We start from the raw sequence: 57,671 nt of genomic DNA, 5'->3' as shown, positions 1-57,671 counted from the left end.
TTATACCCATCTACAACGGGCACAGCCCCTCAGCCTTGCCCACCATTTGCTTGCTTACTTTGAAATGAGCCAGCGCGATTGGGAGCGACTCGGCGAAATCTATCAGCGGGTTAATATTTCGCCGCTGGGTTCTGGTGCGTTGGCTGGAACGACCTTTCCCATCGATCGCCACTACACGGCTAAGCTGCTGCACTTTGGCGGTGTCTATGCCAATAGCCTAGATGGGGTGAGCGATCGTGACTTTGCGATCGAATTTCTCTGTGCTGCCAGTCTGATCATGGTGCATCTCAGCCGCCTCGCAGAAGAAGTCATTTTGTGGGCATCCGAAGAGTTTGGCTTTGTCACGCTCAAAGATAGCTGCTCCACAGGCTCCAGCATCATGCCGCAGAAGAAAAACCCTGACGTACCAGAACTCGTGCGTGGCAAAACGGGCAGAGTCTTTGGTCATCTTCAAGGTCTACTCGTGTTGATGAAGGGCTTACCCCTTGCTTACAATAAAGACCTCCAGGAAGACAAGGAAGCCCTCTTTGATGCGGTTGTGACCGTGCAAGGCTGTCTGGAAGCGATGACTATTCTGCTGCAAGAAGGGTTAGAGTTCCGTGTCGCACGACTGCAGGCCGCCGTCAATGAGGACTTTTCCAACGCGACGGATGTGGCAGACTACCTGGCAGGCAAAGGAGTGCCTTTCCGGGAAGCTTACAATCTAGTGGGTAAAGTTGTGAAGACGTCTCTCGCTCAGGGCAAACTGCTCAAGGACTTGACGCTAGATGAGTGGAAAACACTCCATCCAGCCTTTGAATCTGATATTTATGCCGCGATCGCGCCTGCACAGGTTGTTTCTGCCCGCAACAGCTACGGCGGTACCGGGTTTACCCAAGTCCGACAAGCGCTTCAAAACGCCAAAGCAACGCTTGGTTAGGTGATCGATGGCCGCAATGTTTCACCCGCTTCAGCATGGGCAAATTTTCTTTAGCCCCGGTTGCCATTTCAGTTACCGTGTGATTGGCCCCTGCTGTCGCTTATTCGATCGCGAACAGTTGCCCTGGCCTTGCTGTCGTCTCCAGTGGCGCGGCAAAGAACCAAGCTGGCGACGCATTGGCAAACGCTTTATTGTCGATCTATCGACGAAAAATCATCCCTCCTATAGCGTTGAGATCTTGGGGCAGGGTTTGCTAGAGCCGATCGTCATCACTCTTTATGCCGTCAACTTACCAGAGGCAGCGAAAAACTGGTGGCACGGTGATCGGTCAGAGGAGCGAAACGGGAAGATAGGAGCTAGGGGGCAGGAATCAGGAGTCGCGAGTTTTGAGTTTTGAGTTCTTTAGCCTTTAGCCTTTAGCCTTTCCCTCGCTCTTGTCGATCGCCCCCATCCAACCGAGAATAGAAGACAATGCACCAGGAGAGAGAAGTGAGTCAGTCATTCGATTACGATTTGGTCATCATTGGAGCCGGGGTTGGCGGGCACGGAGCGGCGATCCATGCGGTAAGCTGTGGGCTGAAAACAGCGGTCATCGAAACTGCTGAGATGGGTGGCACCTGCGTCAATCGTGGCTGTATTCCTTCCAAAGCGCTGCTGGCAGCATCGGGACGTGTACGTGAGTTGCAGGATGCTCATCACCTTAAAGCACTGGGCATTCAGCTGACTGACGTGGCGTTTGACCGTCAGGCGATCGCGGACCACGCCAACAGCATTGTCACCAAACAGCGCGAAGCTTTGATCGGCAGCCTGAAGCGCCTTGGTGTTGACACCATTCACGGTTGGGGCAGAATCGCCGGAGTGCAAAAAGTCTCAGTCACGACGAAGGATGGCGAGAAAATCATCACGGCGAAGGACATCATGCTGGCGCCGGGTTCCGTCCCCTTTGTGCCACCTGGCATTGAACTGGATGGCAAAACCGTCTTTACTAGTGACGATGCGGTGCGTCTAGAGTCGCTACCGCCCTGGATTGCGATCGTCGGCAGTGGCTACATTGGGCTGGAGTTCGCCGATGTTTACTCAGCGCTAGGCTGTGAGATCACCTTGATCGAAGCACTCGACCAACTCATGCCGGGCTTCGACCCCGATATCGCCAAACTGGCACAACGGGTACTGATTACCCCTCGCGATATCGAAACAAAAGTCAGCGTCCTGGCAAAGCGCATTACTCCAGGTTCTCCCGTTGTTATTGAACTGGCAGATGCGAAGACGAAGGAAAGCGTGGAAGTTCTGGAGGTGGATGCTTGTCTGGTTGCTACCGGACGGGTGCCATTAACCAAAGACCTGGGCCTAGACTCCGTTGGCGTAGAAACCGTTCGACCAGGCTTCATCCCCATCAACGACTACATGGCCGTGCTTGCAAGTGGCGAACCCGTGCCCCATCTCTGGGCGATCGGCGATGCTACGGGCAAACTGATGCTGGCTCATGCGGCAGCAGCTCAGGGTGTGGCTGCGATCGAAAATATTTGCGGTCGCGCTCGTGCGGTCGATTACCACAGCATTCCGGCAGCAGCGTTCACTCATCCCGAAATCGGCTTTGTTGGTTTGACTGAACCCGCTGCGAAGGAGAAAGGTAAAGCAGAAGGATTTACAGTCGCTTCTGTGCGTACCTATTTCAAAGGCAACGCCAAGGCGCTCGCAGAAGGCGAAACCGAAGGTGTTGCCAAAGTCATTTACCGTCAGGACACGGGGGAAGTTCTAGGTGTTCACATCTTCGGGCTCCATGCGTCCGATCTCATTCAAGAAGCGGCAAACGCGATCGCGCAGCGACAAACCGTGCAATACCTTGCCTTCCTGGTGCACGCCCATCCAACGCTCTCTGAAGTGCTCGATGAAGCCTATAAGCGTGCAGTGACAACGCATTAGGGGCTAAAAGCGAAGCGATGCTTTTGACGTTCAAGCACATCGCTTCGCCCTGATTAAAAAACAGGCTGGTTAAAAAAACAGGCTAATTTTGTACACCTGAATACATTTAGATCCCGTGTCGTTCGAGAGTTAGGTTACGCTATCAAAAGCATTGATTTATCACGATGCGGAGCAGTGGTAAAACACAGCGCCGATCATCTTTTCTGTTTCCATTCACGCTCAAGCTACTTACCAATGCAGATCCGTCGTCGTCGACCTAATCCTGCGGTTTCTGTACAGGAATTGCGCTACCAGGTAAAAGTGCCTGACGCTGCCCCGCGACATATTTTGGAAGAAATTGTCTGGCAAAAGGAGACTGAGGTTGCTCAGCTACGGGAGCGTATGCCGCTGCTGGAGCTGCAAAAGCAGGTTAAAACGCTACCAGCACCCCGCAATTTCCTGCAGGCTCTCCAGCACAGCAAAACCCGCCCAGCAGTCATTGCCGAAGTTAAAAAAGCGTCTCCCAGCAAAGGCGTCATTCGGGAGGACTTTGACCCCGTTTCGATCGCTCGTGCTTACGAACAAGGCGGCGCTACTTGTCTCTCGGTATTGACCGACCAAAAATTCTTTCAGGGCAGTTTCGACAATCTTGCTCGCATCCGGGCTGTCACTGAGCTGCCGCTCCTGTGCAAGGAGTTCGTCATCTACCCGTATCAGATGTACCTGGCACGAGTCAATGGAGCCGATGCGGTACTGCTCATTGCGGCAATTTTACCTGACAAAGACCTGCAGTATTTTCTCAAAATTGTGGCAGCACTGGGCATGACTGCACTGGTCGAAGTGCATACATTGGCAGAGCTCGATCGCGTTCTAGCGCTCGATGGCATCCACTTGATCGGTATTAATAATCGTGATTTGCAGGATTTTTCAGTCGATCTGCAGACCACGTGCCGGTTATTAGACGATCGACAGGAGCAACTGCGATCGCGGGAAATCCTCGTAGTGAGTGAATCGGGGCTATACACTGCTGCTGATTTGGCTTCGGTGGCAACAGCAGGTGCTACCGCTGTGCTAGTGGGTGAGGCCCTCATGCGCCAACCAGACCCCGCGTTGGCGCTGTCACAGCTGCTTGAAGGAAACGTTATGTAGCAGACACGCGTCAGCACTGAGTGGCTCTCCATACTTTTATATGCTGTGGCTGTTTTAAAGGAGCCTACAGCGATGCACCAAATGAGGTGTTGTTCGGTTCATCAGCATCCTCACGTTTGAGGCTCAGACATCATTTCAGTTGATCAACGCAAGGTAGTCAGTCTTCATGGAACCCATTCCCCTTCCATCTCATATTCATTACGAACTGCTGCTTCAACTGCTTGAACGGCAGACGATGGTTGCGGTTGGGCAGCAGTCTCCCTCACAGGCACAGGTACATCAGTTGATCATTACCCTTCGCAAGGCACTGGCGCTGCAGAAGCAGTTAGAAGAGGATTGCCAGCGCAAACATCTCCCGATCGAGTACCGTTGGTCACTCAATAACCTGACAACTGAGAAAGAACTGTCTGACACACTCTTGAGCCTGCAAAAAGAGTAAGAAGGTCTTTTCCACTGTCCCTAAAGAGTTGTAGCGCTTAGGAGCATAAGTGCATGCCTTGACGGAAGCCTAAAGTGGCAAGGAATTTTTAGAAACAGCATCCCGTACGGTGGCGATTGCTCTTCCGATCAACTAATTTAAATTCAATCTCGCGGCAAGAAGAACGGAGTTGAGATGATAGACATTACACGCTAGACTTTAGAGCTTCTGAATCAGTTTCGCTGCTCGCTTCAAGCGCTGCGACTATAGAGTCGCATTGCCGGTCTGAAAGGTTAGAAGGCGACCAGCATCGCTGGCTCATCGTTTTCGGGAGGTCCTGTGTGTCTGAACCGAACCTAGCTTATAGTTCCGTGGCGTCAGACGGCAGGCTCTCTGACGATGAGAACATGCTGGACACTATGGCGATGGATGCTATGGCGATGGATGCGATCGCTGAAACTGATGCACCTCAAGGTATATACCCCCTTCAACAGTATTTAGACGCATGGGCGGCAGAACACCACGAAATTCATGTTATCGATCCAGGCTTCGTGGCTGCCCTTACGCAACAGGCAGCGGTCGCATTAGAGTCTCAGCGACAGCGATGGGAGCAAGAGCAAGAAACGCTCAAAGCCGAACTAAGGCAGGCACGATCGCTGTCTCATGAGCAGATTGAACGCATCCGGCATCTGGAGCAAGCGCTTGATCAATCGCTGGCATCATTGAGTGAAATGCAGCTACAAGTGGTGAATCAGCACCTTCTAGAAGCCCAGCTTGCATCAACCGAAGAAATTTCTAACATTCAGCAGCAGGCGATCGCCCGGCTAAAGCTACAACTGGCACACCAGCAGCAGGCACTGAATGCCCAGTTGATTGAAACGCAAGCGCGCGATCGCTCTCTACAGACCCTTCTCAACACAATGGAGGCACTCACTCAGGCACAGCAGCAGGAGCTAGCCCAATTGCAGACGCAGATTGCCCACGATCGTGCTGATGTCAAAGCCTATCAAGAGCGCTTGGAAGCACAGCTAGAGCATCTGCAGGCAGATCTGAACGCACAGCAAGAGCGCACATTGGCGCTGGAGACTCAATCACTCGATGCCCGCACGCTGGCTGAGCATTTGACAGCGCGATTGGAGCAGGCCCATGCTCAAGTCAGCGAACTCTCACAAATCTTGAGCGATCGTCAGATTGCCCTAAAGCACCTTGAAGCCGAACTACAGCAAGCTCATCGTGCGCTCCAAGAGCAGCAGGCATTGCTGGATCGCTTGCAACAGTCTCGCCTGTCCAAGGCCTCAATGACACTGGCTGTTGCTCCAGGTAACGCCATCGCAGAGGCTGGTTCTTCGACAGTTATGGCCGATCTAGTCGCCGCTCATGCCAAAATTGCTGCGCTTGAAGCCCATGCAGCGAAACAGACTACGGCTCAAGCAATGCTGAGACACGCGTGTCAGGAACTTGAAGAGGAGCGCGATCGCCAGCAAACGCGCCTGGTAGAACTAGACAATCAAACCGCTGATATGCAAGAACAAATCTTGCGACAGGCGCAGCAAACCAGTGAATATGAAACTGCTATTCAACACTGGAAAGATCGCTGCTTCAGCAGCCAAAGCGATGTCCTGAAACTGAAAGCCTTATTAGAACACGCCTTACCCAACCCTTCAGCAGAACTGTCAGACGTGCTCGCCGCCTTACTAGCTGCCGCCGATGAAACAACAGAACCCGGTAGTCCAGCACTGCTAAAAACAACGCCCTTCAGCCGCGAACCCAAAGTCGATTTGCCAGACTTCTTGTTGCGTCGCCGCAACCACAAAACACGGCGATCGTAGGCAGAAGTGGCCAATGGGCTTGGAAGCAGCCGCATGCCACTACTGGGGTTGCTGTATGGGAAGTTTGAGCACAAATTCAGTACCCTGTTCGAGCGTTGAAAAGCACTGTAATGAGCCGTTGTGCTTTTCCGTCACGATTTGAGCGCTAATGGACATTCCCAATCCAGTACCTCGACCCAATTCTTTCGTGGTAAAAAAGGGCTCAAAAAGGCGTTGTCTGACTGTCTCCGGCATGCCAGGACCATTATCAGCAATTTGAATCATCACCCAGCCAGGTTCGCTAACCTGCGTGCGAATATAGATGGTCGGTGTGAGCTGAGGTGGAGCCCCGATCGCCCCAGGCTCACTGATTATCCGTTGAGCCCCAGCTCTCATGCTGTCCTCCAACGCATCGATCGCGTTGCTGAGAATATTCATAAACACCTGATTCAACTGCCCTCCACAGCATTCCACGTGGGGCAGCACACCATACTCTTTCACAACCGCAATCGCCTCATGGGCAGAGCACGCTTTTAAGCGGTTATCGAGGATCAAGAGAGTGCTGTCAATGCCGTCATGCAAGTCAACCGCTTTAGCATCTGCTTCATCCAGCCGAGAGAAGATGCGGAGGGATTTCACAATCTCGCGAATTCGCTCTGTCCCCACGCGCATAGAAGCCAGCAGTTTCGGCAAGTCTTGGGTGAGAAACTCAACCTCGATCGCCATTGCCTTTGCTTGAACTGCTGCCGTTGGTGTGGGGTACTCAGCCTGGTAGAGCATCAGCAAATCCAGTAAATCTTGCATATATTCGTTGGCATGAGTGAGATTGCCATGAATAAAATTGACTGGATTGTTGATTTCATGGGCGACACCTGCCACGAGTTGCCCCAACGTAGACATCTTCTCGCTCTGCACAAGCTGTACTTGAGTATGCTGAAGCTGATGTAGCGATCGCTCCAACTGTTCCGCTTTCTCCCGTTCATTGGCTTCACTAATGCGCAAGGCTGCCTCAATTTCCTTACGCTGCAAAATTTCCAGCTCCAGATTGTGGCTGGTTTCCAGAGCTTTCATAAACGTTGAAAACGCTCTTAGAGCAGTCACAATCGAAATAAACATTCGTTGCGAGGTGAGCTCTGTTTTGGTTTTGTAATCATCAATGCCGTAATTAACAACCACCAGGCTTTCGGGTGCCTGTCCGGGTTGACCCGTCCTTAGAATGATGCGGACAAGCTGATTACCTAACTCTTCTCGAATGTACTTAACAACCTGTAAACCAGCATCATCTGTCTCCATCACGACATCTAGAAAAATCACAGCGGTATCAGGATGTGCCTGAATTAGCTGCTTCGCTTCTTGACCAGAATACGCATGGATAAAGTTTAACGTTCTACCTTCTAACACAAAGTCACTGAGTGCGAGTTCGGTCACCTGATGCACTTCGGCTTCATCATCAACAATCAATATTTTCCAGCCTTTCTGTGGCAGATTTAATGCTGTTTCTTGAGTAAAAAACAAGGCGTCGTTTTCATCTATGAATACTAATTCGTCGCTCTGATCTGTAGCTAATTCCTGCATGGCTTGTGCACTTTAGTCCTTTAATTACATTGCGACAGCGAAGGGTTGGTCAACAGGAAATGAGGCTTAAAATTTTAGATCTGAGGCATGAGATCGATCGATGTTAAATTGATCGTTTCAGTAGCGCTCCTCTGTTAGCAATTTAAAGCCTGCTAATTTAAAGACGCATCGGTATTTTCAGCATGAACGTTGTTCCTACTCCTACCTGGCTATAGCATTGAATAGTGCCTCCAAGCTTTTGTATGACCAGATTGTAAACAATATGCAGACCTAAACCGCTGCCTCCTTGTCCTCGTTTCGTCGTAAAAAAAGGCTCAAAGATCTTGTTCAAATGCTCTGGAAGAATACCTTTACCATCATCAACGTATTCAAAAACTAGTTGTTCATCGATTTGTCGAAAGGCAAGGATAATAAGCCCTCGATCGCCCTCATCGTAAGCATGAATCAATGAGTTCATGATCAGGTTCGTGACAATTTGAGAAAAGACACCTGGATAGCTATCCCAGCACAGGTTAGGGTCACCATTTAGCTTAAAGGCATGCCCTAAAGGCTTCACTTTAGGGCTCAGCTGAAGCAAAATCTCTTCTAAATAGGTCTTAACTTTGAAAACTCGTCTGCTTTCGCTGGACTGATCAACGGCTATTTGTTTAAAGCTATGAATTAATTCAGCCGCACGATTGAGGTTGGCCAGCGTCATTTTGCTACTTTGTGAGGCTGTATCGAGAAACCTTGCTAAATCGGAGCGTTTCATCGTGCCATTAGAGAAGTTTTCAGAGAATGTTGCCGTTTTTTCAACTAACAGTGAGGCAGCGGTTACACCAATACCGATCGGCGTATTGATCTCATGCGCAATACCAGCCACTAGCCCACCCAAGGCAGCCATTTTCTCAGTTTGAATGAGTTGTTCTTCAGCCTGTCTCAAGTTATGTAGCGTTTGCTCTAGTTGCTTTGCCTTTGCTTGCAATTGTGCTTCTGCTTGTTGACGTTCTTTCACCTCCTGCTGCAGCTGAATATTCTGCTTATCCAGCTCTTTTTGTGCCAATTGACGACTTTCCTGGGCTAAAACCAACCACCAGGAGCCAATTGCAATTAAAACTAAGAGCGCAGCGTAGACTTCAGTAAGTGTCGTCAGAGTATGATCTGAAGCGGTTGAAAAAGGCTCTGGTGCGGCTATTTGATGATAATAAATCAAGCTAAAAATAATGCCGACCAGCCCTGTGACTGACACAAAAACAGAGAGATATTTGATGGTTCTGAGAACCCAATCAGAAGAGACATTGCCTCGAAAAATTGTTGTTGATACGGTTTGAGCAAAACTTGCTAGAGGATGCGATCGTGATTCATCTGGCTCTTTGCAGACATCGTGACACCGCGCATCTAGACTACAGCACAGCGAACAGATAGCACCTTCATAAACGGGGCAATAGGCGATATCATACGGCTCATATTCACCGTCACAGACGCGACAACGGAGTACGCTTTCAAGCAATCCGGTTTGATAGTGTGTATTAGGACGAGCGATGTAGTACTTGCTTTTCGTTAAAACAGCGATGATGGGCGCTAGCACAAAGGCTAAGCCCAATGCAATCAACGGTGCGTAGGCTTGAGCGATCGCCCCAAAGGCACCCACAAATGCCACGATGGAAACGATCGAGCCAATCACCATTGACCCAAAACCAACAGGGTTCACATTATAAAGGTGTGCCCGCTTAAACTCGATATAAGACGGGCTGAGTCCCAGCGGCTTGTTGATCACCAAGTCGGCAACGATCGCGCCAACCCAGGCGATCGCAACATTGGAATAAAACCCCAGCACCATTTCGAGCGTAGAGAAGACATCCAATTCCATCAGGAGTAAGGCGATCGTGACGTTAAACACCAGCCAAACCACTCGTCCTGGATGGCTATGGGTCAGGCGCGAAAAGAAGTTTGACCAGGCAAGTGATCCCGCGTAGGCGTTCATGACATTGATCTTGATCTGCGACAGCACCACATACAGAATCGTGATTGCTAGCGCCACCTCAGGGTTAGAGAAAACGTACTCAAACCCAACTAAGTACATTTGTGTAGGTTCATTGGCACGGTCAAGGCTAGTACCATGACTGACTGCCAGCGAGGCCAGAAAGGCTCCTGCTAGTTGCTTTACCGCTGCCAGTAAAATCCAACCAGGCCCCGCAGCTACGACAGCAAACCACCATTTACCTCGATTGGCTGGTTCCTTATCAGGCAGAAACCGTAAAAAGTCCACCTGCTCACCAATCTGGGCAATCAGCGAAAAGGAAACCGTAGCCGCAGATCCTAGCAGCAGAGGGCTAAAGGCCGTGCCACTGGGCGAGTGTCCTGCAAAGTGAACCCAATTTGAAAGTGCTTCAGGCTCCTTGTAGAGGATGCAAATGAAGGGCAACAGCATCAATACCAACCAGATTGGCTGCGTCCAGAGCTGAAGTTGATTAATTAAGGTGATCCCGAAAAAGACCAGCGGGATAATGATTAAGGAACAGACCACATAGCCAATGGCTAGCGGTAGATGGAAGTAGAGTGCCAACGCCTGGGCCATGATGGCAGCTTCGAGCGCAAAGAAAATGAAGGTAAACGAGGCATAAATGAGCGATGTGATGGTCGAACCGATGTACCCAAACCCTGCGCCACGGGTGAGCAAATCCATATCAATATTGAACTTGGCCGCGTAATAAGTAATGGGCAACCCTGTCAGGAAGATAATGCTCGACGCCAGTAAGATGCCCCACAGGGAGTTGGTAAAGCCATAGCTGATGGCGATCGATGCCCCGATCGCTTCCAGGGCAACCGCAGAAATGCCTCCGATCGCCGTGTTAGCCACCAAAAATTCTGACCAGTTGCGAAAAGATTTCGGCGCAAATCGTAACGCGTAGTCTTCAATGGTTTCCGTTGCAACCCAGGCATTGTAATCGCGTCGATCTTGGACAACCTTGAGGTTGGGATTGGCTGGCATAGCATACTGACGGATAAGGTTTGGCTTTAGCGTGTCGCCTGTTCAGCATCGACTGCGCGATCGTTCTGCTCTCATAAAGCCCCAGGCAAGAGCAAAAATCAACAAACGTAGACAAGGTCATCTTGGATCAATGTTCGCCAGGGCATGTCGTTAACGAATCGTCCAGACATCAATGCTTTCGTGGCACGATCGAGCTTCCTAGTGCGTAGTGTCTAGAAGACACTACGAGGATTGGTTTAAAGGTAGAAATTGTGTCATCCTGGAGTATGCCGCCGTTGTGCGCGATGTTCTCGATTTTCAGGGCAGATTCATGGAAGATAAGTTAATGCTGATGATTCCGGGTCCAACCCCGGTGCCAGAACAGGTTCTACTCGCAATGGCGAAGCACCCGATCGGTCATCGCAGTGGTGATTTCTCCAAGATTATGGCGGAAGTGACCGAAAATCTGAAGTGGCTGCACCAAACTAAAAATGATGTGCTGAGTTTGACGGTCAGCGGTACAGGCGCGATGGAAGCCGCTATCATCAATTTTTTGAGCCCGGGCGATCGCGTTCTGGTTGGTAGCAACGGCAAGTTTGGTGAGCGCTGGGTTGAAGTCGCTAAAGCGTATGGACTCAACGTGGACACGATCGCTGCCGAATGGGGACAAACACTCAATCCAGAGAAATTTCGTGAGTCGTTAGAGCACGATACCAATAAGGCTATCAAGGCAGTCATCGTCACCCACAGCGAAACCTCAACTGGGGTGCTCAACGACCTTGAAACGATTAATCGAGCTGTCAAAGCTCATGGTGAAGCCTTGATCATTGTGGACACCGTCACCAGTTTGGGCGCATACAATGTGCCGGTCGACGCTTGGGGGCTTGATGTCGTCGCCTCTGGTTCACAGAAGGGCTATATGGTGCCACCCGGATTAGGGTTTGTGACCGTTAATGCTAGAGCCTGGCAGGCGTATACAACGGCTAAGCTGCCTCGCTACTATCTCGATTTGGGTAAGTACCGCAAAGATGCAGCGAAAAACACGACGCCTTTTACGCCTCCTGTGAATATGTTCTTTGCTTTACAGGTCGCGTTGCGGATGATGCAGGCAGAGGGTTTAGAGAACATCTTTGCTCGCCATCAGCGCTTGTCTGCTGCCACTCGTGCCGCTGTGAAAGCGCTGGGGATGCCCTTGCTGGCACCCGATACTGCTGCTAGCCCTGCCATTACGTCGGTTATTCCCGATCGCGTCGACGCCGAGCAAATTCGTGCCGTGATGAAAAAGCGGTTTGACATTATTCTTGCGGGTGGGCAAGACCACCTCAAAGGCAAAATATTCCGTATTGGTCACTTAGGGTTTGTGAGCGATCGTGACATTTTGACTGCGATCGGTGCGTTGGAAGCAACCTTACAAGAACTTGGCTATGAGGGCTTTACCGCTGGGGCAGGCGTAGCCGCAGCAGCAAAAGTCATTGCAACCATGTAAGCGGGTGGTCATGCCTTTATTGAGGCGTTACCTATAACGTCTCAACAAAGGTCACGTTTAAAGCATTACAGCAACCAAGTACCGGGGTTGTACATCGCCTCCCTATGGTGTGTTTGACCTTACAGGTGGGATCGCATAATTCGCAGGACTCACCTGTCTCCCACCGGATGTCTCAGGATACGCTTGTGAATGCAGTTTTTGGATTGCGTCCGTCCATTGACCAATTTTGTCCTGGGCTTCTTGATAAAGCGCGCTGCCAAAACTGACATTACTGGCTTCTGCGATCGCCGCTTGCAGTGATGGCAGATCTCCCTTACTAGCCAACTGCATGGCACGGGCAAGGTAAGGACGGTCTTCAAGGTCTTGCAGTCGATGATTCCAACGGTCAACTAACCGCTGTGCCTCCTCATATTGAGGGGTACCGTAGAGCACCATCCCAGCCGCATCAGTGGCAGCACGCAATCCTTCGGGAGTGCCAGCACTCGCCAGTCTTCGAGCACGCTTGAGATGTTCGGTGGCTTCTCGGGCCTGATCTTGCTGCCAGTTCGACATGATATCGGGCTGAGCCGTATATCTTGCCTGAGAAGCTTTTTGGCTATCGCGCTCTGCTTTTGCTTGGGCTGCTTTCCCTTCCTTTGCTTCCTGAATCTTCTGTACTAATTCCTGATAGCGATCGGTGTCCCAGTAGCGATTGCCTAGCTGCCGCAATTCTCTAGCTTTACCAAAGGCTTGATCCCATTGATCACGGTCAGCCGATGCCTGTGCATCTGTATAAATAGACTGGGCCTTATCCCACGCCGACTGCCATTCCTTAATCCGCTCATCGGCAGTTTTGTAGGCGGCAGTTATGGCTGGAATGCGACGAGCTGTGCCGATCGCTTCCTCTAGATTGCCAGCCTGGAAAGAGTTTTCAGCTAATTCCAGCAGCTTTTGCGAGGCTTGCTCTACTAGTTGAAGGCTCTGTGCCTCCAGAGGATGATCTGAAGGTACCAGACGTGCCAGTCTGATCGCTTCTGACAGACCGTCAATGGTTTGCTGACCCGCACTCGCTTGGGCGCAGTAAAGCGTCGCTGCTACCGAATCATCCGCTTGGGTGCCGCCTTCATCCAGCGACATGCAGCCAGAAAGTTGTTGAGAGCGCAGCGAATTGACCGCCCAAGCTCCCACCCCAACGGGTAAAGCTAATAGCAGCAAAACTCCAGCCAGCCGCAAGTACACTACTTTCTTCATCTTCCGGAGGTTACATCATTTCACAAGCGATTGGCTACAGTAAGCTACACTACAAACCAAAAGAGCGGACTAAGCTTAGTCCGCTCTTTTCCTTATTACAGCCAGATAGCTTGCTGTCAGGGCTACCAAAGACGTTATAGCCGCATTAAAGAGCAGTGGTTCAGGCTCTGAAGGCAATGATCGACCGCTCATGCTTGTTCAAGCCAGTCGTAGATTTGATCCAACTGCTCAAGCGTTACTAAACCATACTGCCAAAGAATCATCGGCAACGGGCCAGGATCGTGTTCTCTGTGACGGAGGGCGATCGCGATCGAGGCAGCTGAAATCGCCAGGTCTTCCTGTAGAAACCGAATAAAACGAGAGTAGGTGGTTGGTGCCGTCATTGTTCGCCTCCTGACTAGGACACTATTGTGGATCAAGGAACTGTTTGCTGAGAAGGCTGCCAGACAGTCTTTAATCTGTCTATATAATTTTCGGTGGACTATGTAGTTTTTCGTTGGACTATGTAGTTTGCATCAGAAAGGCAGGCATCAAGCGCTATCTACTTTCTGCCATGTTTCGCTAAGCTGTTGCACTACTGCTTACTTAAGCAGGCTCAACCACGAAAGACATCTGCGAATCTACAGAGGTACGGCGTTGCACAAAAGTCTCTTTCAGCTTTTTCACTTAACGCCTGAGCAAGCACTGAGCCACCGATCGTTCGAAACTGTCAAAGCGATGGGGCTCCAGATCAATGCTTAACGCACCACGATCGGCTACATGAGTTGTCTAACACGCCCAAGGCTGTATGTTGACAGCTCAACGTTTACTTGTAACTACCCAACACACCATAAAAGCTTACTGCGGTCTTCATGACTGACCTAAAGGCAATCGCCTCATCGAGCAGGAGCAGGCATCAATAAGGCTTAGACGCTAAAGATAGCAACAGCGATCAACGCTCGACTCTATCTCCCGAAAGGTTACCGTATCTGGGTGCCAAAAGACCGAAGCGCGTTAGAAGATATGTAAACTTCAGGATAGTAGAACAGATGGACGACTTGGTTACAGTTTTTGAAGCACGATACGATCGCCCTGCTTCAGCCCCAGTTCAAACGCCCGCCCAGCCCGTAGCTCGATGACCTGATCAACTAACGCCTTGGGACCATACGTGGGGCAAGGGTCATCCTTACAAGGCGGAACATTACTAGCAATTGCCTGTACCTTACCCTTGAGCAGAAACACCATATCCAAAGGAATCAAGGTGTTCTTCATCCAAAAAGCAGTGCGGCGCGGTGGATCAAACTGAAACACCATGCCCTGGTCTTTCGCCAACTCCGTGCGGTACATCAATCCAATTTCTTGTTGCTCCATAGTCCGTGCAACTTCGAGCCGAATCACCTGATCAGCAACCGTCATCTGAGCCGAGAGTGGCAGCCTTTGACCGGCGTTTTTGGCTTCCATTGTCACTGATTGGCTAGTCGCTGGGGCTGCTGGCGTAGAGGATGAACCAGCACTAGAAGATGCGTCTGAAATCGACGGAGAGCAACCGAGCAACAGACATGCCAATAATAGACCTGTAAACTGCCCTGCAGGATACCACCGCAATGCTTCGACAGGGCTATCGTCACTGTGTTTCATAATCCATTCAACGTTCTATTACTTCAGACGAGGCTCCAGGAAAAGCGTTCACCTCGGTAGGTAGGTTATATGTCACCTACCTACAGAATTGGTTCAAGCTTCCCGCATCACATAACCGACACCGCGCACCGTTTGGATGAGGCGCTTTTCACCTTCATCCTCAATTTTTAGGCGCAGGTAGCGGATATAAACCTCAATAACGTTCGATTCACCGACAAAATCATAGCCCCACACGTTTTCCAAAATTTGCTCACGGGTAAGCACTTCGCGGGGATGCTCCATCAGGTATTTGAGGAGTTCAAATTCTTTCATCGTCAGATCGATCGCTCGTCCATTACGCAACGCGCGGCGAGTCGCAAGATCCAGCATCAAATCGCCAAAGCGCAACCGTTCGCTGGTGGGATTATCGGGCTGTAGGTAGAGGCGTACGAGTCGCAGAAACTCTTCTGTACGATATGGCTTCAGAAAGTAGTCATCCGCACCCGACTCCAGGCAGGCAACGCGATCGTCTACACTGTCTCGCGCCATCATCAGCAGAACGGGGACGCGGTTGCCCAGTGAGCGCAGACGGTTGCAGAACCACAGCCCCGACTCGCCAGCCAACATGCGATCGACCACAATCAGCGATGGCTGTAGCTCTGTAGCCTGACGCAGACCACCCACGGCATCGGGTGCCATAACGATGTCGTAACCAGACTCTTTTAGGTCAAGGCTGACATGGTTAGCCAGTGCTTCATCGGTTTCTACCAGGAGCACGCAGGGCGTCGAGTCAGGAAGAACGCTATTCATAAACAGTTAGGAGAGCGATAGCAATCACACGATAGCTGAATTTTCGGAAACGTCATTAAGCATGAATGCCTAGCGATGTTCCTCCTGTTGTAGCACGTCTCAGCAATATTTTTCGTTTAGGGTAGCTCAACCGAGGTCGGTTTGGCGACGTGAGGCATGCCCCAGCCGAGCTTTTCGCGCAGAAGATGAAAAAATTCTGGCGATCGGAGCCGAATGAACCGGGCGTGGTACTGCGATCGCTCAATCCGCACCCGATCTTCTGGAAAGACGTAGCAACCACCATTACCATCCACTACCATCACCATCCGATTGGGTGTAGCAGGGAAAATAGTTACTGGCTCAGTATCCGCAAAAACTAGCGCCCGCGATGCTAACGAATGGGGGCAGATGGGCACCAACTGAAGGACAGGCACACCGGGTGTGACGACTGGGCCACCGGCCGAGAGTGAGTAAGCCGTTGAGCCTGTTGGTGTTGAGACGATTAACCCATCGGCTGCAATATCGACAGGCGCATGATGACCAATTTTGACTTCAAAATGGCACATGCTGGTCAACGGTTCGCGATGAATGACCATTTCATTCAGGCAAAGGGCTTCCCAGAGAAGGTCGTCTTCACGGTACACTTGCACCCGCAGCATCGCCCGCTCTTCAACCTCGTACTCGTTGGCTAAGATGCCCTCAAGTGCGAGCGGTAAATGGTGTAGATAGGTTTCCGTGAGAAAACCCATGTGCCCTGTATTGACAGTCAGCAGCGGGATACCGTAAGGAGCGACCTGTCGAAAGGCGGACAAGACCGTCCCATCGCCACCCAGCACGATCGCAAAGGCCATGTCGCGATCGAAGCCTGGTGGATTCAAGTAGTCGATCGGCATGTGGCAAACAGGACCTTGTGGGTCAGAATAGCCCAGGATGCCGCCAGCACCCGTTGCTAAAAAGACCTCCCAGCCATACGCTATCAGCTTGTCTTTCACTTCTTCAGCAGTGCGACAAGCGATAGGCTTAATGTCATTGTAAATAATGCCAGCTTTAGGCACGACGAAGGCTCGGCTGATGGGTCAATGATTGAGTATTAGGGACTATACCATTTTGAGCAGACTACCTGGACACTCTAAAATCTGGGGTAGGTTCGCTTTTGATCGGTTTTCTTTTTGCCTTTAGACTTTTCATAGTCAAGCTCCTTCAGCTTCTTGAGAATACGGCTGAAGTAATCTTGCATATAGGCCTCCAGAGTCGTCGTCTCGCTGGGGTCAAGCTTGAATGTCGTGTAAACCTCATCCATCTGCGCAGTCAGTGGTTTACCAGCAGACACCACTTCTGCAAAGGCAAGGCGATCGGAAATATTCCATGTCCACTGAAAAAAGCGTGTAATCCGGCGAACGGTTCGCATGAGACCGATCGGCATGCGTGTGATCTTCGCATCACGTCCTGACAGTCGCTCACACAAGCGAATAATTTCGTAGGCTCCCCAAGCACGTGACCCAACAACCGGAAACGTTTTATTCTCGGTTTCGGGCACCTTCAGCGCTTGAATGGCAAACTTAGCCACATCTTGCGTATCCATGTACGCAGTGGGCGAAGTCTCTCCCATGACCCAGACCGACTGCCCTTCCAGCACGGGAATCGCATATTGACCGATCAACCCCTGCAAAAAGCCGCAAGGACGCAAAATGGTATAGTTCAGCCCCGACTCTGCCAAAAAGAGTTCGGCACAGCGCTTGAGCTCCATCAAAGGCACTTCAGGATATTTTTCAGCATCCAGAATCGAAAAGAAAATAAACCGTTTGACGTTCGCCGTTTTCGCTGCCTGAATGAGGTTGACGTTGCCTTCCCAGTCCACTTGCTTGATGTTAAGCGAATCGGTGGCTCGTGTCGTTGCTGCATCAATCACAGCGTCAATGCCTTCTAACGCTGACGGCAGCGTTTCCGGTGCACAGAGATCACCAGTGACTAGCTCAGCGCCCCACTCCTTCAAAAAACCCGCTTTTTTAACGCTACGGACTAGACAGCGAACTTTGTAGCCCTCATCTAGTGCCCGGCGGGTGATCTGTCTTCCTAAAGTGCCGGTGGCACCCACAATTAATAGATTCATGAGGGAGTAGTAGCTAATTCTTAACTTTTTATAAGATTTTATCAGAAATTGCTCATCGATCCGGCTGCATTGAGCGAAGCGGTTTACATGGGACAATTGCCTGACTTGGTTGACTTTAACCTACTTAATAGCGGTCTTACAACGTCGATCGTGCCTACTGCGTTACTGAGAGGCTGAAACGAAAGTTGGGCAAGCGCGCTGATCTTCGTAAAAAATGTTGGTATGGGATGTGGTTTTGAGTGACGCTTCAAATGTCCTATTCCCGATGAACCTGTCCTATTATTTAGGAGACGTAAGACTTTCTCGAAGGTCTGCACGTTCGTTTTCTCATTTGATTTGCTTTAATTGGTCGCAGGCTCTCCTTACAATCGATTAAAACTTACACGTCCCTGTCCTTACGGATCAGCAATGCCTCGCCTTAAACCCACTGCTGCTAATCAGCTTGCAATCGATGCCTCCCCCTTAGAAGTGGAGCTTAACTGTACGGTTCAGCACCCAGTAGACCTGTCTAGTGTGCGTCAGTTGCACCGCAGCCTACTTAGCGTCGAAAAATCGCAGCGCATGGCAGAGTTTTTTAGCTTGCTGGGCGATGCCAACCGTCTTCGCATTGTGTCGGCACTCGCAATGCAAGAGCTCTGCGTTTGTGATCTGGCTTCTGCAGTCAAAATGACTGAATCAGCGGTTTCACATCAACTCCGTGCGTTACGGGCAATGCGCCTGGTGAGCTATCGCAAGCAAGGGCGAAATGTGTTTTATTGTCTCAAGGACAGCCACGTTCTCAATTTGTATCGCGAGGTCGCAGAGCATCTTGATGAGGACGAATAGACAGACATTGAGGGAACACGTGTGGTTCAATTTCTGACCAAGCTCGATTACTTGCTCCGCGAGACGCTACTGGGGTTGCGGCGGGGTGGCTGGATGAATTGGGCAGCCATCAGCACTGTGACCGTACTCTTGTTTCTGTTTGGTACCAGCCTCCGGGCCTCTTGGCAACTGGAAGGCTTGCTGAATCAGTTTGGCAGTCAGTTAGAGGTATCGGTTTACCTGGATACCGGCGTACAGGCAGAAACGCTGAAACCAATCGTCGCCGCCTTACCGGGAGTGGTAGACGCGCAGGCTGTTTCTAAGGAAGTTGCATGGGCTGCACTGGTCAAGGATTTGGGTGTATCGGATATTAACGGTGCTACCAAACAGCTGGACGGCAACCCCCTCGTTGATCAGCTCAAGGTCAAAGCCCGATCGCCGCAAGATGTGCCCACGGTGGCCCAGGCGCTCGCGAAGGTCGAGGGTGTGGATGAAGTGCAGTATGTGGACGAAGCGGTACAGCGTGTCAGTCAACTCAACCGGGGCTTAAGTTGGATTAGCCTGACAGTGACAACGCTGCTGACGCTAACGGCGATCGCGGTCATTACGACAACGATTCGTCTCATCGTCATGTCGCGCAAACGAGAAATTGAGGTGATGCAATTAGTTGGCGCAACAACCAGTTGGATTTATCTACCGTTTATCCTCCAAGGGGTGGCGTTCGGCCTTGCAGGCGCTGTCTTGTCCTGGGGGCTTATCAGCAGTATTCAGCACTTTCTCAATGGCTTACTCGCTCAACAGCCCGAATTCGTGCAATTTCTGGCTAGTGGAGTGCAAATTAGCCCTCTACGGATGGTACTTCTGCCCCTAATTTTGCTAGGTTTTGGCGGTTCCGTTGGTGTGATGGGTAGTTTGTTTGCCGTACGACGGATTGCAGTGAAATGACGCCGATGACGTTAGCCCGATCACCCGCCCATCATTGAAAAGCATGGTCTAATGGTGCGTTACGGCGATATCTAAGACACCCTACGCCTGACTCAAAACTCAAACGTTTCATCTCTCCATGCAATCTCAATGGCAATGCTTACTAAAAAATCTGGGTGAATGGCACGGGTCATTTACTCTTTTTTTGCCTGCGGGAGAGTTACGCGAAGACGTACCGACGATCGTGTCGCTCGAAGGATTAGATCATAACCAAACGATTCGCCAAACGATCCAACGCTACGCCTCACCAACCGCCGCAGACGAGTTGGTTCAAGACAGTGAGCCGATCGATGAAAAAGTGTTGGTCTACAGTGCGCTCGGTCGAGGCGTATTGTTTTTTGAGGATGGTGCGTTTTCTCAAGGCTCCATGCAGTTTGCACCCTTTTCAGAATTTGGCGCTGAGCTGGGGCTGATGGCGGGCGATCGGCGTTTGCGGTTAGTGCAGCTCTTTGATCGCGAAAGCCAACTTGCTCAACTCACGCTCATTCGTGAACACCGCACTGGGAGTCCTGCTGCCGAGCGTCCGCCATTGACATTAGACGATCTGTTGGGCCAGTGGCAGGGAGAAGCCGTCACAATCTATCCAGATTTGCGATCGCCCACCACGTATTCGACGCACTTGCAAATCAGTCGTACTGAGGAGAATCAAATAGCGCAGCAACTAACGTTTGGTGAAGGTGGTGGAACAATCGTGCAATCGACCGCGATCGTCAACGGTTCTCGCTTGCAGTTTGATCAAGGCTCATTGCCTGTGCAGGTGCTGTTGCTGCCAGATGGAGCCTCGGCAAGCAGTCCCGTTTACATTAAAACGGGTCATTCCTTCTTTTTGGAGGTGGGCTGGCTCCTTCAGGCTGACCAGCGTCAGCGGATGATTCGCAGTTACGACAAGAAGGGGGAATGGAGCAGCCTCACTCTGGTCACTGAGCGGAAGCTTGCCAAACTGTAGGGTCATAGCATGAGGAGGCTTGGCAAGGCCAAGCCCCTACCTAGCGGTGTAGTAAAACGTCTTTTGGATGAGATGTCGTTTTAAGACTTGCTGCGAGGAAATAAATAGCTCAGTGTTAAAACGCCCGATCCTACGAGAGCAGCAATCACAAACAGTGCCAACGGTAAAGAGAGCATGGCGAAATACGTCGGTAACTAGCTCTTACCTTATCGACACTGTTTGACAGACCTGTGACTGCCTTATCTCAACCTGTTGACAGAAACGAGTGTGAGCGAGAACCAAGCGTTGCTACCAGGTTAGAGCAATGGGGCCGCCAAACTTCCGCATTTCAGCAAAGAATTTACCTTGCGCACCATGCTCTGGAAGGGTTGCCAGGTAAACTGCTGTTTCAGCTCCCTCATCGGCTGTAAAGGGCGCATCCGAACCGCCCATGTCAGTTTTCATCCAACCAGGAGAGTAAGCATTAACCAAAATATTGGTGCCTTGCAGCTCTTTTGCGAGAAGTACAGTCAAGCCGTTTAGACCAATTTTGGACAGTCGGTAAGAGGGAGCAAGGGGATAGTAGTCGCTACCGATCGTAGCCAGAGATGCCATTTCCGTCGAGACATTGACGATGCGCCCGTAGTTCTGTGCCTGCATGAGTGGTAAAACTGCCTGCGTGATCCGAGCGACGGCTGCCACGTTGGTTGCCAAGGTGGAAAGCATTGTTTCTAACTGCATTGTAAGCAGGCTGGCTTCTTCGGCCTGCATAGTGGGATTAACACCCGCATTGTTGATCAGAATGTCAACTTTGCCGTAGGTTTTTTGCGCCCATGCTGTGACCTGCTGCACGCTAGAGTCATTGGTGACATCCAGGGGATGAAAGTCTACCTGGATGCCTTCTGTTGCTAAGCGTTGTTGCGCGGTAAAACCGTCTTGCTCTTTGCGGCTGGTCACAATGACCTGAATGCCAGCCTGTTGGGCTAATTTGCGGGCGATCGCATAGCCCAGTCCTTTATGGCTACCAGTTACCAGTGCGATTTTTTGTGGTGTAGTCATCGTTTTGTAGGTTGATCGGGCTTTAAGCGCACTGTAACAACCCTCAAACTATTGAGCAAGTCAATTTTAATGATAGTTTGTATCAATGAAATCGATAAACTTAGCCGCGATCGACTTAAATCTGTTAGTCACCTTTGAAGCCATGCTGGAGCAGCAGAGTGTAACCCTAGCTGCCGAGCAACTTCAGATTGGTCAGCCTGCCATGAGTGCAGCACTTAGCCGTTTGCGACTCTTGTTTGAAGATGACTTGTTTGTGCGGTTGGGACGACGAATGCAGCCAACGCTCAAAGCACAGGCGCTTGCTCCGGGTCTTCTAGCAGCACTGCAACAAATTCGCCAAGCCGTCGCCTCTAGCCAAACATTTCAGCCGGCGATCAGCGATCGGCAGTTTGCGCTTGGTAGTTCAGACTACACCAGCTTTGTGCTCGTACCACCGCTGCTGGCATTTAGCCGGCAAGCCTCGCCGTTGCTCAATTTTCGTTTGCTGGGCTTTGAAAAAGACAGCGCTGGAACGTTACTGGAACAGGGCGCGATCGATGTAGCGCTGGGTGTGTTTCCCCATCCACCAACACAGACACGGTGCGAGCCACTCTTTGAAGAGCGCTTTGTGGGTATTGCCCGCCAGACCCATCCGGCTCTGCAGCAGGGCACCATGAGCCTGGAAGCCTTTGCTAATCTTTCTCACGCACTGACAACGTTGCGTCGAGATAGTGTGGGTGCAATTGATCAGGCGTTAAACGAGCAGAATCTAAGTCGTCGCATTGCTTTGACGACTCCGCATATGCTGATTTTGCCCTTTGTGATCGCCTCTAGCGACCTGGTAGCAGCCGTACCGTATCGAGTCGCTCTGCGCTTGGCAAGCATCTGTCAGTTGGCAATGTTTGAACTGCCAGTTGAAACACAACCGTGGATGGTGTCGATGTCGTGGAGTGCGTTAAGCGATCAGGACGAGGCAACTCGCTGGCTGCGCGATACTATCAAGGCCGTGTGTCGATCGCTTGAGCCTTCAGCAGGGTAATAACTGGCTCACTCATCACGACAGGTTTGCACACCCTTGATCGAGCGATGAACCAAGCGGCAGGGCCACAAACATGCACCACAGAGGCTAACCGCTACGATCGCTGTAAAAACTTGCCACTTGCCTTCCGGTGGATCGGCCGATTCTGAAGCGTTGGTCTCAGCGCGATCGGTCAAATCCAGCGACGAGTGCGATAGCTGGCTGGCTGCATTCACTCCTTCGATCGCGGCTCCAATCACATAAGCCGCCAAAGCAATGCCTAACCAGTTATTCATAACGTTGTGCCCTTGAGCTGCAGTCGATGAAGCGTATTGCGAGGGCTTGGTTAAAGGTCAGAATTAGTGACTTCCCTGATGAAGCGACTTTCTGTCTTCGGCCAGATCACGAATGAGCGGCAGTTTGGACTGGATATATGTATCGAGGTTGCTAGCGGCCTGGGCATCGATCGACTGCTGCGCTCTGAACCGCTTGAGAAGGAATTGTACCAAATCGGTATCTTCAAACTGCAGGAGAGTCGTTACTTGAGTAGACTCCACTAAAGCCCAAAGCTGTCTCATCATGTTGGGAGTGACCATACATCCTTAACCTCTTAAGCTTTTCTTTATAGTTGCACGGTTTTCTACTTTAAATTGGCCTTCAGCTCGATCTTTATGTATCGATACGTTCTCGCTCATGTACCCAGAAACACTCCAAGCTATGAATCGTGGGCAACGCAGTACATCGCGGACTGCCTATACGCCTTTTCGCTTCACCACAAGATAAGAATCCAGTAATGTTTAGATGCGATCGCGGAAGACATATTCATTTGTAACGTTTCTACGTTGGTTGAACTGCTTATTTAGCTGCATATGGCAAGCTTCATGCTGAGTTTATCGAAATCGGCGATTGCTACAAGGAGATGTGCCGATTGGTCTAACTTTGATTCAACTAAACTGACTCAACTAAATGTAGTCTTCGATCATTCATCGTGCATGCCGCTAACGCCAGATTAAGGAACTGCATTCAATCTATCGCAAGAGATAGCCTCAAATGCTCCCATAAGTCTTTGATCTGGCTCGAAAGCCTTGCTAATCTCTAATCGCTCTGCTCAATTAGGGTGTTATACCTGGGATTAAGTGTTGGTATGCGCCCATACCTTGTTTGGCTTTTGGCGATCGCGTGTGGTGTTACGATCGCCCCTGTTCCTCCACATCAACCACGATCGCCCAGGCTCAAGAGGCGATCGTTTTTTGAGCCAGGTGCAGCTAGGATGGGTTCTGTTATGGTTGGAATGATCTCCTAGCGCTTTATGGCAACGCTTGATCCAAACGCTGTGATCGCAAGGGCAAAGCTGACAGAGTACTTATTGGTTCAGTTGGCTCAAGATGATAAGTTACAGTTTTTAGCTCAAGCTGGCTACACGATCGAGAACTGGCAGCAACTTGAACGAGATTTACGAGAGCAGATTCTTGCACTGGAAGCAATACCAACAGCCCAAACCCGATATGGACAGAAGTATGCCATTACTGGAGCTTTGCATAGCCCTAATGGGATGACGATTCGAGTCAAAACGATCTGAATTGATACAGGTGAAGTGACCCGGTTTGTGACGTTGTTTCCGGCATAGGAGGTTAAGCATGACGTTTCGACTTTTTTCTCAGGTTGCTTTACGCGAAGATATCCCTGCACTGAAGTTAACAAAGGGAAGTATTGGCACGATTGTGGAATGCTATGCAGCGGTGGAAAAACAGGAAAATGGCTATAGCTTGGAAGGCTTAATTCCTCAAGAGACGGTTGAGGTTTCTGAGTCTCAAATTGAGGCGATCGCAGCCTCTACGCCACCAGTTCATACGGCAAGCTAACGCCCAACCCCATTGAGTGACGTGCTTTGAACTACCGCTACAGCCTCATAGTGCCATGGTCGGATGAGGGTCAGCTTTATTTAGTGACGCTTCCAGAATTCTCTGAGATAGCGATGCAACCATGCACTTACGGAAAGACGTACGAAGAGTCAATCGCCAACGCGCAAGAAGCGATCGCGGGCGATCTGGAATATTGCCAGAAAGAAGGTATAGCGCCACCTCAGCCCACTCCTGTTAATGTGTCCACTGCCAATTCAGTAAACTTCCTCGTGGCTGCCAATTAGTTCCGCGATCGCCTCATCAACCGTGCCACGAAACACATGACCCGACTGATACTCTTTTTTGGCTTGGGCAATATTGGCGGCAATTTCATCACGCCGTCGATCGCGCAGTCTCCGTTGCATGATATCTAGCAGGGCAAGCTGATCCTCTGGAGACAGTGCTTCAATCTCGTCTAAGATGCTGTCAAACGTCGAGAGCTTCATGATGATTGAGTTTGGAGCGGGACATTTATCATTTTAGTCAGGGTTTGCGAGCTTACAGAAGCGGATGAGTAGTGTCTAAGCCAGTAGTGCTTCAATTTCTGCATCCGTAAAGCCAAACTGTCTGAAGATTCTCAACACATAGGCTGGAGACATTTCACCTGCACCCATATCGATCGGGACAATTCTTTTTTGACCATCAACGATGCGACAGTAGAGGCAATGATCGCCTTTGCCTTCCCGGTAAAACGTGCAGCCTGCCTGTTCCAGAAGCTTGATTAGTCGCTTTGGTTTCAGTGAAGGGATGTTCTTAGGCATGAACAGTCCGAAGTTCATACGTTGTGGAGGTTGGCTCCTGAGATTCGATGCTCAGAAACTCATGCAGTTCCCCAATGGAGAGGGGTGCTGCGTACACAGCCTGATCAAGCTCTTTTACTGACTGCACAGAGTCAATTGCGTCTTGCAGCGCTTGCATTGCCTGGTTCTGGGTTTCGCCTTGCCCGACAATGCCGTTCTCCAGGCAGAGAGCCACCCAATAGCCTGCACTTTGCCGCAGCACCAGCGTGTAAAAAGCCATCACGGTGAACCAGTAAAGAATATCTTCAGTGTATCAACCACTCCCTACTCCCTACTCCCTACTCCCCACTCCCCATTGTGAATCCTCCGCCACCACTCACGCGCACTGTGGGTATGAGGATGCTGTTCGCCCAGCGTGCGCTCAAAGATTGCCACTGCACGGGTAATCAACGGCTTTGCTTCCGCGATGCGACTCATGTTGTAATACAACGCCGCGAGACTCCACAGGCTAATGGCAGTAGCGGGATGGTCGGCCCCTAACTCCTGCTCTCGAATCTGGAGCGCTCGCACGTACAACGGTTCCGCTTCGGCGTAGCGTCCCTGCGACTCGTACAACAGCGCCAAATTATTCAAGCCGTTTGCAGTATTGGGATGGTCGGCCCCTAGCTGTTGCTCCCGGATCTGGAGCGACCGCACGAACAATGGTTCCGTTTCGGCGTAGCGTCCCTGCGACTGGTACAACAAAGCCAAATTATTCAGGCTTTGAGCGACATCGGGATGGTCGGCCCCTAACTGCTGCTCCCGGATCTGGAGCGCTCGCACGTACAACGGTTCCGCTTCCGTAGTGCGTCCTTGTACCCGATACAACTCCGCCAAATTATTCAGACTGGTGGCGGTAGCGGGATGGTCGGCTCCTAACTCCTGCTCGCTGATTTGAAGCGCTCGCACGTACAACGGTTCCGCTTCCGTGGTAAGTCCCTGCGATTTGTACAACCCCGCTAAATTATTCAGGCTGGCTGCCGTATCGGGATGGTCGGCTCCCAACTGCTGCTCGCTGATTTGAAGCGCTCGCACGTACAATGGTTCTGCTTCGGCGTAGCGTCCCTGCAACTCGTACAACCCCGCTAAATTATTCAGGCTGGTGGCAACGTAAGGATGATCTTCTCCTAACTGTTGCTCATAGATCTGGAGCGATCGCATATACAACGATTCCGCTTCGGCGTAGCGTCCCTGTGATTTGTACAGTAAGCCCAAATAATTCAGGCTGTTTGCCAGGGGCGTGAGGTCGGGGAGGGGCTCGCGGCGTGAGATCGCGGCTTGGAAGGCAGCGATCGCCTTTGCAGTTTCCTGGGGATAGTCGATCGCCTTTCCTTGCTGGAGACGGTTAAAATAGGTCTCGCCTAAACTCTGGTACAGGCTCTCTAAGAGGGGAGAGTTCGGGTAGTCAGCCTGGAGGGTGGCAATTTGTTGTTCGATTGCGGCAGGGTCTGCGAGAGTTTCGGCGGTTTCAGTGGATTCGGTCTGGGGTTGAGTCAGCCATCGCTGTAGATCAGGGGGTTGCCATGCCATCGGCTGCACAAACTCAAATACGCCACCGCGCCAGCTCCAGAAGTCGGGAGCCTGTTGCGCTAATCCCTGGGCGACGGCCTCAGTCACCCACAGCACGATCGGCAACTGAAAGTCGCGCAAGCCCTCCCGCGTCCACTGTACGGAAAAGAAAAAGCGTTCCTGAGCAGATTTAGGTTGCTGCAAGCGCACGCCGAGCAGTTCATCGCCACCGCGCACGGTCACAACGGTTGGAGTCTCGGGGTGCCAGTCGGGAGTTTGTGCCTGCCAGTCGAGCAGGGTTTGCTTGAGGCTGGGCTGCTGGCGATCGAGCGTCACCTGATAGCAGGCAATGCTGTTTTGGGTTAGCTCTGCCTCGTAGGTACGGATGAGTTCGTCCCGGTAAAAGGGATTATCGCAAATGGCAATCAGCAGATTCAGCTTGTGCACACTTGCCCGCACAGATAAGATTAGCCGCCTCAGACTGTGCTGGTTGGCAGCCGCGAGTTCGGATGAATCAGTGATGACGGGTGAGGACATAGCGTCGTTCTACTCAAGCAAGCCTTGCCGCTGGAGCAAATCCACCACGATCGGGTGTACGTCGTACCACAAATCATCATTCTGGTATTCCAGCACCATCAGCCCGTGCAGCAATTTCACAAAGGCATCGCTGTCGGTATCTTTGTTGTTGAGGGTTTGGTAGACCTGCTTCAGCACAGGAAACAGACTGGTGCCAATCTGTCGGGCAAAATCGTTGCGAAGATTCCGTACTGCGACGTTTAAGATCTCATCGTTGATGGTCAGATCGGCGCGATCGGGTTCTAGTTCCAGTTGCACCATACATTCGGTGCAGCACTCGCGCCCCAGCCGCACCAGTTCGCGCATCACACCGCCACTCTTCAGCACCATCTGGTGAGCAGTGCCTGGATCAATGCAGGCAGCGGGAATCCGTTTCTTTAAGACCTCCAGAAAGATGTTGACGGTCTTGTCGATCGGCGCGGCTTCGGGCTTATGGCAGTCCGACTTGGCAAAAAACTTCGACACGGGAAACAACGCGGGGCGCACAATGCCTTCCGATGTGAGCGCACCCATCACCTGCGGGTCTTGCGTTGCCGAAATGGGAATGGTGAACACAATCCGAAATTGAGGCGAGAACAATACTTTGATGTTGTTGCGATAGATGGACTCCACCAGCGGCAAATCCAGCTTATCCAGGTCGTCGATCACCACCAGTACGGGCTTTTTAGTAGCAATTTGAATAGCAGCCGCAATGCGATCGGCATATTTCACCAGATCCACCACACGCTTCTCAAAAACCCGCTCAAATTCTTCTCGTGCCGCCTGCTCCTGCTGAAACTTCAGGGTGACAAATTTCAGAAGGTTACTAATCCCCAGCCCAAATTCTGACTTTGTGCTTTTCTCCTTTTTCTGCTTATGGGTGGTGTCCAGCCAGCCCAGTAAATTTTCCTTGATGTCGTCGTCAATGGCAATTTGCTTTTCCGTAGCAGCATGCAGCAGTTGCACAGCGATCGCATACAGAATCTTGCGATGCGTGATGTCAGCAGGCTCAATCATATCTGCAATGGAGAAAAACACCGTAAAGTGCTGGGGCTTCATCTCCACCGTAAAGCGCTTCAGTAACGTTGATTTGCCACAGCCAGTGTGTCCTGTAAACACGAACTTTTGCGCCTTCGCAGAAGCATTCACTTCCTGCTTCAGCCGCACCAACGGCTCACGTCCATAGTCCACGCGAAAACGCTCAATATCTTCTGGTTCAATCAGGGGAAGCAGATTGAAGTCCTGGTATGCCTGCTGAAAAACCTTGAGAAGCGCTTCGTTCATGACGTGGGAGAGAGATGAATCTGACCCTCATCATACCGAAACACTCGACAAGCGCTGCGTTAAACAGTCAGAACATACCTGGTTACAGATGCCTTTTTGATCCCGCAAGCGGTTCTCGCAAGTAACTCCGGCTCTTTTTTCAAGAACGTTCTAGTTTCAAGCCGCAGCGATCGCCCTTCAATCACGAACAGCCCCACTTAAAATGAGACGGCTCTCGCTTCAAATAAGAATATTCCTCCTTGAAACAGGAACGTTTCTACTCAAACCTTGAACGATCGCATTTCAAACAGAAACGATCGCACTCAAAATAGGAACATTCCTACTCAAACCTGGAACGATCGCACTTCAACCAGGAAGGATCGCACTTCAAACAGGAACTTTGTCACTTCAAACAGGAATGGTTGCACTTCAAACAGGAACGATCGCACTCAAAATAGAAATGTTCCGACTGAAAACAAAAACGTCCCCAGTTCAACCAGGAACGCTCTCACTCCAAATGGAATCAATTTCTGCATAGGGACGTTACATGTAACGTCCCTACGGATGCTTCTAAGGTGCCAGTGCGTTGCCGCGAATCAGGCTCCCGATCGTCTTTGCGGTAATCTTCAGCTGCGTCAGCGGATTCGCAGGCACCACTGTTTTATACAGGTAGCTGTCGAAAGTGAGTTTCTGCACATCGATGTCAGAGCACATTTCGACAAACGCCTCACGAGTGGCATCCGAGCGGTAGAAGACGGTTTGCAGGATGTCTAACACCTTGTAGGTCAAGCCATACTGCTTGTCCCAGCGTTTGATGTAGACCTTGAGATCCGCTTCGGTCGGGACGCGATCGCCCTTCTCGGAAAACTCCACAATCGCTTCGGCACACATCCGCGCCGACTTTGCTGCAAAGTAAATGCCTTCACCGGACGACTTGGTAACGGTTCCCGCTGCATCGCCGACCAGTGCGACCCGACCCACCACTCGGCGTGGTCTGGGATGTTCGGGAATGGGGTGTGCTTCCACACGAATAATTTTGCCACCGCGCAATCTTGCTGCTGCACGAGCGCGAATGCCCGCTTGCAGTTGCTTGATCTTTGACTGATTAGGCTTCATCGTGCCCGTACCCACTGCAACGTGGTCGTACTTAGGAAATACCCACGCATAGAAGTCGGGCGACACATCATCACCGACATACATTTCCGCCAGTTCGTTATAGTACGCCATCTTGTCTTCGGGCAACCGAATGCGCTCCTGAAAGGCGATCGCGTAATTGTAATCACCCGCATCGATTGCTTTCGCCACCCGCGAGTTGGCACCATCGGCACCAATCACCAGATCCACTTTCAGGGTTTTGGGTGTACCTTCCAAGCTCCCATTGGAGTGATCCGCGTAGTGCAACGTATACGGATCTTTGTCGTTGCTGGGAATTTCCAGCTTGTGCATCGTGCCATTAATGACTTTTGTGCCCAGCTTTTCAGCACGTTCGCGCATAAAGCCATCCAGCACTTCTCGACGGCACATACCGATGTATTCGTCATCTTTGAGTGTGCCGCCGATGTTGACCTCCACGTTTGAGGGAGAGATCATTTTCATCTTGCGTACACGGCGATCGATGATTTCGGGCGGCAGGTCAAACTCGCTCACCATACACAGCGGAATCGCACCACCGCATGGCTTCACGTTGTCCAACTTGCGCTCAATTAAATAGGTTTCAATACCTGCTTTTGCTAAAACTTCCGCGGCAGAAGAGCCTGCTGGACCGCCACCGACAACTGCAACCCGTAGTGCCAAAGGTTTTCTCCTAAATCGTTAGAAGCTACAGGATGCATGGTATCACGGACTTTTGACGGATATCCCTGAGTGGGAGGAGATCCCGCCAAGTTGAAACAGAGCTTAACAAAGTGAGGGGGAGGAGAAAGTTTTGAGTTTTGAGTTTTGAGTTTTGAGTTGGAAGAGAAGAGAGAGGTGTTTTGAGCTTTAGCCTTCTGCCTCCTGCCTTCTGCTTACTTCCCAATATTTCCCGGAGTCGGAATGCGCTGCGGCAGGACTGGACTAGGGGCTGCTGAGGCTGGTACTTGAGAACCATCAGGGGTTGCACTGCCAGGAGTCACTGTCGGTGGCGTAGTACGGGTACTTGGGGTAGTCGATCGCGGTTGCGCGGTCGTCGAGGTTGTTGCCGGAGTTGCAGTCGTTACAGTTGGTTGCGCGGTCGTCGCAGAGGGTGCTTTGTTCAAACCTAACAGCGCTTTAGAGGTGCTGTAGTAGGTTGCCCAGCGACGCGGATCGGGCTGACTACGCCATTGAGGACGAGTGGTGGCGAGCGACAGCACGGGCACTGTAGCAGAAGTCCCTTGCGCGATGATGACGATCGAAACATCGGTCACCAAAATGTCGCGATCGAAGCTCCGTTGCGTGGCGGCTCTGGCGATCGCTTCAGCACGACGTACCAACGTGTCGTAAGTTTCGGTGGGCTGTACATCGATCGTCACATTCACGGTGCTTGTATAAGCCTGGACGACAGAAGGGGCGATCGTCTGGGCAAACACTAGGCTTCCGGCCAGCCCCAAGACTGCCGCTAAACTCATCGGCACGACTCGTAGCTTCAACCGCTTGAATCTAGCTTGCGCGATTGCCTGTACTAAGCTTGGTAATTGCATTGCTACTTCACGCTCCTTGCTTTAAAGAGTCTATCAACAAGTTTGCCCAGCGCTGATGCTCAACTTTAGTCATGAGTCATGGCAAACAAAAGTGGCAGGCAGAACTTCAACTGAAAAATTTTATTTCACAGGTTGAAAGGATTATGGTCGATCTGCCTGAAGATGACTGCAATTAATAGCCAAGGTGAGGTAATTACGAAGGAAGCGATGGTAAGTGATCGCCAGCGTGCCACAAAAGACTGCGATCGCTGGAGCATTTTGCCTTCTGGAACGAGCGTGTCATGATAGAGATGACCGGGAATGCTATGTCAATAGATATCTGGGGCATCTGATATGAGACAGTGGGCAATCAGCGTCGGCATTAATCAGTATCAGTTTTTTCAACCCTTGAGCTTCGCCAAAAACGACGCTCAAGCGATTCAACAGTTCCTGGTTGACGATGTGGGGATTCCGGCTGAACAGTGCTTGCTGCTCACAGAGACCTCACCACCCCAGTGGGGCAAATCCACTTACCCCGATCGCCAAACGATTCAGAGTTGGCTTGACCTGCTGACGCAGGGATACATTCAGCCAGACGATACTCTTTGGTTTTTCTTCAGTGGCTATGGCATCTGTCAGCAAGGGCAAGATTATCTGGTGCCGATCGAGGGTGATCCAACCGCCGTTCAAGCTACCGCCATTCCGTTAGAAAGTATTTTTCGTAGCTTGAGGCAGGTCTCAGCAGCGAAGCTCTTGGTGTTGCTGGATGTGAATCGTAACGAGAGCAGCTTCTCTTACGAAACAGTGGGCAATCATACGGTGCATTTGGCAAACATCACAGGCATTCCCACGCTGCTGTCTTGTCAACCAGACGAGTTTTCGCGCGAAACTTCAGCGTTGGGTCATGGGTTTTTTACGGCAGCGCTGCTAGACAGTTTGCGAAATCGCCAATGTACTACTGTGAGTGCGTTAGGACAGTACTTAAGCCAGCATCTACCCGCGCTGAGTGAACACTATTGGCGACCCATTCAGCAACCTGTCACGATTTGCCCCACCGAAAAGCTGCAGCAATCGCTTGTACTGACAGGGGCTAAGGCCGCGATGCAGACGGTTGGCGATCGCTCGACTACACTCCAAACGGCAACAGCAACCGGTAAAGATTACCCTACGACTCTGCAAGCTTTGGCTAATCAAGGACACAGTTTATTGGGTGTGTCTGCCAACGGCAATGGCAATGGGCATCTTGCTTCGACAACAGCGGTAGCAAACCCTACGCAGATTGGGCTGTACGCGTCTGACGGTGGGACGATGGGGATGAATGCTGGCGGGACGCCAGGAGAGAACCGAAGCACTCATGCGTCTCCATCCTACGGTAGTCCTGGAGCTTCAAATGGCTCAACGAACGGCTATATGCCTCTTGCTAAGGGTTTAAATAATGGTTTTACGTCAGCCTCCACCCAAAATGGTGTTGGCACGTACAACCCTATCGACAGTGCCACCCAAAATCACGAGAATGGAGTGGCTCAACCCACACATGCAGCCACCGTGCCTCAGTCAAATTCTGATCACCCTAAAGACGTAAACGACGAAAGCTCTGATGCTCTTTTCTGGCAACCTGTGTTGCGGTGGGGCAGTTTTGTTGTAGTCGGGTTGATTCTGGGAGTGCTGCTGCGTAATTGTGCCGCTTTTACACCCAAAACTTCGTCAGTAGCGCCACAAGCGGTTCAGTCTGGTACGAAGCAAGCAGGCTCTGAACAAACAGGCTCTGGACAGATGCCCGTATCAGCAGCCTCCCCTAATACGAAGGCACCGGGTGCGAAGATACCGGATGTGAAGACAATCGTGCCCATATCCGTATCGACAAAACCAGCGGTCAAGACGCTCTCGCCACAGCCGATCGCAACCACTCAACAATTTGGAGTATCAGGTGCGAACCGACTCAATCTTTCTACTGGTACTGGAGCCACAGTCAAACCGCAGCCCGTTCAAACTAAGGCTGTAACTCATACGGCTCAACCGTCAGTACCATCTCACTTAGCAAAAGCGAGAGCACTGGCAGCAATGAAGAGTGACCAGGCGTCCCCATATTGGTACGCCATCCAGGAAGCTAGAAAAGTGCAGCCAGGACAACCAGACTACGCGCAGGCAAAACAGGAAATTGCCCAATGGAGTCGCCAAATCATGTCGATCGCCCGACAACGAGGCAGGCAGGGTGGGTTTGATGCTGCCATTATCGCTGCGCGCCTCATCTCTCAAGACCAACCGATGTATGCCGAATCGAAAACCGCTATCGCTAGCTGGTGTCCTCCGCTCAGACGGCAACGGGGCGCTAATCCAGTACAGCGGAACCAGGCTAGGGCAATTTGCCGAACCCTTAGCTGATCCCAGCGACAGCAAAGTTGCTTGTGCGCCTATAATATCTAGCGTTGCTGCACGTTTTCCTGTGACTGAGCCGCACCGGAATGAAAATTATAGTGAGGCAACAGCATCGAACCACCCCATAGAAGAACGACGCCAACCAGAATGCCCGTGAGCCAGCGCACCTGGTGCTGCAACTGCCGAATCTGACGCTCGCTCTCTGGCGTTTGTACTAACGGGGCTACTGCTGGATCGACTGCTACGGCTGCGTTAACTGCTGGTGCTGGATTGATCGCTAGCGTGGGCTTTGCCTGCGCTTCCATCACCTTCGTCACCGTAACGGCGGGCTGGGTGTCTGGAGCACTGAAGCGAACTTTGCGGTGCAGCCAGTTGGTAATCAGGCGCGGACAGTTTTTGTATAACCAGCGCAACGCAAACAGCTTGAAGGCGGGTTTAGACATGCCCGCGATCGCCTTCATCAATTGATTGAGCGGCTGAGAGCGCACCTTTTGATTAATCAAGTTGACTGAGCCAACATCATACAGGCAGTCCAGGATGAACTTGATGGTCACATCCTCCTGCCGGAGCAGATGCGCTAACAAAAGCTGCACATCCCGCATGCGTTCAGCTTCCATCTGAGCCTCTGCTATCAGTTTTGCTTTGGTTGCCCGTCCTGATACTGCCAGTTTAGTCATCACAAATTGGGGTGATCCGTGAGTACATTTAAATATCTTACTGATGCATGCTCAGCATGACAAAGCGTGTGCCTATTTTGCTTCTGTCCAAGGCACAATCTCATGGTGCATTTTAATCTTTTGTCGACGAATTAACGTGTAGCTCATAACGCTCTAAGCAATTGTTAGCACAAGAATACCTCAATGCTGGCTCCGCTCATACCGCTTAGTACGCACTCGGTACAAACAACGTTAACAAAGGCTATTGCCTTACGGGCAGCAAAATCTGAGACGGGCGATCGCTCCCACTTGCAACAGTCACGGTAATAATCTGCTGATCAATTAAACGGGTTTCGCTGGCAGGCACGCCCGTTCCCGCATTGACTGGGTACGATGGGAAACACGCTGCACTGAGGCTGAGACGAAGAGCATTGCCTTTGGAAAGGCGAATACATGTGGGTTGGAGCATTATTTGCAGCGGTACGGTTACCTGTCCTGGAGGCACACGCACATAGCCCTGTGTGAAATTGTAGACACTGCCATGCGATCGCACCTCAGCCAAGATAGCGCACAAGTCGAAGCTCAAAGCGTCTGCTGCACAATAAATCAACACAGAGACATCACCTGCCAGATACAAGTCTTCAGTGAGCGGTTCTGAGGTGTAGGTAAGAACGTCGGTGCGGCAGTCGAGACTGGAACGGTCTTGCGGGCCAGAGGGAATGGAGGCATGACCACCAAGAGCAGGCACCGATCGCCAGGGATCATGGACGAAGGTGTCGGATAATGCGGGAAGCGGTGAGGGAGTGGGGCGTTGAAGGGGTGCGGGGTGCGGGGATATCGGGATGAGAGTGCCTTCACGATCGCTCATACTGGCTAACCCAGTGCTATTAAGGACATAGGGAGTTGATTCGGCACTGGGCCATTGGTCAAAGAAACGCCACTGGTTGCTGCCCATCTCAAAAAGGGCGATCGCGGGTTCATCCAACAAGCCAGTATTCAAGCCTTTGAGGAATTGATCAAACCAACGAATTTGCAAGCGATCGCAGGGGGTAGACGCTTTGGTTCCAAAGTCGATCGCACCCACTTTACGTCCCCACGGCAAATGCGCCCACGGACCCACCAGCAACTGCTGGCGATCGGCACTACGGCTTGCCATTTCTTTGTAGAGATGCATCGTTCCCCGCAGAAATGTGTCAAACCAACCGCCAATATGCAGCATTGGCAAATTAACATCGTGCAAATACGTCTTGGGCGATAGCTTTTCCCAATAGTCGTCTGGTTCAGAATGCTGCAACCACTCATGGTAGAAGGACTCTGGATCAAGCGTTTTTAAGATGCCAGACTGGGTTGGCACGGGATCGCAGAGGGGCAAATTTCTGGCTGCTGTTGCAAGGGTGTGGTGGGCTGTGACATCGCCCTTCAGCCGAGCCGTTTCTGCCGCGATTTGGATGGCCCAACTAAGATTGGCTTGCAAGCAGAACGCGCCACCTTCATACGCCCAGTCGGTATACAGGTCATACCCAATCATCGCGGGACAAATAGCTTTAAGCGCAGGTGGCTTTGCAACAGCAGCGTACAGTTGCGTCATGCCTTGATACGAAAAGCCATACATGCCAACCTGCCCCGTGCTGCCGGGAAGGTTGGCTGCCCAGTTGACGGTATCCTCGCCATCCTCAATTTCATGGGCAAAGAGCTTGAACGAACCGTCCGACGTACCACGCCCACGGACATCCTGAATCACCACTATGTAACCATGAGCGGCATACCAGGTGGGATGGGCATACACGACCGTAGAGGCGATCGCCCTCCCATAGGGTTGTCGCATGAGTAAAACAGGAAACGAACCCTCATCATCGGGACGATAGACATCAGCATCCAACCGCACTCCATCACGAGTGAGCATAGACGCCGTTTCTTTGGGACGAACGTTGAACATCCCCCTCAACACAGCACTGGTGAAGGTGTGCGACGCAAGACCGCCATATCTTCCTCATCTAATTCAACAGGAATGCCGCTACGAATGAGTTCAGCAAAATCCTCGTTTGGCACCATAAAACAAAGGGCATACAGGCGTCCTGCCCCCGTGTTTTCGATCCCATGAATGCCTGTAGGAGGCACCAAAATGCTATCGCCTGCCTGAACGTGTACCGTTTTGCCATCGCAGGTTGCCAAGCCTTCGCCCTTGAGGACAAAAAACATTTCGACTGCAAGCTGATGACGGTTGGGCGGCGTTTTCCCACCAACATCAAAAATTTCGACGCATAGCGTGAGCGACATGTTGGCAATTTGGGGATCAAACACGATTGCCAACCGATTTGTGTCGTGAGGACTAATCCGAAACGCCTGGTAATCGAGCGGCGATTTGACAATCGGAATGACGCAGCTTTCAGAGTCCATGGATATTCCTCAGGTGGAGTGGGGAAGAAAAGGTCTGCAAATGTTTGACTGTTTTTAGTCAGTGGTTCGTAGTCCATCATTCACAGCAGTTGACCACTGACCACTGACCACTAAACACTAGACTTAATCGCATCTAAAAGTGCGTGGGAATCCGCCACAAAACCAAAGCACTGGTTAACGTTGTACAGCGTTGCCTGCCAGCAATAGTCGGGGGATGTTGTAGCGCTGCAATCAGTCAACAAGAGGCAATCGTAGCCCAGGAAATTGGCATCTTGCAGGGTTGCCATCACGCACTGATCGGCATTGACGCCCGCAAAGAACAGTGTCGTCTTGCCCAGGTTTTTCAGAATGCTGTCTAGCGGCGTGTCCCAAAAGCCGCTCATCCGGTACTTATCCACTCGAATATCTTCTGGCTTTTGCTCAAGCTCGTCTACCACAGCGGCTGCCCAGCTTTCTTTGATCAGTACTGGGGCATCATTTGCTGGTAACGGGTCGCCCAACCCCACCCCATCACCAGTGGGATTATAGACGTGCCGTAGCCCAGCGCTAATATTGAGCAAATCAGGACGATTGCCCCAATTGACCCATAAAATCGGCACTGAAGCACCCCGCAAAACAGGCAGCAAACCCTGAAGTGGGGCGATCGGCTGACGTGCCGGGTTCACATCAACACCAATATGCGCCAACCAGCCATCAGGATGGCAAAAATCGTTTTGCATATCAATGATCAGGATGGCCGCTTTGGCCAGATCCAGGCGTAGCGTTTTGGTAGCAGTGGTCAGCGTAATGATGTTGGAATCGAGGGGCGGACGGGTAATATCCGCGATCGCAGCGTTGACCGACCAGGCGTTGGGAGGCACTCCTAAAGTCCGAAGCGGTGATGTCATGCCAGTGCAATAGTTCTACGACTCTTCCTAGTATGAGGGGTTGCGTGTGGCAAGACTGTATTACAGACCATAAAAAAAGGGGCATTTAGCCCCTTTTTTATGACTCGTTGTCATCTATAACGATCAGATTAAGCGCCTTAAACAAGCTTTAAGTCTGGATACTGCACCAGTACATCGTCGCTTGTCAGCACCTCACCTTCAGCTTGCGGTGTCCAAAGCACTTCGAGAGCCAGGAGGCGATCGCTCGACACACCACCTAACTGCTGCAACGCCTGCCGCAGATCATCTGAGCTGTTTACTTTCGGCAGTTCCAGCTTGCCTTGAGAGCCGACCAACAGCGTCACCACAATGTATTCACCAGGCCCATCTGCCTGAGCCAAAGCCCCACCCTTCTCAGCGACAGCAAGACCGCTAGATGCTTGCTTGAGCTGATTGTTAACGTTAGACAAGGTTTCGCCGCTGAACTTACTGCGCTCAGCAATCAGCAGGCGGTTGAACTGCGACTCTGCTGCTTCTAACCGCGTTTGTTGCACGGTAGAACCAGCGTAAATCCAGTATTCTGGATGCCGCAACAGCGCCAGCGTGGACTCTTGAAGCACTTCAGCCAACCCAGTCGTAGAGCTTGTATCCGCTTTTTGGGCAATTTTGTTCAGGTCGGACTGCAGCTCTCTCGCTTCTGCCAACAGACCCACTTGTAGCTTGGCAACCGAAATCGTTGGGTTTTCAGCGCTGTAGCCCAGGCTGTCGTCATCAGAACGCGATCGACGGAAGCTTTGTACCAGGAAGTTGGCCACTGCCAAAAAGATCAGGATGCTGAACAATCCGCCTGCCCCACCACCCAAACCAAAGACCGGGAAAAGGAAGGGCAATCCGAAGCCACCACCATAACCACCGCCGTAGCCGCCGCCGTAACCACCACCGGGGGCATAGGAACGTGGAGCGGAGTAAGTGCTGCGGCTAGGTGCACGGAAAGAGCCGCCTCCAATGCGACCACCACCTGCTGCCAGCGCACCACCTGCGTGCCCAAACGACAGTGCGATGACTAAACCGATCGCCATGAGCGCCTTCACCCACGGCTTCATGATTGAACGTAATACTTTGTGCATAAATATGCCTACCCAGACGTTTGCTAAATGACAGTGAAACTCTGTCGGCTCCCTGTTCCATTTTGCCTGAAACTTCGCAGCGGTTGACTAAGAACGAAAGCCACTGGTACTAACCTACGAGCCGAGTAGAGCGATCCAAAACAGATTGGTTATCTGTTAAGAGTTGTTACTTTAGACCTCCCTACTACTGTATCGCCTTCAATGCCCCTTGAAAATCGATTGAAGGACGTAATCGTGGGTAGAAAGCCGTACGATCGTGTTCGTTCATCCAACCCTCCAAAAAAGAGAGCTGACGCGATGCAAGACCTCGCCCCAGAAATCTTCCGCCAGCGCTTGTTAGTAGATCAGTCATTTTAGTTTGGGCGATCGAGATCTTTCCTCTCAATCAAACGTTATAGTATTAACGTAAACTTTTGTAACTAAGCTACTGTCGTTGCTGCGAGTTAGCTATTGAGTGAGGCGCTCCTGCTGGCAACGTTGTGTAAATCCATCAGCCTTATTGAGAACTACTGACTCATGACTCAATCTCAACCAACGGTTACCCCCAAGTTAGAAGAGCCGAAATTCGGCTTTAGCGAGTATGCAGAACGCCTCAATGGTCGTGCTGCCATGATTGGTTTTGCGCTAACGCTGGTCATCGAGTACGCCACTGGACAAGGCGTGTTGGAGTGGCTAGGTTTGGGCTAATTCAGCCTTTTCAGGGAGAATGCGGACGCGAGCATATTTCAATCCCGTTACTCCCTGAAGTGGTTGCACGGTACCGCGGTCGACCTCAGCATCCACCCAACCTTCGCGCATCAGATAGCGGAGATACTGCTGGTACTCCGTCCGCTCTTCCTCGGTGCAGAAGACCAGAGTCAGCATTCCAGGCTGTGTGATGCGCGTACCAGTTTCTTCGTCAACCGCCTTATCAATGCGCTTTTTAACAATTTCGTAGCGCGTATCGCGACTACCCCGCACATCAAACAATCGCTCTGTCGTTTCGTCGTGGAAAATGTCCACTGCGGTATCCTGCACCAGCACTAGATGTGTGACTTGCATGTGCGTACTATATTTCTCCTGCAAGTGAAAAGCGGTTCTCGCACAGTCGCATACGGCACACAATTGCTCATAGCGCAGACTACGGAGTTGGAAGCTGCCAAATTTAGGATCGATCGACGCTCCCGCGTAGATCATGTGGTCGATCCCGTCTGTGGCTTCGATGTCGCAATAGTGAGGGGTTGTCTGCTGCATGGCGCTTTGCCAGCGATCCCAGGTTTCGCGCAAAAGGGCGTTAATCTGTCGAATCAGTTCATCGTAATGAGCACGTGCCCGATACACGCAGCCATGTTCATTCTCGCAGGCAGCACGGTATGCACTCACAGCCGTGATCGCAGCGTCCCCACACTGAGCAAAATAGTCAAAGTAAAGTTCCAGATGATCGTGCAGGTAGCGCAGCCGACTCACTTCCGCGTCGACAGTGACACACTCCTGCATCTGGCGAATATGCTCCACCAAATCCAGGTGCAGTTGTCGTCCCAAACTGGTTTCTCTAGTCTGACAGGCTGCATCAACAGCCGCTAAACCCAGGTGAAACTGCTCCAGCAAGTCGGCTTGAATCGCTCGGTTGCGTTCATCTGACGATCCCCGAATATCCGAAATGCCATACAGCGGATACACATTGGTAAACACGATCGGCTCTGGAGGCAACCCCAGACCGCGTCGCTCGGCTTCTTGCAAAAAGCGCCATTCTACAGCTGGGTGAATATTCGTGATAAAGCGCTGCTGCACGAGTTGCCGTTGAGCAGCCGTGAGTGCTCTGGTGTAAGCAGGAATCAGTTGCTCAGCATGACGGCAGTCGATCGCATCAAAGCTGTGGGGGCGATCGCTTAAGAGAGCCACAACACCCACTGCGTCAAGAGCGGTGGCTGTTGGATCAGCAATGGACTGGGAGTCAGAAGCGGCATGAGTTTCTGTATGTTCGTGCGCTTGCGTGTTCGTGTCTCTCTCTTGCTCGCCCTCTTGAGCGTCTCTGCCTATACTGGCCTGTATCGCAGTGTCCCCCACGACAACCCTCGGTGCCAGCAGCGGAATCAGCAGCAACGAACGGACGCCGATCGCCACCAATTGCCGTCCTGCGTCGGTACGGGGATCGGCAGCGAGGTCAGGGACAGTCAACACCTGATTGGTGCGGATGGCGCGCATGAAGTGCGATTGCTGCAAAGACTTCAGCGGATACAGGGTCGTGTGTGGCTCCTCGCTCAGCGAACCCATAAATAATCGGATTTGATCGGCTTCAATGCTGAGTACCAGCGTATTTTGGGCACGAAAGAGCGATCGCATTTGCTGATTCAGTTCACCAAATTTTTGGGGTCGCAGAATCGAATCGCGATCGATCAACAGGTGCGTAATGCGGCGCACAATTTCCCGTTCCGTTATATCCAGCCCTTCTAGCAGCAGCCAGCCATCAACCTGGTAGTTGTCTAACCGCAGCCGTTGTGCGAGCGATTCAAACTGCTCCGGATCATTCAGCGTCGCGGCTATGGCCTCCACTGCCATGCGTTCCAGACCCAGATCAGCAAACTCATCTAATTGAGGATTCAGGCGCGTGATGGTTAACTGATCCGATCGCAACCAAAACTCGACATAACGCAACTCTGGATACAGTGGGCTTTGCAGAGAAACCATGATTGGTTCCTCTAACAAGCGGCAGCCCTGCGGATTGAACTGGTAAAACTGCTCGAGAACGCGATGCAGCAGATGCCTGCAATACAATCGCTGAATGGCAGTATTGTCTGCTTCGCTGAGTCGTTGTTGCAGCAGCTGAGCGAGATCGCCCTGGGTGCCTGTGGTAACGCCAACCATCCGGCAAAAGAAATCATTCGCGTACTGCAAGGTCAGCGTCATTGGCTCAATAATCGCCATGAGTAACTGACTAGATCGCTGAAAATAGTGCCACCAGGCGCTGGGATCTGGCTCGTTTTGAGCTCCCATCGGGCCAGCAGCAATATGCTGCTGATTGTCCATCGCCAGCGCGACACGATCGGGGGACTGCCTCTCCGGACCATTCGTCCGAGTAACGGCCTCTTCATGCTCGCTCAATGGCATAGTCGATGGCTCAGAGATATGCATGGTGGTCTGCCTTGGCTGGAGAAACACTCAACGAGTGCGTGATGATTCAGGTTAGTTTCAGCTAGTATGCCCCGATGCGCTGTCTTTCTTATGTGATCACAGCCGTACTCGTCGGTAAGCTAATCGCTTAACACGCCATAAGGCGATCTTTTTCCAGCTTACTGCAAGCGTTCTGACAGTAACCAAACCACTCATAGCAATCCGTTAGCAAGCAGTAGTTTGCTTTTCTATGCCAGCCTTTTCGTGGATTCACTGAATGAAGCGAACCGAAAGCGCTAATCTGGATAGAGAGCAAGCAGCGATTTACTGTGAGGCTGCTTTGTGGGCAGTGGTATCGCACTCTCTGTTTGCAGAAATAACTAGCTGGCAAGAAATGAGTCATGTTTGAAGCGCTCTCCGATCGCCTGGAGTCTACCTGGAAAAAGCTGCGAGGTCAGGACAAGATCTCCGAAGCCAATATTAAAGATGCTGTGCGTGAAGTGCGGCGGGCTCTGCTAGAAGCAGATGTCAGCCTTCAGGTCGTGAAAGATTTCGTCGCAGCGGTTGAAACCAATGCTCAAGGCGCGGCAGTCATCGCTGGCGTGCGCCCCGATCAGCAATTTATTGAAATTGTCCACAACGAATTGGTGCAGGTGATGGGCGGCGACAATGCGCCTCTCGCCGAGGCAGCTACGGCACCAACCGTCATTCTCATGGCGGGTCTGCAGGGGACGGGTAAAACTACTGCCACCGCGAAACTAGCGCTGCATTTGCGTAAAGAAAACCGCTCTACGCTGCTCGTCGCAACGGATGTGTACCGTCCAGCGGCGATCGACCAACTCCTTACCCTCGGTCGCCAGATCGATGTGCCCGTCTTTGAACTGGGTAAAGACGCGAATCCAGTTGACATTGCGCGTCAAGGGGTCGAGAAAGCCAAAGCCGATGGCATCAACACCGTCATCATTGACACGGCGGGACGACTGCAAATCGATGCCGACATGATGGCAGAGCTGGCGCAGATTAAAAACACCGTGCAGCCCGATGAAGTGCTGCTGGTTGTCGATGCGATGACAGGTCAAGAAGCGGCCAACCTCACCCAAACCTTCCACAGTCAAATCGGCATCACGGGTGCCATTCTGACCAAGATGGATGGCGATACGCGTGGTGGAGCAGCACTTTCAGTTCGACAAATCTCCGGTCAGCCGATCAAATTTATCGGGGTCGGTGAAAAAGTTGAGGCGCTGCAGCCCTTCTATCCCGATCGCATGGCGTCTCGCATTCTGGGTATGGGTGATGTGCTGACTCTGGTCGAGAAAGCGCGAGAAGAAGTAGACATGGATGAAGCCGAAAAGATGCAGGAGAAAATTCTCTCTGCTAAGTTCGACTTCACCGACTTCCTCAAGCAGACCCGGATGCTCAAGAACATGGGGTCGCTGGGCGGCATTATGAAAATGCTTCCCGGCATGGGCAAGATCAGCGACGAGCAGTTGCAGCAGGGCGAAAAGCAGCTTAAACGTGCCGAAGCCATGATTGGCTCAATGACCGTCGCCGAGCGTAAAAATCCCGAATTGCTATCCGGTTCGCCCAGTCGTCGTCGTCGCGTTGCCCGTGGTGCTGGCTATGGTGAAAGCGATGTCAGCAAGCTGGTAAGCGACTTCCAGAAGATGCGATCGCTCATGCAGCAAATGGGACAGGGACGCTTTCCCGGCATGGGTGGGATGCCCAGTATGGGCGGGATGCCTGGGATGCCCGGTATGGGTGGCATGCCCAGCGGCAACCGTCCCCCACAACCTGGCTGGCGCGGCTACGCGACTGGGGGCAATAAGAAGAAGAAGGACAAGAAGAAGAAAGGCTTTGGGAACTTGTGAGGGGAAAGGCTAAAGGATGAAGGATGTAGATGCTTGCTTCTGCGGAGCAGTGGGCTAAGGGCTATTGAGTTTTGAGTGAGGCGAGAGGAGCAAGAGTTTTGAATTGTCTCCCTACTCCCTGCTCCCTACTTCCTACTTACTGGAACTCTTTCGCACGCTTTTCAAGCGCTTTGACAATGTCCGCCCAAGCCTGGTCACGATCGCCATTCCCCTCAGAAAACGTAATCACGGCTTTCCCATCGCGTGGTAGGGCTTGCAGATCTTTGAGGATAGGTTCGCTGCTCCACATGCACTGACGGATGATGATAGGGATGACGCGCATGCCTTCTTCTTTGCGTCGTTGCAGCAATCGGGGTACTTCTTGATCGGAGATAAAGCGCGAGGCAAGGAAGTTTTTGCTCACGAGCAGTAAGGCTATGTCACACTCATTCATCGCGGTTTGAATGGCTTGATACCACTCATCACCAGGTTCAATCAAGCGGTCTTGCCACGCATTAATGATTCCTTGACGCTGCATACTGGCAAGCATTGTCACTAACTCATCTTTAAATTCTTCGTCTTTGTGGGCGTAGCTAATAAAGACTTTGAGCGATTTAATAGTTGGTGTAAGGTCTGGGGCAAATTGACTCAGGTTCTCTTCCCATTGTCGGTGCAAGCTTTCACGTAGCGGCGCAAAGCCCATAAGATCAAAGGGAATGGCGTACAAATTCAGCACCAAATCAAACAGGCTGACAGGATAGTGGGAGGGATTGCAAAAGTCGCCAGGTTTGCACCCACGCAAATCATGCGAGGAAGCTGATGTGGTTTTGCTTTCCAGGACAAGGGAAAGCAGGCGCTTCTTGCTGACTAAACGTGACTGAATCAAGGTGCGATCGTCTTTCAGCGCTGCCGCAGATTGTTGCCATGCTTGCTGATAGGCAGGCGTATCCAACACCACGACATAATCATCAGGTTGAACCTGTGCCACATCGCTCACCAAATAAATGCCCGCATCCCGCAAATCATGCTGGAAGATTTTAGCCCAGGTTTCCTGGGCTGGCACATAGCTGAGGTGGCAGCGGGGAGCCGCCCATTGGCGACGGTAGCCTTTGACATTGGAAAGGTGGGTTTCATAGGTATTCCGCAGGCGGGCGATCGCTTCTTCCCGTTGCAGCCAGCTAGAGGCGCTGGTGCCAATGCTAGCAGGTTGCGCGGCTGGGAGATCCACTTTGCTGCCGCACTCCTCACAGAAGGCAAAGGTCTTGCCCTCCCGACTGCGCTTGGTGACAGTGGTACGCTCCAGGCGGTGATGGTTCTCACAGAGAACAGGTGGAAAGCGGGTGACTTCGACTTCGCGTTGATAGAGGAACTGTTCAAACAGGGTTTGAAACGCGGTGCGTCCGCTGGTGGGCATCTGGTCGCCGTAGTAGAGCACCAGTTCAATCTCGCCTTCACGGTCTGCCAGCATGCGAAAGCCGCAGATTTGCCCCGCGTCCATTTCGTACTGCGCCTGGTTTTGCCAGTGATTGATGCGGAGAAAGGAGGGCGTGTAGCCGAGCAAGACCACCAGCGTGGCGTAGATGTTTTCGACCCGACCGCGCACGATGTAGGAAATATCGTCGCTGAAGGGAGTATCGTCTTGCAGAGGGCGCTTTTGCTTGATGAGTGCTGGAAAGATCAACAGCGTATCGGTGTCCAGGGTTTCGCGGAAACAAATGCTGTGATCGAGAAAGCGCAGCACGGCGGCATCCAGCAAAAGCTGCTGTTCGGCTGGCTCCAGACCCTTGAGTTCATCAAAGGCATAGTTGCCCTTTAGCAGTTCCGCTTCATTGATGGCTCCCAGTTCGCGGGGGTGTTTGTCTGCCTGGAGCACGATCGACGCTGCCAGACCCACCAGCAATTCGGGCCTGAGCAAGATCGATTGCTCACCCGCAGAACTCCGCAGGATAGATACATAGCCATGATTTTCCAGATGCCCCACGGCGGTCATCATCTCGGCATCAGTGAACGTCCAGACCTGGTCGGTTTCGGAAACCTCCGAGGTCTCAAGCGAGGTCTCAAGTAAGACGCGCAACTCTGCTGGACTGACCAGTACATTTTTGCGATCGGGCTGTTCCTTGAGTGCCAGCACGTAGTCTTTAATGCGCTTGAAGGTGACGGTGGTGACGGTAGTGGTCATCTCGTCCCAGGGGATCTGAGCTTTGAGACGCTCCAGCAGTTCTGGTAGCCCGTCACCCGTCATGGCGCTGGTGCTGATATAGCCACCGCTGATGCCGTAGCGCTGGCAAAACTGCTCCAGGTCTTGCTGGGAGAGGGCGGGCGCACCGCGATCCACCCGTGCCCCGACCAACACGCTGGGCGGTAGTTGAGCGTTTCCTTTTAGCTGCTCCAGCCAGAACTCTGCCCCTTTAAGTGGATCTTGACGGTTGCTGGGGTCAAACAAGACCAGCGAGGCATTCACATGGTCTAAAAAGATGGAGTGGATGGAGCGATACACATGCTGACCTGCCAGATCCCAGAGCACCGCTTCGCATTGCGTGCCGTCCTTGCGGGTTTTGCCCAGTTCATCAATCACCCAGAACTGCTGACCGTGGGTGGAGGCGTGTTCCTTGAATTCGTTTTGCGCGAGCCGATAGCCCAAACCCGTTTTGCCTACACCGGAATCCCCGACCAGGACAATTTTTGCGGTTGTATAGTGGACGCTTTTCTGCGCCTGTCCGAGCAAAAGGCTCTCGTCTAACTCCCAGATGCGAATCGTACAATCTTTTTCTCCCAGTGTTGCTAGCAAGGGAAGGCTGGGGTGGAAGGCAACACTGGGATCGTAGGTGTCACTTGCTTCATTTATCACCGCCACGCATGCCCAGGTGTCACAACGCCATATACGGACGGTATTATCACTGCTCTTGGAAGCCAACCACTTATCATTAGTGGAAAGAGCGATGCATCTAACATAGCCTGAATGAACCTCCAACATTTGCAATGTCTTACCACTGGTTGCATCCCATAGGCGAATGGTGTTGTCAGCCGAAGCCGACAAGAGGCGCTGACTATCTCGCAACCATTCCACAGTGTAAACCGAGTTAGTATGCCCTTGCAGAGTATGTAAATGCTTGCCGCTGGTCGCGTCCCATAAGCGGATGGTGTCGTCACCAGAACTCGAAGCGAGGTGCTGACCATCAGGTGACCACGCTACGCTTTGAATCCAGCTGGTGTGCCCTCGTAAACTTTGTAGTTTCTTGCCACTAACCGTATCCCATAGGCAGATGGTTTGATCTTGAGAACCCGAAGCGAGACGCTGACCATCAGGTGACCACTTCACGCTCCAAACTATGTCGGTATGCCCTTTCAAAGTTTGTAAAGGCTTACCGCTAGCCACGTTCCACAAGCAGATTGTATTACCAGAAGAATTATCCGAGGCGAGGCGCTGAGTATTAGGCGACCACGCTACGCTGTTAATTTCGCCATCCCCTTGCAATGTTTGTAACGCTCTGCTGCTAGCGACATCCCAAATGCGGATAGTTGTATCGTCTGAAGGTGAGGCAAGCAGTGAACCATCGGGTGACCAGGCAATCCGACCGATGTCATCTTCATGTCCCCGCAAAATCCGTCGTAGGGTCAGTCCGGGTACGGGTGATTCACCCACGCGCACGCCATCGGCAGGTTCGGGGTCGTAGTTGGGCAAGTCGGGGAGGAATTCGGATGGGGGCATGGTGGGAGGAGGGAGTTTTTGTTGCCGCAACTTGATTATAGGAAAGGGAGTAGGGAGTGGGGAGTGGGGAGTGGGGGTGAGTCATGTTTTACACTGGAGAGGCGATGAGTACGATCGCGCAGGCTAACGCTAACGCTCAAGAGAGGCAAACATGGAACCGATCGTCTATCAGGTCGATGCCGTCTGGGACAACGATGCCTCGGTTTGGGTGGCAACGAGCGACGATGTGCCAGGCTTAGCCACTGAAGCCGATACCATTGAGGCGCTGAGCCGAAAGCTTCGGGATCTAATCCCCGATCTGCTGGTGCTCAATCATGTGATTGCTGCTGATTATGCAGGCGCGATCGCGGTGCAACTTACCAGCCATCGGCAGGAACTCATTCAGGTGGCCTCCTAAATGGCTGCTTCGCCTATGACTGCAACGCTATGGCAGCACTCAAGAAGCGACTGGCAGACGCAGGCTGCTCCTTTGAGCGCCAGGGCAAAGGAGATCATGAAATCTGGTACAGCCCCATTACCGATCGCCGCTTTGTTGTAGACGGTTTCATCAAGTCTCGCCATACAGCCAATGCAGTGTTGAAGCAGGCAGGCTTACCGAAGGCTTTTTAGATCTGCTAGACCTTCAGATCCCCGACTTTTTTGAAAACAGCCGCCAAACATGCCCTTGGGCTTAAGAGCGTTGCCGACTAACTCGGCGAACGATTCAAAGCAATGGGTCACAGACGCGCCAAAGCGGAGCCAAGTGCTGCTCAAGGCACCCCGTAAGCAGGTTGACTCAGCGTTAAACATGCTTAACTCAGCTTAGAGCTAGCCCGACTGAGCTAATGTATGACTCGACCTAGCTCAGAGCTAGCCTGACTGAGCTAAAACATGGCTCGACTTCACCCAGAGCTAGCTCGACTGAGCAAAACTGTGACTCGACTTCACCCAGAGCTAGCTTGATAATGCTCAACGATCGCTCGACCCAACTCAACTAGGACTCAACTGCACCTGGAACAAACTCAAGTGGCTGGAACGATCGCTCGACTCAGTTCAAACATGGCGCAACTCGATATTAGGCTGCCTCAAGTAGACTTTAAGGGGCTGTAAAGAGATAACGTCATGGACTGTAGCGGTCAGCCATCAGCGGTCAGCGGTCAGCCATTAGAGAAAAGCTGATAGCTGATAGCTAAGCCAAAAGTATGCAGTTATTTTTTAACAAGTCCTAAGCCTGCATCAGCTTACGCAGAGGCGAGATCGCTCGCTTCCATGGGCTGCCTGCCTAAATTGGCAAACAGTACGCCAATGCGTGAACAGATGGATACTAGAACCTGATCCAGACTTGAAGTAAGCATGGCAACGCAGCACTATGGTTTCTGAGCATCAGCTTATTCTGGTAACGGGACCCGCCCGATCGGGCAAGAGTGAATGGGCAGAAACACTAGCAAAGCGCTCCGGTAAGTCCGTCCTTTACGTGGCGACGGCTCAGATCGATACAAGCGATCGCGAGTGGCAGCAACGCATTGAGCAACATCAACAGCGGCGTCCCTCCACCTGGCAAACGCTAACCGTCCCGATCGCGCTAGCTGAAACGATTCAAACAGCCCCATCCAATAGCTGTCTTTTGGTGGACTCCCTAGGCACTTGGCTCGCGAACCTCTTAGAGCAAGACGAAGCCACCTGGAGCAAAACCCTGCACAATCTGCTGGAAAGCCTCCAGCACGCAACCAGCGACATCATTTTTGTCGCAGAAGAAACAGGCTGGGGTGTGGTACCTGCCTATCCAGTGGGACGCTTGTTTCGCGATCGGCTCGGCATGCTAACGCGCCAAATTGGCGCGATCGCGCAGCCCGTTTACCTAGTGACTGGTGGTCACGTCCTGAACTTAAGCACATTGGGCGTGCCACTAGAAAAAGCAAGCGTAGAGCGTAGAAATTTTGAGCTTTAAGCTCCCCCTCCTCCCCACTCCCTACCCCCTCCCGATCGCCAAGAACTTAAATATAGATACAGATTTGCAGTCAGTAGAAGCAGGACTGCGCAGACTAGCATGGAACAATCAAACAGAATCTCATCAGACAAAATCCCTTTGAAATTCCACCTTTGGCAGAAGACCTGTTAGTGACAGAAGCGCCATGAGGGGAGTAGAGCAATTCACTCAACTATTGGAGGGCACTTTGCGCCCTTTGCTTTTACGTTATGGCATCAGAACAACAGGTTAAGCAGTATCTCGCCTATTGGTTTCAGTTAGGCAAACGGCTTTTGCTTCATGGTGGTAAAAGTGCCGTGTTGCCTCGTTCAGTCATTCAGGGCGATCGCTACAGCCAGGAATTTGAGGACTGTTGGCAGCAAGTTCGTTCAGCAGATGCAGGCGACTGCTATCTCGAAGGTACTCAGCAAACGATCGCAGAACTATTAAGCCCCCTCTGGGAGATTGATCCGTGCTCTCGCTGTGAGATGCCGAAACCTGTAAAGGTTCAAGGCGTTGCAGCCCTTGAATGTCCTTGCATCGATTTGCCAGGATGGCCGAATACTGAATTGCCTCAGCCACGCGCCCCAATCAGTAGCCAAGCCAGAATGGGACAAGTGCGCGATCGACTCCGCCAAGCCAACAGCTAGTCAAGAAAGGGGTAGTAGATCAACGTTGCCTGCTCGCAATTATTCCGTCAAACAGTCGCGAGTTCAGGTGACTGTCTCCGGGGAATCTCATAGGTCCAAAAGTCTGAAGCCATGTCGGTGTTTGGGAAAATTGACCGGGCTTCTGCCAGCAAATCTTTAAGCTCAATGTCATTCCCAGGCGCATAGCGAGGGCTGAAATGCGTCATAATCAACCGCTTCACCTGTGCTGCCAGTGCCACCTGTGCTGCCATCGTCGAGGTGGAGTGCAGACGTTGATACGCCAGTTCCGCATCCTGGTGCGCAAAGGTTGCTTCATGAATCAAGACATCGGCATCCTGTGCCAGCGCGATCGAGGTATCGCAAAAAACCGTATCCGTACAGTACGCTAGCTTGCGTCCTATTTCTGTAGGCCCACAGAGGTCAGCCCCATTTACCCGTCGTCCATCGGGTAGGCTAACAACCTCACCACGCTTCAGCTTGCCATAGAGCGGCCCCGAAGGAATGCCCAAGGCAGCAGCTCGTTTCACGTCAAAATGTCCAGGACGATCGCGCTCAGCAATCCGGTAGCCATAAGCAGGCACACGATGTTTGAGCAGATCACAGCTCACCGTAAACTCGCTGTCTTCGTAAATCACACCGGGACGTACCGTATGCACTTTGATCGGGTACGAAAAATGCGTTTGCGAGTAGCGCCGACAGGCTTTGAGATACTCATCCAAATCCGGTGGGCCGTAAATATCCATCCGCTGCACATTGCCAGCCAAACCGCAGCTTGCCAGCAGACCCATCAAGCCAAAGATGTGATCGCCATGCATGTGGGTGACAAAAATGCGCGCCAACTGGCTGCTTTTAAGCTCGCTGCGTAGAAGCTGGTGTTGGGTCCCTTCACCACAATCAAACAGCCAAAATTCAGCGCGCTGGGGCAGGCGCAGCGCCACGCTAGAAACATTGCGCGATCGCGTTGGCACACCAGAACTGGTTCCGAGGAATGTAATCTGCAAAACTTAGCGTTCCAAACGGATTTTCTTCCTGAACCTATACTGACATAGGCGAAGGACATAAGGGTTTGACAAAGACGAATGAGTGACAAATTCGGTTTAAGGATCTGGTTTAATAAACGTTACAAACTGTTGAAGACACAAGATGCAAGGGTTGAGACCCATAGCATTTTCTCAATAGCCGTATATCTGGCGTCAAGAGGGAACATTTGCCTCAGAATGGTTGACTCTATCTAAAGCGATTTGACGTATATTAGGCCTCGTTGGCTAAATCTATCTTGGATTGCGCGATCGTCTTTGCATCAGGGCTACTTTATGATGACTGCTTTTAAGTGCTTGAACCTGTGAGGAGACTTCTGAAAATGTCATTGGAACGCTTCCCCTTTTTACTGTTCTCTCAGCTGAGAACGCTAAAGCATTTGAAAGGACGCAGTCGGTGGTTGGAACTCTTTATCTGGATGGCAGCCTTTGCCGTGATGGAAAGCGCCGTTAGTCGTCCGGCCGAAGCAGCGTTGGAATTACGAGTTGCGGTTGAGAACGGCGTTAGTCAGGTCGCCATTGGCAGTTCGACGAAAGGGATCGTACGCGGTAGTAACGGGCAACCCTTGGGCGAAATTGCACCAATGAATGCCTTTATCGCTCAGCCCAAACAGGGTAGCGTTAGCCTCGATCGCTGGCAGTCAAGCCAACTTTGGGTTGAGCCAACGGAAGGCGGCTACGTATATATCGGCGATCGCTGGTATCGTGGTCGTACGCTCGTTGTCCCAGGCAAAAGCGGGCTCATCGCTGTCAACTACGTCGATCTAGAACAATATCTCTACAGCGTTCTGGGTGGCGAAATGAACGGCAACTGGCCCCAGGAAGCCTTGAAAGCACAGGCAGTCGCAGCGCGTTCCTATGCGCTGTATCATCGCCAACGAGCGACCAACGGCATTTATGATGTGGTAGACACAACGGCATCACAAGTTTATAGAGGCATTCGGGATGAATCAACGGGCACACAGACGGCGGTGAATGCGACAGCTGAGCAAGTGCTAGTCTCCAGTGGTCAGATTATTGAGGCGGCCTTCCACTCGTCTGCTGGCGGCTGTACCGAAAATTCTGAGGATGTGTGGTCAAGTCCAGTGCCTTACCTGCGATCGGTCAAAGAAAACTTCCCAGAGGTATCGCCCGTGGCTCAGTGGGGAGAAGAATTTTCCCGCACTGCCTTAAGCAAGCGCATTCCTGGAGTGGGTAACATCATCTCGTTTCAGGCTGTGGAAACAACTGCATGCGGACGGATCAAGTCAATGCGAGTGGTGGGCGATAAAGGTCAGAAGATCGTCAGCGGTGAGGCCCTTCAAACCGCTCTGAACCTGAGAAGTACACTCTTCAGCATTGTTCCTCAGCCTGTGCTGGAAGCAAGTAAAGAAAAAGCGCAAGCTGCACCTACGACCTTTCAGGTGAGCGGTCGTGGTTTTGGACATGGGCTAGGCTTGAGCCAATGGGGTGCTTATAACCTTGCACAACGTGGTACTAACTATCAACAAATTTTGCTGCAATACTACCAGAACACAACTCTGGCGAAGATTCAGGTCAAGTAAGCGGCTGTTGCTGTTGCTTTCTGCTGTAACACCGTTCTACGTGACGGTGTTGCAACCTGATCGAACTGGTCTAAAATCTAATACAACTTAAAGCGAGCAGGTAACACCGCTTGTAGGGGCACGGCAACACCACGTCCTCACCCAAGATCAGTCTGCAACGATCGTTCTTTGAACTGATATAACAATATGGCTATTCGCTTGCACTAAAGGTTTGCGGACTGTGGATGCTGAAAATCGCCCAGAATTAGAGTTAATTGTGCAACAGATCGGTGAAGCGGTACTTGCAACGACCGAAACCGTCGATTGCCTATCGCAACGATTGGATGCGCTTGCAAGCCATGTACAGCAGCAGGGGTACCAAGTTTTTGCGCTCAGTGATGCGGTACAAACGCTCACCGAAGCGCAACAGGAATCGCTGCAACGGCTCGATCGCCTGACGGATGTCTTAGAGCGGCTCGTGACAGCAGTCGATCCCTCAGACCCAGCGCCACCATAGAACATTACCACCGTCTGTATGAGTGCCAGTAGGGGCGTCCCTTCCAAAAAACGCCGACAGCAATCAGCGCCAGCACAGTCATGCTAAATCCAGGCGATCCGAAGAGCAGCCACTTCTCCAAGAGAAATACAAGCGCTACACAGAGCACCAGACCCCATAAACTGCCTGTGCTGATGCTAGAGCGATCGATGCGCTCTAAGGCAAACACCGCTAAGGCCCCTAAGCCGACGGGCAAGCCAAGACCAATGATGAGTGCCATAGAGGGCGACATCAGAAGGCTCACCATGCTTTCAAGTGCAGGGGACTGATTGCCATAGCGGCTCGCAACCTGCAACAAGATATCAACTGGGAGCGCCAGGAGCACTACAGCCACAAATGCCGCTTGAAACAGCGATCGCCAGGGCAAAAACTTCAGCCGAGCAAACGGTTTTCTCATAAGGATGTTACTGAAACGCTCCAGAACTGCGCCTACTCCAGAACTGCACCTAGTAGTGCGATTTTAGCCTCAATCAGCGCAATCGCAGCAGTAAGCAACCATTTGGTCGGTAATCAAGCTGTTGGTTATTACGAGGTACAAGACTAGAGTCTGAACTCAAAGTCCTTTCTCCTCTCTCCTGATTTCCAACTCAAAAATCAAAACGTTCCTTCATCCTTCATCCTTCTTTCCTCAGTCCCCATCCAGCGAAGCATCTTTTAAGTCATATCGCATGTTTTGTAGCGTCTGCTGCAGCACACGGCGTGAGGGACGACGGTATTTTTTTGTTTCGAGCTTTGGCTCATACTGTTCTCCAGCTCGATCGCTTTTACGTTTCATCGTCGATTCGCTATCACCAAGCTTATTTAAAGCCTCCTGACGAGCGATCGCCGCTTCCAGAAAATGCAAATAATGCTCGTAGCGTTCCCAATCGCCCCGCACTACACAGTTTGGCTCATCTCGATGCAGGCAATCGCTGAACTGACAATTCGCCTCTGCTAACCGCTTCCGTGCTTCTGGGAAATAATTTGCCAGGTCTTCAGGCGCACAGTCTAAATCCGGTTGGTTGAAACCAGGCGTATCGGCCAGCAACCCACCCGTTGGCAGCTCAAACAGCTCGACATGCCGTGTGGTATGCCGTCCACGACCCAGCTTGCCAGACACCGTGGCAACTCGTAAATCAGAGTTGGGCACAAACTGATTGATCAAACTAGACTTGCCAACCCCCGATGGTCCCGAAACGATGGTGACACGATCGGTAAGCTGAGCAGCCAAAGCCGCCAATCCTATGGCCTGGTGCACGCTGATCAAGATTGGCCTATAGCCCCAATGCTGTAAGCGATTTTGCCAATGTTCGCGTTCATCAGCGGTGGCAAGGTCACTTTTATTCAAGCAAAGGCAAACTTGTAGCTGCGTCGTCTCTGCTTTGATCAAAAAATGGCTCAGTTGATGGGGATCTAGCGTCGGCTCAACCATTGCGAACACTAGAAGGAGTTGATCCGCGTTAGCAACTGGTGGACGATCCAGCTCTGAGCGACGCGGTAAAACGTGCGCAATCGCCCCACGTCCACCGTCCCAGTCTGGTTCTTCAACCTCGACGCGATCGCCCACCATCACCCGCTGTCCAATTTTTTTCAGGCGCGATCGACGAGTACAAAGCAGCATCAGCGGCACTGATAGTCTGGAGCTTGCAATTTGCGCCGCTTTACCGTCTTGGCACACTCCTGGCTCCCGACTGAAATCAAGCTGCACGTGATAGTAATTGGCCTGCACTGCCACGACAGTGCCCAGAAGTGGCAGAGGCGGCTTAGAGTGCGCTTCTCTTTCAGTAGCGCTTTGAGCGTTAAGTGGATCGTTCAACTCAGAACTCATAACACCACACTCAAAACTTGCCCGTGAAGAGAGGATGCCTTACTCAAGACTCTCCCGGCTGTAAGACAGGTCGCCGAATCTTGATAGCAAAGAAGCCTGAACGGTCTTCAATTTGCTCAATACCATAGCCTTCCATCATCAGGCTATCGGGCACCTGTTCGATCGGCTCACCGGGATCAAGCCAAACTTCTAACAGAGCGCCTGGAGGCATTTGATCAAGCTTGAGCTTGGTACGCACAAAGTTAATCGGGCAGGGTGTGCCTCGCAGATCCAATTGGGCATCCGGTGTAGGAGAGAGTGGTTGCGAGGGACTCATGTACCAAACACCTTACCAAAGAACCCTTCAATGCCGCTTTTACCAATGCGATCGCCGCGTAATTTCGCTAATTTCTCCAGTAGTTCCCGCTCTTCCAATGAGATTTTGGTTGGGATATCGATTGAAATCGTAATGAGGTAATCGCCACGACTCACTGGATTACCCAACTTCGGCACACCTTTCCCTTCCAGTGTTAACACCTTCCCTGACTGAGTTCCCGGTGGAATCAACAGCTCCTGCGGCTCGTTATCAACGGTATTAACTTCCACGCGAGAGCCTAAAATTGCCTGCACGTAGCTAATCTTAAGCTCCGAAAGAATATTAATCCCTTCGCGCTGAAATTCTGGATCTTCGTTGACGAACAGATAAACATAAAGATCCCCTGGAGGCCCGCTACGCTGTCCAGCATCGCCCTCATTCGAAACGCGCAAACGGGTACCATTATCGACCCCAGCCGGGATGTTAATCTTCAGCTTCTTCGTCTCTTGCCGTTGACCATTACCGCTACAGACTTCGCACTTTTCTTCTACAACTTGCCCACTTCCTGCACATGTCGGGCAGACGGATACTTGTGTAAAACTACCAAACGGTGTGCGAGTGGCTCGACGCACCTGCCCTGCACCGCTGCAGGTAGCACAGGTACGGGGACGCGTGCCTGGCTTTGCACCGGTACCGCTACAGGTTGTGCAGGTTTCCAAATGATTGATGCGAATCTCGCGTTCACCGCCGAAAATAGCCTCTCGAAACTCTAGCTTGAGGTCGAGTCGAAGATCGTCTCCCCGCATGGGCCCGGTACGTCGTCGTCCCGTTTGACCAGGAGCACCACCGCCAGAAAACCCACTGAAGAAACTCTCGAAAATATCAGCGAACCCGCCCATGTCGCCAAAGTCTTGGAAGCCGCCTCCGGCCGCTGAACCGACACCCGCTTCCCCAAATTGGTTGTAGCGAGCACGCGTTTCGGGCTCTGAAAGCACTTCATAGGCGCGATTAATTTCCTTAAAGCGCTCTTCGGCTCCGTCTTCTTTGTTCACGTCAGGATGGTACCGACGTGCTAAACGCCGATACGCCTGTTTGATTTCCTCTTTGTCGGCGTCGCGCGATACGCCGAGTGTTTCGTAATAATCACGAGCCATAGAGTGCTGCTGGGAGGGTAAAAGGATTCTTAGAGCTGGGGGCTGAGTTCTGGGTCTGGAGATTTGGTTTCGGACGCTGACCCTCTACCGCTACTCTCTACCGACCACTCCTATACCTTATCTAATCTACAGCTTCGTAATCGGCTGTGACAGTAGCATCGTTTTCAAAGCTGTAGTCGTCATCTGGATCAAGCGACCCGTTCGATGGATGAAACTGGGTTGTAGCTTCATCGCTGGGCACCTCGTTAACACGCTGGTAGACCGATGCACCAATCGCAAGCAACGTTTCTTGCAGTGTATCCAGGCATTGTCTGAAAGCTTCTGGTGTGATCGTCGGATCAGCCGCCGCGGCCTTCAACTCAGTTACTTTTTCCAAAGCCTGCACCTTGAGGTCATCCGCAATAAACTCACTGTTGTCGCGAAGGGTCGTTTCGTAGCTATAGAACAGGCTATCTGCTTGATTCTTCAAGGCAACCAGCTTCTTACGGCGTTCATCTTCCTCAGCGAAGATTTCCGCATCTAACCGTATCCGTTCAATTTCACTCGGGCTTAAACCACCCGTATTAGTGGTCGAAACGCTTTGCTCACGCCCTGTCCCCTTATCACGAGCAGAGACTTTGAGGATGCCGTTTGCATCAATGTCAAACGAAACTTCGATCTGAGGGACGCCGCGAGGAGCCGGAGGAATCCCGTTAAGTTGGAACTTGCCTAAACTCTTATTATCCTTAGCCATTGCTCTCTCACCCTGCAAGGCGTGGATTTCGACAGAGGTTTGCCCATCCGTTGCCGTTGAAAAGACTTGGGTCTTACTGGTTGGAATGGTGGTGTTACGCTCGATAATTTTTGTAAAGACTTCACCCAGCGTTTCGATACCCAACGAAAGGGGGGTCACGTCAAGTAGCAGTAGATCCTTAACTTCGCCTCCCAAGACGCCACCTTGAATCGCTGCACCCAACGCCACCGCTTCATCAGGATTCACCGATCGATCAGGAGCTTTGTTGTTGAAGTATTTGCGGATCGCATCTTGCACAGCGGGGATACGGGTAGACCCGCCAACAAGTAAGATGCGATCAATGTCATTGATGGTCAAATCTGAATCCTTGAGAGCCTGTTCAGTCGGCTTAATGGTCCCTTCCACCAGATGGCTGACCAACTCTTCAAACGTTGAGCGATTAAGCTCCATTTCCAGGTGTTTAGGGCCTGTTTCATCCGCCGTGATGAACGGGAGGTTGATTGAGGTTGTCAGGGTGCCAGACAGCTCGATCTTCGCCTTCTCCGCCGCTTCTCGT

The 57,671-nt window shown here is 51.7% G+C and carries 55 protein-coding genes (2 of these 55 cut by a window edge); 24 read left to right on the top strand and 31 right to left on the bottom strand.

Going from position 1 to position 57,671, the window contains the following annotated elements:
• From argH to C7B82_RS15675, 6 genes are all read left to right on the top strand, one after another.
• On the top strand, positions 1-919 hold the 3' portion of the coding sequence (gene argH / locus C7B82_RS15700; RefSeq protein WP_245939923.1) for an argininosuccinate lyase. It extends 506 nt beyond the left edge of the window; 919 of the gene's 1,425 nt are visible here — the last part of the coding sequence; its start codon lies off the left edge, out of view; the stop codon is at positions 917-919.
• Between the two features lie 16 nt (positions 920-935).
• A complete protein-coding gene (locus C7B82_RS15695; protein ID WP_245939922.1) occupies positions 936-1,316 on the top strand; it encodes a hypothetical protein in 381 nt (126 codons plus the stop codon).
• Positions 1,317-1,408: 92 nt separating this feature from the next.
• Entirely contained in the window at positions 1,409-2,842 is a 1,434-nt protein-coding gene (lpdA, locus tag C7B82_RS15690) for a dihydrolipoyl dehydrogenase (RefSeq protein ID WP_106257322.1), read from the top strand.
• A 234-nt stretch (positions 2,843-3,076) separates the two neighbouring features.
• Positions 3,077-3,970: an indole-3-glycerol phosphate synthase TrpC gene (gene trpC / locus C7B82_RS15685; protein WP_106257229.1), complete on the top strand. Its 894-nt coding sequence runs from the start codon at positions 3,077-3,079 to the stop codon at positions 3,968-3,970.
• A 166-nt stretch (positions 3,971-4,136) separates the two neighbouring features.
• Positions 4,137-4,409, top strand: coding sequence for a DUF5340 domain-containing protein (locus C7B82_RS15680; RefSeq protein WP_106257228.1), 273 nt, complete (start codon positions 4,137-4,139; stop codon positions 4,407-4,409).
• 320 nt (positions 4,410-4,729) lie between these two features.
• Positions 4,730-6,217, top strand: a complete 1,488-nt coding sequence (locus C7B82_RS15675; RefSeq protein WP_146141167.1) for a coiled-coil domain-containing protein — start codon at positions 4,730-4,732, stop codon at positions 6,215-6,217.
• A gap of 39 nt (positions 6,218-6,256) precedes the next feature.
• Here C7B82_RS15675 and C7B82_RS15670 read toward each other — a convergent pair whose 3' ends face one another.
• Entirely contained in the window at positions 6,257-7,711 is a 1,455-nt protein-coding gene (locus C7B82_RS15670) for an ATP-binding protein (protein ID WP_219904460.1), read from the bottom strand.
• Between the two features lie 217 nt (positions 7,712-7,928).
• A complete protein-coding gene (locus C7B82_RS15665; protein WP_106257225.1) occupies positions 7,929-10,742 on the bottom strand; it encodes an ATP-binding protein in 2,814 nt (937 codons plus the stop codon).
• A gap of 208 nt (positions 10,743-10,950) precedes the next feature.
• On the opposite strand from C7B82_RS15665, the gene C7B82_RS15660 reads away from it, so the two are divergent.
• Entirely contained in the window at positions 10,951-12,207 is a 1,257-nt protein-coding gene (locus C7B82_RS15660; RefSeq protein WP_339375178.1) for a pyridoxal-phosphate-dependent aminotransferase family protein, read from the top strand.
• Positions 12,208-12,309: 102 nt separating this feature from the next.
• Here C7B82_RS15660 and C7B82_RS15655 read toward each other — a convergent pair whose 3' ends face one another.
• The 6 genes from C7B82_RS15655 to C7B82_RS15630 form a co-directional block, all read right to left on the bottom strand.
• Complete coding sequence (locus C7B82_RS15655; RefSeq protein WP_146141166.1) at positions 12,310-13,437, bottom strand: hypothetical protein; 1,128 nt, start codon at positions 13,435-13,437, stop codon at positions 12,310-12,312.
• A 188-nt stretch (positions 13,438-13,625) separates the two neighbouring features.
• Positions 13,626-13,820 (bottom strand): DUF2949 domain-containing protein, encoded by a 195-nt coding sequence (locus C7B82_RS15650; protein ID WP_106257222.1) that lies wholly within the window; start codon positions 13,818-13,820, stop codon positions 13,626-13,628.
• A gap of 658 nt (positions 13,821-14,478) precedes the next feature.
• Positions 14,479-15,054 (bottom strand): DUF192 domain-containing protein, encoded by a 576-nt coding sequence (locus tag C7B82_RS15645; protein WP_106257221.1) that lies wholly within the window; start codon positions 15,052-15,054, stop codon positions 14,479-14,481.
• A gap of 93 nt (positions 15,055-15,147) precedes the next feature.
• Complete coding sequence (nblR, locus tag C7B82_RS15640) at positions 15,148-15,843, bottom strand: response regulator transcription factor NblR (RefSeq protein WP_106257220.1); 696 nt, start codon at positions 15,841-15,843, stop codon at positions 15,148-15,150.
• 116 nt (positions 15,844-15,959) lie between these two features.
• Positions 15,960-16,877, bottom strand: a complete 918-nt coding sequence (locus C7B82_RS15635; protein ID WP_106257219.1) for an NAD(+) kinase — start codon at positions 16,875-16,877, stop codon at positions 15,960-15,962.
• A gap of 74 nt (positions 16,878-16,951) precedes the next feature.
• Entirely contained in the window at positions 16,952-17,932 is a 981-nt protein-coding gene (locus C7B82_RS15630; protein ID WP_106257218.1) for an SDR family oxidoreductase, read from the bottom strand.
• A gap of 408 nt (positions 17,933-18,340) precedes the next feature.
• Here C7B82_RS15630 and C7B82_RS15625 point away from each other — a divergent pair, with 408 nt between their 5' ends.
• The 3 genes from C7B82_RS15625 to C7B82_RS15615 all read left to right on the top strand — a co-directional run bounded on the left by C7B82_RS15625 (position 18,341) and on the right by C7B82_RS15615 (position 20,666).
• The gene (locus C7B82_RS15625) at positions 18,341-18,757 is read left to right on the top strand and encodes an ArsR/SmtB family transcription factor (protein WP_106257217.1); all 417 of its coding nucleotides are present in this window, start codon (positions 18,341-18,343) and stop codon (positions 18,755-18,757) included.
• A 21-nt stretch (positions 18,758-18,778) separates the two neighbouring features.
• A complete protein-coding gene (locus C7B82_RS15620; protein ID WP_106257216.1) occupies positions 18,779-19,681 on the top strand; it encodes a cell division protein FtsX in 903 nt (300 codons plus the stop codon).
• 118 nt (positions 19,682-19,799) lie between these two features.
• A complete protein-coding gene (locus tag C7B82_RS15615; RefSeq protein WP_106257215.1) occupies positions 19,800-20,666 on the top strand; it encodes a DUF3598 family protein in 867 nt (288 codons plus the stop codon).
• Positions 20,667-20,954: 288 nt separating this feature from the next.
• Here C7B82_RS15615 and C7B82_RS15610 read toward each other — a convergent pair whose 3' ends face one another.
• Complete coding sequence (locus C7B82_RS15610; RefSeq protein ID WP_106257214.1) at positions 20,955-21,704, bottom strand: SDR family oxidoreductase; 750 nt, start codon at positions 21,702-21,704, stop codon at positions 20,955-20,957.
• 85 nt (positions 21,705-21,789) lie between these two features.
• On the opposite strand from C7B82_RS15610, the gene C7B82_RS15605 reads away from it, so the two are divergent.
• A complete protein-coding gene (locus C7B82_RS15605; protein ID WP_106257213.1) occupies positions 21,790-22,722 on the top strand; it encodes a LysR family transcriptional regulator in 933 nt (310 codons plus the stop codon).
• Positions 22,723-22,730: 8 nt separating this feature from the next.
• Here C7B82_RS15605 and C7B82_RS15600 read toward each other — a convergent pair whose 3' ends face one another.
• Both C7B82_RS15600 and C7B82_RS15595 read right to left on the bottom strand, forming a co-directional pair.
• The gene (locus C7B82_RS15600; RefSeq protein ID WP_106257212.1) at positions 22,731-22,997 is read right to left on the bottom strand and encodes a hypothetical protein; all 267 of its coding nucleotides are present in this window, start codon (positions 22,995-22,997) and stop codon (positions 22,731-22,733) included.
• A 63-nt stretch (positions 22,998-23,060) separates the two neighbouring features.
• Positions 23,061-23,297 carry a hypothetical protein gene (locus C7B82_RS15595; protein ID WP_106257211.1) on the bottom strand — a complete coding sequence of 79 codons (237 nt, stop codon included), beginning with the start codon at positions 23,295-23,297 and terminating at the stop codon, positions 23,061-23,063.
• Between the two features lie 543 nt (positions 23,298-23,840).
• Here C7B82_RS15595 and C7B82_RS32375 point away from each other — a divergent pair.
• The 4 genes from C7B82_RS32375 to C7B82_RS15580 all read left to right on the top strand — a co-directional run bounded on the left by C7B82_RS32375 (position 23,841) and on the right by C7B82_RS15580 (position 24,847).
• A complete protein-coding gene (locus tag C7B82_RS32375; protein ID WP_181357515.1) occupies positions 23,841-23,996 on the top strand; it encodes a hypothetical protein in 156 nt (51 codons plus the stop codon).
• Between the two features lie 14 nt (positions 23,997-24,010).
• Complete coding sequence (locus C7B82_RS15590) at positions 24,011-24,280, top strand: DUF6883 domain-containing protein (protein ID WP_106257210.1); 270 nt, start codon at positions 24,011-24,013, stop codon at positions 24,278-24,280.
• Between the two features lie 58 nt (positions 24,281-24,338).
• Complete coding sequence (locus C7B82_RS15585; protein WP_106257209.1) at positions 24,339-24,563, top strand: DUF4926 domain-containing protein; 225 nt, start codon at positions 24,339-24,341, stop codon at positions 24,561-24,563.
• A 113-nt stretch (positions 24,564-24,676) separates the two neighbouring features.
• On the top strand, positions 24,677-24,847 hold the full coding sequence (locus C7B82_RS15580; protein ID WP_245939921.1) for a type II toxin-antitoxin system HicB family antitoxin: 171 nt from the start codon (positions 24,677-24,679) through the stop codon (positions 24,845-24,847).
• Here C7B82_RS15580 and C7B82_RS15575 read toward each other — a convergent pair.
• The 7 genes from C7B82_RS15575 to C7B82_RS32370 form a co-directional block, all read right to left on the bottom strand.
• On the bottom strand, positions 24,818-25,048 hold the full coding sequence (locus C7B82_RS15575; protein ID WP_106257207.1) for a hypothetical protein: 231 nt from the start codon (positions 25,046-25,048) through the stop codon (positions 24,818-24,820). The genes C7B82_RS15580 and C7B82_RS15575 overlap by 30 nt on opposite strands.
• A 75-nt stretch (positions 25,049-25,123) precedes the next feature.
• Positions 25,124-25,363 (bottom strand): type II toxin-antitoxin system HicA family toxin, encoded by a 240-nt coding sequence (locus C7B82_RS15570; protein ID WP_106257206.1) that lies wholly within the window; start codon positions 25,361-25,363, stop codon positions 25,124-25,126.
• Complete coding sequence (locus tag C7B82_RS15565; RefSeq protein ID WP_106257205.1) at positions 25,356-25,622, bottom strand: type II toxin-antitoxin system HicB family antitoxin; 267 nt, start codon at positions 25,620-25,622, stop codon at positions 25,356-25,358. The genes C7B82_RS15570 and C7B82_RS15565 overlap by 8 nt, the downstream gene beginning before the upstream one ends.
• Positions 25,623-25,666: 44 nt before the next feature.
• Positions 25,667-27,427 (bottom strand): tetratricopeptide repeat protein, encoded by a 1,761-nt coding sequence (locus C7B82_RS15560; protein ID WP_146141165.1) that lies wholly within the window; start codon positions 27,425-27,427, stop codon positions 25,667-25,669.
• 9 nt (positions 27,428-27,436) lie between these two features.
• A complete protein-coding gene (locus C7B82_RS15555; RefSeq protein ID WP_106257204.1) occupies positions 27,437-28,729 on the bottom strand; it encodes an ATP-binding cassette domain-containing protein in 1,293 nt (430 codons plus the stop codon).
• A 549-nt stretch (positions 28,730-29,278) separates the two neighbouring features.
• Positions 29,279-30,502, bottom strand: a complete 1,224-nt coding sequence (gene chlP, locus C7B82_RS15550) for a geranylgeranyl reductase (RefSeq protein WP_106257203.1) — start codon at positions 30,500-30,502, stop codon at positions 29,279-29,281.
• A gap of 212 nt (positions 30,503-30,714) precedes the next feature.
• Complete coding sequence (locus C7B82_RS32370; protein ID WP_181357514.1) at positions 30,715-31,368, bottom strand: hypothetical protein; 654 nt, start codon at positions 31,366-31,368, stop codon at positions 30,715-30,717.
• 333 nt (positions 31,369-31,701) lie between these two features.
• On the opposite strand from C7B82_RS32370, the gene C7B82_RS15540 reads away from it, so the two are divergent.
• Positions 31,702-33,729: a caspase family protein gene (locus C7B82_RS15540; RefSeq protein WP_106257202.1), complete on the top strand. Its 2,028-nt coding sequence runs from the start codon at positions 31,702-31,704 to the stop codon at positions 33,727-33,729.
• A 38-nt stretch (positions 33,730-33,767) separates the two neighbouring features.
• Here the strand turns inward: C7B82_RS15540 and C7B82_RS32365 are convergent, their stop codons facing one another.
• From C7B82_RS32365 to C7B82_RS15515, 5 genes are all read right to left on the bottom strand, one after another.
• Positions 33,768-34,400: a hypothetical protein gene (locus C7B82_RS32365; protein WP_181357513.1), complete on the bottom strand. Its 633-nt coding sequence runs from the start codon at positions 34,398-34,400 to the stop codon at positions 33,768-33,770.
• A gap of 241 nt (positions 34,401-34,641) precedes the next feature.
• Entirely contained in the window at positions 34,642-36,315 is a 1,674-nt protein-coding gene (locus tag C7B82_RS15530) for a CocE/NonD family hydrolase (protein ID WP_106257201.1), read from the bottom strand.
• 5 nt (positions 36,316-36,320) lie between these two features.
• On the bottom strand, positions 36,321-36,776 hold the full coding sequence (locus C7B82_RS15525) for a cupin domain-containing protein (protein WP_106257200.1): 456 nt from the start codon (positions 36,774-36,776) through the stop codon (positions 36,321-36,323).
• Between the two features lie 110 nt (positions 36,777-36,886).
• A complete protein-coding gene (locus tag C7B82_RS15520) occupies positions 36,887-37,663 on the bottom strand; it encodes a cysteine hydrolase family protein (protein WP_106257199.1) in 777 nt (258 codons plus the stop codon).
• Between the two features lie 137 nt (positions 37,664-37,800).
• Positions 37,801-38,745 (bottom strand): DUF1517 domain-containing protein, encoded by a 945-nt coding sequence (locus C7B82_RS15515; RefSeq protein ID WP_245939920.1) that lies wholly within the window; start codon positions 38,743-38,745, stop codon positions 37,801-37,803.
• Positions 38,746-39,285: 540 nt separating this feature from the next.
• Between C7B82_RS15515 and C7B82_RS32360 the strand changes: the two genes are divergently transcribed.
• Positions 39,286-39,456, top strand: coding sequence for a hypothetical protein (locus tag C7B82_RS32360; RefSeq protein ID WP_181357512.1), 171 nt, complete (start codon positions 39,286-39,288; stop codon positions 39,454-39,456).
• On the opposite strand, the gene C7B82_RS32355 is transcribed toward C7B82_RS32360, so the two are convergent.
• A complete protein-coding gene (locus C7B82_RS32355; protein WP_219904450.1) occupies positions 39,442-41,880 on the bottom strand; it encodes a GAF domain-containing protein in 2,439 nt (812 codons plus the stop codon). The two genes, C7B82_RS32360 and C7B82_RS32355, sit on opposite strands and share 15 nt — an antisense overlap.
• 380 nt (positions 41,881-42,260) lie before the next feature.
• Between C7B82_RS32355 and ffh the strand changes: the two genes are divergently transcribed.
• The gene (ffh, locus tag C7B82_RS15505; protein ID WP_106257197.1) at positions 42,261-43,727 is read left to right on the top strand and encodes a signal recognition particle protein; all 1,467 of its coding nucleotides are present in this window, start codon (positions 42,261-42,263) and stop codon (positions 43,725-43,727) included.
• A 136-nt stretch (positions 43,728-43,863) separates the two neighbouring features.
• Here ffh and C7B82_RS15500 read toward each other — a convergent pair whose 3' ends face one another.
• The gene (locus C7B82_RS15500; RefSeq protein WP_106257196.1) at positions 43,864-47,415 is read right to left on the bottom strand and encodes a WD40 domain-containing protein; all 3,552 of its coding nucleotides are present in this window, start codon (positions 47,413-47,415) and stop codon (positions 43,864-43,866) included.
• A gap of 151 nt (positions 47,416-47,566) precedes the next feature.
• On the opposite strand from C7B82_RS15500, the gene C7B82_RS15495 reads away from it, so the two are divergent.
• The 4 genes from C7B82_RS15495 (at position 47,567) to C7B82_RS15475 (ending at position 50,010) form a co-directional block, all read left to right on the top strand.
• Positions 47,567-47,812, top strand: coding sequence for a DUF1902 domain-containing protein (locus C7B82_RS15495; RefSeq protein WP_106257195.1), 246 nt, complete (start codon positions 47,567-47,569; stop codon positions 47,810-47,812).
• A gap of 29 nt (positions 47,813-47,841) precedes the next feature.
• Positions 47,842-48,024: a type II toxin-antitoxin system HicA family toxin gene (locus tag C7B82_RS15490; protein WP_106257194.1), complete on the top strand. Its 183-nt coding sequence runs from the start codon at positions 47,842-47,844 to the stop codon at positions 48,022-48,024.
• A gap of 739 nt (positions 48,025-48,763) precedes the next feature.
• The gene (gene cobU / locus C7B82_RS15480; protein WP_106257192.1) at positions 48,764-49,342 is read left to right on the top strand and encodes a bifunctional adenosylcobinamide kinase/adenosylcobinamide-phosphate guanylyltransferase; all 579 of its coding nucleotides are present in this window, start codon (positions 48,764-48,766) and stop codon (positions 49,340-49,342) included.
• Between the two features lie 248 nt (positions 49,343-49,590).
• Positions 49,591-50,010, top strand: a complete 420-nt coding sequence (locus C7B82_RS15475; RefSeq protein ID WP_106257191.1) for a hypothetical protein — start codon at positions 49,591-49,593, stop codon at positions 50,008-50,010.
• A 47-nt stretch (positions 50,011-50,057) separates the two neighbouring features.
• Here C7B82_RS15475 and C7B82_RS15470 read toward each other — a convergent pair whose 3' ends face one another.
• Positions 50,058-51,011, bottom strand: a complete 954-nt coding sequence (locus tag C7B82_RS15470) for a ribonuclease Z (RefSeq protein ID WP_106257190.1) — start codon at positions 51,009-51,011, stop codon at positions 50,058-50,060.
• Positions 51,012-51,370: 359 nt separating this feature from the next.
• Here C7B82_RS15470 and C7B82_RS15465 point away from each other — a divergent pair, with 359 nt between their 5' ends.
• A complete protein-coding gene (locus C7B82_RS15465) occupies positions 51,371-52,591 on the top strand; it encodes a SpoIID/LytB domain-containing protein (RefSeq protein WP_106257189.1) in 1,221 nt (406 codons plus the stop codon).
• Positions 52,592-52,811: 220 nt separating this feature from the next.
• Positions 52,812-53,087, top strand: a complete 276-nt coding sequence (locus C7B82_RS15460; protein WP_245939919.1) for a hypothetical protein — start codon at positions 52,812-52,814, stop codon at positions 53,085-53,087.
• 4 nt (positions 53,088-53,091) lie between these two features.
• On the opposite strand, the gene C7B82_RS15455 is transcribed toward C7B82_RS15460, so the two are convergent.
• The 5 genes from C7B82_RS15455 to dnaK all read right to left on the bottom strand — a co-directional run.
• Positions 53,092-53,523, bottom strand: a complete 432-nt coding sequence (locus C7B82_RS15455; protein WP_106257187.1) for a peptide chain release factor 1 — start codon at positions 53,521-53,523, stop codon at positions 53,092-53,094.
• Positions 53,524-53,754: 231 nt separating this feature from the next.
• On the bottom strand, positions 53,755-54,933 hold the full coding sequence (rsgA, locus tag C7B82_RS15450) for a small ribosomal subunit biogenesis GTPase RsgA (RefSeq protein WP_106257186.1): 1,179 nt from the start codon (positions 54,931-54,933) through the stop codon (positions 53,755-53,757).
• A gap of 43 nt (positions 54,934-54,976) precedes the next feature.
• A complete protein-coding gene (locus C7B82_RS15445) occupies positions 54,977-55,249 on the bottom strand; it encodes a sulfurtransferase TusA family protein (RefSeq protein WP_106257185.1) in 273 nt (90 codons plus the stop codon).
• A complete protein-coding gene (gene dnaJ, locus C7B82_RS15440) occupies positions 55,246-56,382 on the bottom strand; it encodes a molecular chaperone DnaJ (protein ID WP_106257184.1) in 1,137 nt (378 codons plus the stop codon). Before dnaJ ends, C7B82_RS15445 begins: the two co-directional genes overlap by 4 nt.
• 121 nt (positions 56,383-56,503) lie before the next feature.
• Positions 56,504-57,671, bottom strand: partial view of a molecular chaperone DnaK gene (gene dnaK / locus C7B82_RS15435; protein WP_106257183.1) — the 3' portion only. It continues 767 nt past the right edge of the window; the window shows 1,168 of its 1,935 coding nt (coding positions 768-1,935); its start codon lies beyond the right edge, outside the window; its stop codon occupies positions 56,504-56,506.

Origin of the sequence: Stenomitos frigidus ULC18 (genome assembly GCF_003003795.1) — a bacterium.
GTDB lineage: Bacteria > Cyanobacteriota > Cyanobacteriia > Leptolyngbyales > Leptolyngbyaceae > Stenomitos > Stenomitos frigidus_A.
This window is presented reverse-complemented; position numbering and strand designations above follow the sequence as displayed.

What these genes read in the sequence shown, in the direction of transcription:
- C7B82_RS15515 (WP_245939920.1), bottom strand. Translation starts at nt 38,745, where the DNA reads ATGAAGCCGTGGGTGAAGGCGCTCATGGCGATCGGTTTAGTCATCGCA.
- trpC (WP_106257229.1), top strand. Translation starts at nt 3,077, where the DNA reads ATGCAGATCCGTCGTCGTCGACCTAATCCTGCGGTTTCTGTACAGGAA.
- cobU (WP_106257192.1), top strand. Translation starts at nt 48,764, where the DNA reads ATGGTTTCTGAGCATCAGCTTATTCTGGTAACGGGACCCGCCCGATCG.
- C7B82_RS15665 (WP_106257225.1), bottom strand. Translation starts at nt 10,742, where the DNA reads ATGCCAGCCAATCCCAACCTCAAGGTTGTCCAAGATCGACGCGATTAC.
- C7B82_RS15530 (WP_106257201.1), bottom strand. Translation starts at nt 36,315, where the DNA reads ATGTTCAACGTTCGTCCCAAAGAAACGGCGTCTATGCTCACTCGTGAT.
- C7B82_RS15525 (WP_106257200.1), bottom strand. Translation starts at nt 36,776, where the DNA reads ATGGACTCTGAAAGCTGCGTCATTCCGATTGTCAAATCGCCGCTCGAT.
- C7B82_RS15565 (WP_106257205.1), bottom strand. Translation starts at nt 25,622, where the DNA reads ATGGCTTTTTACACGCTGGTGCTGCGGCAAAGTGCAGGCTATTGGGTG.
- C7B82_RS32365 (WP_181357513.1), bottom strand. Translation starts at nt 34,400, where the DNA reads ATGACTAAACTGGCAGTATCAGGACGGGCAACCAAAGCAAAACTGATA.
- C7B82_RS15630 (WP_106257218.1), bottom strand. Translation starts at nt 17,932, where the DNA reads ATGAATCTATTAATTGTGGGTGCCACCGGCACTTTAGGAAGACAGATC.
- C7B82_RS15645 (WP_106257221.1), bottom strand. Translation starts at nt 15,054, where the DNA reads ATGAAACACAGTGACGATAGCCCTGTCGAAGCATTGCGGTGGTATCCT.
- ffh (WP_106257197.1), top strand. Translation starts at nt 42,261, where the DNA reads ATGTTTGAAGCGCTCTCCGATCGCCTGGAGTCTACCTGGAAAAAGCTG.
- C7B82_RS15540 (WP_106257202.1), top strand. Translation starts at nt 31,702, where the DNA reads ATGAGACAGTGGGCAATCAGCGTCGGCATTAATCAGTATCAGTTTTTT.
- C7B82_RS15615 (WP_106257215.1), top strand. Translation starts at nt 19,800, where the DNA reads ATGCAATCTCAATGGCAATGCTTACTAAAAAATCTGGGTGAATGGCAC.
- C7B82_RS15500 (WP_106257196.1), bottom strand. Translation starts at nt 47,415, where the DNA reads ATGCCCCCATCCGAATTCCTCCCCGACTTGCCCAACTACGACCCCGAA.
- C7B82_RS15490 (WP_106257194.1), top strand. Translation starts at nt 47,842, where the DNA reads ATGGCAGCACTCAAGAAGCGACTGGCAGACGCAGGCTGCTCCTTTGAG.
- C7B82_RS15585 (WP_106257209.1), top strand. Translation starts at nt 24,339, where the DNA reads ATGACGTTTCGACTTTTTTCTCAGGTTGCTTTACGCGAAGATATCCCT.
- dnaJ (WP_106257184.1), bottom strand. Translation starts at nt 56,382, where the DNA reads ATGGCTCGTGATTATTACGAAACACTCGGCGTATCGCGCGACGCCGAC.
- C7B82_RS15580 (WP_245939921.1), top strand. Translation starts at nt 24,677, where the DNA reads ATGCAACCATGCACTTACGGAAAGACGTACGAAGAGTCAATCGCCAAC.
- C7B82_RS15625 (WP_106257217.1), top strand. Translation starts at nt 18,341, where the DNA reads ATGCCTCGCCTTAAACCCACTGCTGCTAATCAGCTTGCAATCGATGCC.
- C7B82_RS15595 (WP_106257211.1), bottom strand. Translation starts at nt 23,297, where the DNA reads ATGGTCACTCCCAACATGATGAGACAGCTTTGGGCTTTAGTGGAGTCT.
- C7B82_RS15600 (WP_106257212.1), bottom strand. Translation starts at nt 22,997, where the DNA reads ATGAATAACTGGTTAGGCATTGCTTTGGCGGCTTATGTGATTGGAGCC.
- C7B82_RS15695 (WP_245939922.1), top strand. Translation starts at nt 936, where the DNA reads ATGTTTCACCCGCTTCAGCATGGGCAAATTTTCTTTAGCCCCGGTTGC.
- C7B82_RS15605 (WP_106257213.1), top strand. Translation starts at nt 21,790, where the DNA reads ATGAAATCGATAAACTTAGCCGCGATCGACTTAAATCTGTTAGTCACC.
- C7B82_RS15465 (WP_106257189.1), top strand. Translation starts at nt 51,371, where the DNA reads ATGTCATTGGAACGCTTCCCCTTTTTACTGTTCTCTCAGCTGAGAACG.
- C7B82_RS15650 (WP_106257222.1), bottom strand. Translation starts at nt 13,820, where the DNA reads ATGACGGCACCAACCACCTACTCTCGTTTTATTCGGTTTCTACAGGAA.
- C7B82_RS15495 (WP_106257195.1), top strand. Translation starts at nt 47,567, where the DNA reads ATGGAACCGATCGTCTATCAGGTCGATGCCGTCTGGGACAACGATGCC.
- C7B82_RS15575 (WP_106257207.1), bottom strand. Translation starts at nt 25,048, where the DNA reads ATGAAGCTCTCGACGTTTGACAGCATCTTAGACGAGATTGAAGCACTG.
- C7B82_RS32370 (WP_181357514.1), bottom strand. Translation starts at nt 31,368, where the DNA reads ATGCAATTACCAAGCTTAGTACAGGCAATCGCGCAAGCTAGATTCAAG.
- C7B82_RS32355 (WP_219904450.1), bottom strand. Translation starts at nt 41,880, where the DNA reads ATGCATATCTCTGAGCCATCGACTATGCCATTGAGCGAGCATGAAGAG.
- rsgA (WP_106257186.1), bottom strand. Translation starts at nt 54,933, where the DNA reads ATGAGTTCTGAGTTGAACGATCCACTTAACGCTCAAAGCGCTACTGAA.
- C7B82_RS15455 (WP_106257187.1), bottom strand. Translation starts at nt 53,523, where the DNA reads ATGAGAAAACCGTTTGCTCGGCTGAAGTTTTTGCCCTGGCGATCGCTG.
- C7B82_RS15445 (WP_106257185.1), bottom strand. Translation starts at nt 55,249, where the DNA reads ATGAGTCCCTCGCAACCACTCTCTCCTACACCGGATGCCCAATTGGAT.
- C7B82_RS15680 (WP_106257228.1), top strand. Translation starts at nt 4,137, where the DNA reads ATGGAACCCATTCCCCTTCCATCTCATATTCATTACGAACTGCTGCTT.
- C7B82_RS15560 (WP_146141165.1), bottom strand. Translation starts at nt 27,427, where the DNA reads ATGTCCTCACCCGTCATCACTGATTCATCCGAACTCGCGGCTGCCAAC.
- C7B82_RS15610 (WP_106257214.1), bottom strand. Translation starts at nt 21,704, where the DNA reads ATGACTACACCACAAAAAATCGCACTGGTAACTGGTAGCCATAAAGGA.
- C7B82_RS15475 (WP_106257191.1), top strand. Translation starts at nt 49,591, where the DNA reads ATGGCATCAGAACAACAGGTTAAGCAGTATCTCGCCTATTGGTTTCAG.
- C7B82_RS15590 (WP_106257210.1), top strand. Translation starts at nt 24,011, where the DNA reads ATGGCAACGCTTGATCCAAACGCTGTGATCGCAAGGGCAAAGCTGACA.
- C7B82_RS15555 (WP_106257204.1), bottom strand. Translation starts at nt 28,729, where the DNA reads ATGAACGAAGCGCTTCTCAAGGTTTTTCAGCAGGCATACCAGGACTTC.
- nblR (WP_106257220.1), bottom strand. Translation starts at nt 15,843, where the DNA reads ATGAATAGCGTTCTTCCTGACTCGACGCCCTGCGTGCTCCTGGTAGAA.
- C7B82_RS15570 (WP_106257206.1), bottom strand. Translation starts at nt 25,363, where the DNA reads ATGCCTAAGAACATCCCTTCACTGAAACCAAAGCGACTAATCAAGCTT.
- C7B82_RS15655 (WP_146141166.1), bottom strand. Translation starts at nt 13,437, where the DNA reads ATGAAGAAAGTAGTGTACTTGCGGCTGGCTGGAGTTTTGCTGCTATTA.
- C7B82_RS32360 (WP_181357512.1), top strand. Translation starts at nt 39,286, where the DNA reads ATGACTCAATCTCAACCAACGGTTACCCCCAAGTTAGAAGAGCCGAAA.
- C7B82_RS15520 (WP_106257199.1), bottom strand. Translation starts at nt 37,663, where the DNA reads ATGACATCACCGCTTCGGACTTTAGGAGTGCCTCCCAACGCCTGGTCG.